General features: G+C 60.1%; 56 protein-coding genes. 54 read left to right on the forward strand and 2 right to left on the reverse strand.

Going from position 1 to position 50864, the window contains the following annotated elements; all coding sequences use genetic code 11:
- The 45 genes from BI292_RS15480 to BI292_RS15700 all read left to right on the forward strand — a co-directional run.
- Window positions 1-615: GNAT family N-acetyltransferase (locus BI292_RS15480; protein WP_157831264.1), on the forward strand; the 615-nt coding region annotated here is incomplete at its 5' end.
- Between the two features lie 275 nt (window positions 616-890).
- A complete protein-coding gene (locus BI292_RS15485) occupies window positions 891-1817 on the forward strand; it encodes a ketoacyl-ACP synthase III (RefSeq protein ID WP_101208374.1) in 927 nt (308 codons plus the stop codon).
- A 332-nt stretch (window positions 1818-2149) separates the two neighbouring features.
- Window positions 2150-3001, forward strand: a complete 852-nt coding sequence (locus BI292_RS15490; protein WP_101208375.1) for a flagellin domain-containing protein — start codon at window positions 2150-2152, stop codon at window positions 2999-3001.
- Between the two features lie 72 nt (window positions 3002-3073).
- Window positions 3074-3439 carry a flagellar protein FlaG gene (locus BI292_RS15495; RefSeq protein ID WP_092271477.1) on the forward strand — a complete coding sequence of 122 codons (366 nt, stop codon included), beginning with the start codon at window positions 3074-3076 and terminating at the stop codon, window positions 3437-3439.
- A gap of 82 nt (window positions 3440-3521) precedes the next feature.
- Window positions 3522-4958: a flagellar filament capping protein FliD gene (gene fliD, locus BI292_RS15500; RefSeq protein WP_101208376.1), complete on the forward strand. Its 1437-nt coding sequence runs from the start codon at window positions 3522-3524 to the stop codon at window positions 4956-4958.
- A gap of 130 nt (window positions 4959-5088) precedes the next feature.
- Window positions 5089-5484, forward strand: a complete 396-nt coding sequence (gene fliS / locus BI292_RS15505) for a flagellar export chaperone FliS (RefSeq protein ID WP_092271473.1) — start codon at window positions 5089-5091, stop codon at window positions 5482-5484.
- Window positions 5485-5494: 10 nt separating this feature from the next.
- On the forward strand, window positions 5495-5791 hold the full coding sequence (locus tag BI292_RS15510) for a flagellar protein FliT (protein ID WP_092271471.1): 297 nt from the start codon (window positions 5495-5497) through the stop codon (window positions 5789-5791).
- Between the two features lie 172 nt (window positions 5792-5963).
- Entirely contained in the window at window positions 5964-7439 is a 1476-nt protein-coding gene (locus BI292_RS15515; RefSeq protein WP_092271469.1) for a sigma-54 dependent transcriptional regulator, read from the forward strand.
- A 128-nt stretch (window positions 7440-7567) separates the two neighbouring features.
- Entirely contained in the window at window positions 7568-8761 is a 1194-nt protein-coding gene (locus BI292_RS15520; RefSeq protein ID WP_178076585.1) for a PAS domain-containing sensor histidine kinase, read from the forward strand.
- Window positions 8762-8766: 5 nt separating this feature from the next.
- Window positions 8767-10170, forward strand: coding sequence for a sigma-54 dependent transcriptional regulator (locus BI292_RS15525; RefSeq protein ID WP_101208378.1), 1404 nt, complete (start codon window positions 8767-8769; stop codon window positions 10168-10170).
- A gap of 233 nt (window positions 10171-10403) precedes the next feature.
- Window positions 10404-10733, forward strand: coding sequence for a flagellar hook-basal body complex protein FliE (gene fliE / locus BI292_RS15535; protein ID WP_092271463.1), 330 nt, complete (start codon window positions 10404-10406; stop codon window positions 10731-10733).
- A gap of 15 nt (window positions 10734-10748) precedes the next feature.
- Window positions 10749-12536: a flagellar basal-body MS-ring/collar protein FliF gene (fliF, locus tag BI292_RS15540; protein ID WP_092271461.1), complete on the forward strand. Its 1788-nt coding sequence runs from the start codon at window positions 10749-10751 to the stop codon at window positions 12534-12536.
- On the forward strand, window positions 12529-13548 hold the full coding sequence (gene fliG, locus BI292_RS15545; RefSeq protein ID WP_092271459.1) for a flagellar motor switch protein FliG: 1020 nt from the start codon (window positions 12529-12531) through the stop codon (window positions 13546-13548). The genes fliF and fliG overlap by 8 nt, the downstream gene beginning before the upstream one ends.
- A gap of 7 nt (window positions 13549-13555) precedes the next feature.
- A complete protein-coding gene (gene fliH / locus BI292_RS15550) occupies window positions 13556-14410 on the forward strand; it encodes a flagellar assembly protein FliH (RefSeq protein WP_101208379.1) in 855 nt (284 codons plus the stop codon).
- Complete coding sequence (fliI, locus tag BI292_RS15555; protein ID WP_101208380.1) at window positions 14400-15758, forward strand: flagellar protein export ATPase FliI; 1359 nt, start codon at window positions 14400-14402, stop codon at window positions 15756-15758. The genes fliH and fliI overlap by 11 nt, the downstream gene beginning before the upstream one ends.
- 6 nt (window positions 15759-15764) lie before the next feature.
- Window positions 15765-16214: a flagellar export protein FliJ gene (gene fliJ, locus BI292_RS15560; RefSeq protein ID WP_092271453.1), complete on the forward strand. Its 450-nt coding sequence runs from the start codon at window positions 15765-15767 to the stop codon at window positions 16212-16214.
- Window positions 16215-16367: 153 nt separating this feature from the next.
- Complete coding sequence (locus BI292_RS15565) at window positions 16368-16673, forward strand: STAS domain-containing protein (RefSeq protein ID WP_101208381.1); 306 nt, start codon at window positions 16368-16370, stop codon at window positions 16671-16673.
- A 5-nt stretch (window positions 16674-16678) separates the two neighbouring features.
- A complete protein-coding gene (locus BI292_RS15570; RefSeq protein ID WP_101208382.1) occupies window positions 16679-18385 on the forward strand; it encodes a fused response regulator/phosphatase in 1707 nt (568 codons plus the stop codon).
- Window positions 18386-18416: 31 nt separating this feature from the next.
- A complete protein-coding gene (locus BI292_RS15575) occupies window positions 18417-18764 on the forward strand; it encodes an Hpt domain-containing protein (protein ID WP_092271447.1) in 348 nt (115 codons plus the stop codon).
- 105 nt (window positions 18765-18869) lie between these two features.
- Window positions 18870-20240, forward strand: a complete 1371-nt coding sequence (locus BI292_RS15580) for a flagellar hook-length control protein FliK (RefSeq protein WP_101208383.1) — start codon at window positions 18870-18872, stop codon at window positions 20238-20240.
- A 220-nt stretch (window positions 20241-20460) separates the two neighbouring features.
- Window positions 20461-20967: a flagellar basal body-associated protein FliL gene (gene fliL / locus BI292_RS15585; RefSeq protein WP_101208384.1), complete on the forward strand. Its 507-nt coding sequence runs from the start codon at window positions 20461-20463 to the stop codon at window positions 20965-20967.
- Window positions 20968-20976: 9 nt separating this feature from the next.
- On the forward strand, window positions 20977-21945 hold the full coding sequence (gene fliM, locus BI292_RS15590) for a flagellar motor switch protein FliM (protein ID WP_092271441.1): 969 nt from the start codon (window positions 20977-20979) through the stop codon (window positions 21943-21945).
- 69 nt (window positions 21946-22014) lie between these two features.
- Window positions 22015-22473 (forward strand): flagellar motor switch protein FliN, encoded by a 459-nt coding sequence (gene fliN / locus BI292_RS15595; protein ID WP_092271439.1) that lies wholly within the window; start codon window positions 22015-22017, stop codon window positions 22471-22473.
- A complete protein-coding gene (gene fliO / locus BI292_RS15600; RefSeq protein WP_101208385.1) occupies window positions 22474-22932 on the forward strand; it encodes a flagellar biosynthetic protein FliO in 459 nt (152 codons plus the stop codon). It abuts the gene before it with no gap.
- Window positions 22932-23690: a flagellar type III secretion system pore protein FliP gene (gene fliP, locus BI292_RS15605; protein ID WP_092271435.1), complete on the forward strand. Its 759-nt coding sequence runs from the start codon at window positions 22932-22934 to the stop codon at window positions 23688-23690. Before fliO ends, fliP begins: the two co-directional genes overlap by 1 nt.
- Entirely contained in the window at window positions 23687-23956 is a 270-nt protein-coding gene (gene fliQ / locus BI292_RS15610) for a flagellar biosynthesis protein FliQ (RefSeq protein WP_092271433.1), read from the forward strand. Before fliP ends, fliQ begins: the two co-directional genes overlap by 4 nt.
- A 3-nt stretch (window positions 23957-23959) precedes the next feature.
- The gene (gene fliR / locus BI292_RS15615; RefSeq protein ID WP_092271431.1) at window positions 23960-24742 is read left to right on the forward strand and encodes a flagellar biosynthetic protein FliR; all 783 of its coding nucleotides are present in this window, start codon (window positions 23960-23962) and stop codon (window positions 24740-24742) included.
- 3 nt (window positions 24743-24745) lie between these two features.
- Entirely contained in the window at window positions 24746-25885 is a 1140-nt protein-coding gene (gene flhB / locus BI292_RS15620; RefSeq protein ID WP_092271429.1) for a flagellar biosynthesis protein FlhB, read from the forward strand.
- 139 nt (window positions 25886-26024) lie between these two features.
- Complete coding sequence (locus BI292_RS15625) at window positions 26025-26504, forward strand: hypothetical protein (RefSeq protein ID WP_256592697.1); 480 nt, start codon at window positions 26025-26027, stop codon at window positions 26502-26504.
- Between the two features lie 62 nt (window positions 26505-26566).
- Window positions 26567-26689 carry a hypothetical protein gene (locus BI292_RS29180; protein WP_256592698.1) on the forward strand — a complete coding sequence of 41 codons (123 nt, stop codon included), beginning with the start codon at window positions 26567-26569 and terminating at the stop codon, window positions 26687-26689.
- A 168-nt stretch (window positions 26690-26857) separates the two neighbouring features.
- On the forward strand, window positions 26858-27076 hold the full coding sequence (locus tag BI292_RS15630) for a cold-shock protein (protein WP_101208386.1): 219 nt from the start codon (window positions 26858-26860) through the stop codon (window positions 27074-27076).
- Between the two features lie 274 nt (window positions 27077-27350).
- Window positions 27351-29480: a flagellar biosynthesis protein FlhA gene (flhA, locus tag BI292_RS15635; RefSeq protein ID WP_092271426.1), complete on the forward strand. Its 2130-nt coding sequence runs from the start codon at window positions 27351-27353 to the stop codon at window positions 29478-29480.
- 11 nt (window positions 29481-29491) lie between these two features.
- Complete coding sequence (gene flhF, locus BI292_RS15640) at window positions 29492-30826, forward strand: flagellar biosynthesis protein FlhF (RefSeq protein WP_092271424.1); 1335 nt, start codon at window positions 29492-29494, stop codon at window positions 30824-30826.
- Window positions 30827-30942: 116 nt separating this feature from the next.
- A complete protein-coding gene (gene fleN, locus BI292_RS15645; RefSeq protein ID WP_003184001.1) occupies window positions 30943-31773 on the forward strand; it encodes a flagellar synthesis regulator FleN in 831 nt (276 codons plus the stop codon).
- A complete protein-coding gene (gene fliA, locus BI292_RS15650; protein WP_092271422.1) occupies window positions 31770-32510 on the forward strand; it encodes an RNA polymerase sigma factor FliA in 741 nt (246 codons plus the stop codon). The genes fleN and fliA overlap by 4 nt, the downstream gene beginning before the upstream one ends.
- Before the next feature lie 167 nt (window positions 32511-32677).
- Window positions 32678-33049, forward strand: a complete 372-nt coding sequence (locus tag BI292_RS15655; protein ID WP_024012118.1) for a chemotaxis response regulator CheY — start codon at window positions 32678-32680, stop codon at window positions 33047-33049.
- Between the two features lie 22 nt (window positions 33050-33071).
- Window positions 33072-33860, forward strand: coding sequence for a protein phosphatase CheZ (locus tag BI292_RS15660; RefSeq protein WP_101208387.1), 789 nt, complete (start codon window positions 33072-33074; stop codon window positions 33858-33860).
- 54 nt (window positions 33861-33914) lie between these two features.
- On the forward strand, window positions 33915-36194 hold the full coding sequence (locus BI292_RS15665) for a chemotaxis protein CheA (protein ID WP_101208388.1): 2280 nt from the start codon (window positions 33915-33917) through the stop codon (window positions 36192-36194).
- Between the two features lie 49 nt (window positions 36195-36243).
- Window positions 36244-37416 carry a chemotaxis response regulator protein-glutamate methylesterase gene (locus BI292_RS15670; RefSeq protein WP_101208389.1) on the forward strand — a complete coding sequence of 391 codons (1173 nt, stop codon included), beginning with the start codon at window positions 36244-36246 and terminating at the stop codon, window positions 37414-37416.
- Entirely contained in the window at window positions 37416-38156 is a 741-nt protein-coding gene (locus BI292_RS15675) for a flagellar motor protein (protein ID WP_092271414.1), read from the forward strand. Before BI292_RS15670 ends, BI292_RS15675 begins: the two co-directional genes overlap by 1 nt.
- Before the next feature lie 15 nt (window positions 38157-38171).
- A complete protein-coding gene (gene motD / locus BI292_RS15680; RefSeq protein WP_092271412.1) occupies window positions 38172-39062 on the forward strand; it encodes a flagellar motor protein MotD in 891 nt (296 codons plus the stop codon).
- 43 nt (window positions 39063-39105) lie between these two features.
- Window positions 39106-39894: a ParA family protein gene (locus tag BI292_RS15685; RefSeq protein WP_092271410.1), complete on the forward strand. Its 789-nt coding sequence runs from the start codon at window positions 39106-39108 to the stop codon at window positions 39892-39894.
- Window positions 39894-40790: a CheW domain-containing protein gene (locus BI292_RS15690; RefSeq protein ID WP_101208390.1), complete on the forward strand. Its 897-nt coding sequence runs from the start codon at window positions 39894-39896 to the stop codon at window positions 40788-40790. The genes BI292_RS15685 and BI292_RS15690 overlap by 1 nt, the downstream gene beginning before the upstream one ends.
- Before the next feature lie 87 nt (window positions 40791-40877).
- Window positions 40878-41363, forward strand: a complete 486-nt coding sequence (locus BI292_RS15695) for a chemotaxis protein CheW (RefSeq protein ID WP_059407544.1) — start codon at window positions 40878-40880, stop codon at window positions 41361-41363.
- Window positions 41364-41756 carry a DUF2802 domain-containing protein gene (locus BI292_RS15700; protein ID WP_092271406.1) on the forward strand — a complete coding sequence of 131 codons (393 nt, stop codon included), beginning with the start codon at window positions 41364-41366 and terminating at the stop codon, window positions 41754-41756.
- 189 nt (window positions 41757-41945) lie between these two features.
- Here BI292_RS15700 and BI292_RS15705 read toward each other — a convergent pair whose 3' ends face one another.
- A complete protein-coding gene (locus tag BI292_RS15705; protein WP_092271404.1) occupies window positions 41946-42275 on the reverse strand; it encodes an EscU/YscU/HrcU family type III secretion system export apparatus switch protein in 330 nt (109 codons plus the stop codon).
- Window positions 42272-43837, reverse strand: coding sequence for a flagellar hook-length control protein FliK (locus BI292_RS15710; RefSeq protein WP_101208391.1), 1566 nt, complete (start codon window positions 43835-43837; stop codon window positions 42272-42274). The genes BI292_RS15705 and BI292_RS15710 overlap by 4 nt, the downstream gene beginning before the upstream one ends.
- 219 nt (window positions 43838-44056) lie before the next feature.
- On the opposite strand from BI292_RS15710, the gene ccmA reads away from it, so the two are divergent.
- The 9 genes from ccmA to ccmI all read left to right on the forward strand — a co-directional run.
- Complete coding sequence (gene ccmA, locus BI292_RS15715) at window positions 44057-44692, forward strand: cytochrome c biogenesis heme-transporting ATPase CcmA (protein WP_092271400.1); 636 nt, start codon at window positions 44057-44059, stop codon at window positions 44690-44692.
- Window positions 44689-45357 carry a heme exporter protein CcmB gene (gene ccmB, locus BI292_RS15720; protein WP_007980754.1) on the forward strand — a complete coding sequence of 223 codons (669 nt, stop codon included), beginning with the start codon at window positions 44689-44691 and terminating at the stop codon, window positions 45355-45357. The genes ccmA and ccmB overlap by 4 nt, the downstream gene beginning before the upstream one ends.
- A gap of 95 nt (window positions 45358-45452) precedes the next feature.
- Window positions 45453-46208 (forward strand): heme ABC transporter permease, encoded by a 756-nt coding sequence (locus tag BI292_RS15725; RefSeq protein ID WP_101208392.1) that lies wholly within the window; start codon window positions 45453-45455, stop codon window positions 46206-46208.
- On the forward strand, window positions 46205-46381 hold the full coding sequence (gene ccmD / locus BI292_RS15730) for a heme exporter protein CcmD (RefSeq protein WP_092271396.1): 177 nt from the start codon (window positions 46205-46207) through the stop codon (window positions 46379-46381). Before BI292_RS15725 ends, ccmD begins: the two co-directional genes overlap by 4 nt.
- A complete protein-coding gene (ccmE, locus tag BI292_RS15735; RefSeq protein ID WP_092271393.1) occupies window positions 46378-46833 on the forward strand; it encodes a cytochrome c maturation protein CcmE in 456 nt (151 codons plus the stop codon). The genes ccmD and ccmE overlap by 4 nt, the downstream gene beginning before the upstream one ends.
- Before the next feature lie 4 nt (window positions 46834-46837).
- Complete coding sequence (locus BI292_RS15740) at window positions 46838-48826, forward strand: heme lyase CcmF/NrfE family subunit (RefSeq protein WP_101208393.1); 1989 nt, start codon at window positions 46838-46840, stop codon at window positions 48824-48826.
- On the forward strand, window positions 48823-49359 hold the full coding sequence (locus BI292_RS15745) for a DsbE family thiol:disulfide interchange protein (protein ID WP_092271391.1): 537 nt from the start codon (window positions 48823-48825) through the stop codon (window positions 49357-49359). The genes BI292_RS15740 and BI292_RS15745 overlap by 4 nt, the downstream gene beginning before the upstream one ends.
- On the forward strand, window positions 49356-49826 hold the full coding sequence (locus BI292_RS15750) for a cytochrome c-type biogenesis protein (RefSeq protein WP_092271389.1): 471 nt from the start codon (window positions 49356-49358) through the stop codon (window positions 49824-49826). The genes BI292_RS15745 and BI292_RS15750 overlap by 4 nt, the downstream gene beginning before the upstream one ends.
- Window positions 49823-50864 (forward strand): c-type cytochrome biogenesis protein CcmI (ccmI, locus tag BI292_RS15755; protein WP_101208394.1); only part of this gene is annotated, 1042 nt, incomplete at its 3' end. The genes BI292_RS15750 and ccmI, both read left to right, overlap by 4 nt.

Genomic DNA, 50864 nt, shown 5'->3' on the forward strand with positions numbered 1-50864 from the left:
CGTGAGCAGGTCAGCGTCGAGCAGTTGCGCCTGGTGGTGGGTTTTGTCGCCGGCAATCAGGGCTTGCGCCAAAGCATGGCCGAGCGCTCGCGACAGTTGGTCGATGGCCGTGGCGCACAGCGCGTGGCGGCAGCGCTGGTCGGCGCAATGTTGCCGTTGCGCGAGGCGACGCTGGACGATGCGCGTCTGTTGTTCGCGGGACGCAACGCCGAGGCGGTGCGGCGCTGGTCGCTGGACAGCCGCGAGATCGATTGGCCGGCGCATCAGGCGTGGCTCGCGGCGAGCCTGGACAATCCGCAGCGCTTGTTGCTGATCGCCGAGGCCGCTGATGGCCCGGTCGGTGTGCTGCGTTATGAGTTGCGCGGCGTCAGCGCCGAAGTCTCGATTTATCTGTTCGAAGGGCGTTTTGGCCTCGGGTGGGGCAGGGCGCTGCTGGCGCGCGGCGAGGCGTTTGTCCGCGCCCGTTGGCCGCAACTGCAAAGCCTCAGCGCGCAGGTATTACCTGGCAATCAGCCGTCGCTGAGGCTGTTTGCTGAGGCAGGCTTCACGCAGAGTGCCTGCGTGTTCACCCGTCTCATGCCCGCAGACCTGGATCTGCCCGAGCCCTTCATCTAGTACCCGAACAGCTCGCCACGGCATGGCACGGCTCATTGGTCGAATAAGCGTTGTCGGGTTGATTCGGCAAAATAGCGTGACCTGTGAGTCATAACGCGCATCTTCACTGTATTGTATTGACCGGGGAGATGGCGCCTGGCCCGTTATCGGGTCCAGTGATAGCCCTCAACGCTCCCCGCTGTCGCCCGTTGCGGCGACTGAAAATCACTGTATGTCGGCGCCCCTCGAATCCTTGCGAGCGGTGGTATTGGGCTGTTTATTATTGGGAAGCCGTAATGATTGGCATAAAGAGCATTGCGAGCTACGTTCCTGTAGCCGGCGTGGACAATTACGCACAAGGTGCAAAATTCGAGAAGGATGAAGAGTTCATCCTTGGCAAGATCGGTTCAGCGTTCCTGCCGCGCAAAGACGCCGCGCAGGAAACCTCGGACCTGTGTGTCGAAGCCGTCAACGCGTTGTTCGCCAGCAACCCTGAGCTGAAACGCGAATCCATCGACGTGCTGATCGTCGTCACCCAGAACGGCGACGAAGAAGGCCTGCCGCACACCGCCGCGATTGTTCAGGACAAGCTCGGCTTGTCGACCAACGTTGCCGCCTTCGATATCTCGCTGGGCTGCTCGGGTTACGTCTACGGCATCTACGCGATCAAGGGTTTCATGGAAGCCACCGGCCTGAAAAACGGCTTGCTGGTCACCGCTGATCCGTACTCGAAGATCGTCGACCCGGAAGACCGCAACACCACCATGCTGTTTGGCGACGCTGCTACCGCGACGTGGATGGGCGAAGACGCGCCGTGGCAGTTGGGCAAAGCCAAGTTCGGCACCGACGGTTCCGGCGCGCCGCACTTGAAGGTCACCGATGGCGTGTTCTATATGAACGGTCGTCAGGTCTTCAACTTTGCCTTGCTCAAAGTCCCGGCGCATTTGCACGAGTTGCTCGATGAGTCGAATTTGCAGGCTGACGATATCGACGCCTTCTGCATTCACCAGGGCAGCGCGGCCATTGTCGACGCCGTCGCCCGACGTTTCGAAGGCGAACCGGAGAAATTCATCAAGGACATGGTCGAGACCGGCAACACCGTGTCTTCGAGTATTCCGCTATTGTTGGAAAAGCACGTGCTGGACTCGAACTGGAAACGCGTGGCATTGAGCGGTTTTGGTGTGGGCCTGTCGTGGGGCTCGGCGATTATTTATCGTCCTTAAGCCGTAGTCGGTACGAAAAAACCATCAACCGGCTACAAAAAAAGCGTTCAAGGCATCCCTTGAACGCTTTTTTTTGCCTGCGCGGAAAGTGGCTTTGGGCAGCGCTGCAACGCCGCTTGGCGCCACGGACAGTTTTATGACGTCATTTTTATGTGGGTGGAATCGCGCTAAGCCTTTGTTTTCCGGGGGGTGGCCGGGTGATGGCAAATATTTTTAAAAAAGCCCTCAAGCAACCTGCCAAACCGACGATAACTATTACGAAGGTTCTCTAGGCCACACCCGGCGCTTGCCAGGGCCGGAAGCCGCAGTACCCAACCAACGAGGAATTCGTCATGGCTTTAACAGTAAACACTAACGTTACATCGTTGAACGTTCAGAAAAACCTGAACCGTGCTTCCGATGCACTTTCGACCTCGATGCAGCGCCTGTCCTCCGGCCTGAAAATCAACAGCGCCAAAGACGACGCCGCCGGCCTGCAGATCGCTACTCGCATGAGCTCGCAGATCCGTGGTGGTACTCAGGCAATCCAGAACGCCAACGACGGTATCTCCGTTGCGCAAACCGCTGAAGGCGCGCTGCAGGCTTCGACCGACATTCTGCAACGTATGCGTGAACTGGCTGTTAAAGCACGTAACGGCACCAACGGCGACAAAGACCAGGAAGCGACCAACTCCGAATTCGCTCAGATGTCTGACGAATTGACCCGTATCTCGGCTTCCACCAACCTGAACGGCAAAAACCTGCTCGACGGTTCGGCTGGTACTGTAACTCTGCAAGTTGGCGCGAACACTGGTTCGGCTAACCACATCGACCTGGTACTGAGCGGCAAGTTCGACGCCGTCAGCCTGTCGGTAGGCAGCGGTACTGTTGCTCTGACCGGTGCTACCCCAAGCGCCGCAGCCCTGGCAGCTGACAACGCGATCACCGCTATCGATGCCGCAATTGCGTCCATCAACAGCACTCGCGCAAGCCTCGGTGCTTCGCAAAACCGTCTGACCAGCACCATCTCCAACCTGCAAAACATCAATGAAAACACCACTGCTGCACAGGGTCGCGTACAAGATACCGACTTCGCCGCAGAAACAGCTAACCTGACCAAACAGCAGACTCTGCAACAAGCTTCCACCGCTGTTCTGGCCCAGGCTAACCAGCTGCCATCCGCCGTACTGAAACTGCTTCAGTAAGATCGGATTGAGTTTTGGCGGGGGAGTGCGCTTGCGTGCTCTCTCGCTTTTTCCGTTTAAGAGGTGATGGTCATGGACATGAGCGTGAAGCTGAATTTGTCTTACCCGGCCGCGAAACCGACGGTCAGCACTACCGAGAAGCCGGTCGACAAGCCTCGCGCCGAAAGTACCCAGGCTGTTGCTGCCAATAGCTCGGAATCGGGCAATCCGGACAATTCGGAAAAATTGAAAACTGCAGTGCAGGAAATTGAAAAATTCGTTCAGTCGGTCAAGCGCAATCTTGAGTTTTCGATCGATGAAACATCTGGCAAGGTCATTGTCAAAGTGATCGCGAGCGAATCCGGTGAAGTCATTCGACAGATTCCGTCGGCCGAAGCAATGAAGCTCGCTGAAAGTCTGCATAACGCCAGTAACGTGTTGTTCGACGCCAAAGCCTGATGCTGGCATGAAACGTGTTTGTACGATCATTGATCGCTGATAGTGGTCAAAAGACCGGCGACACACAGAGAGGGAGATGCACATGGCAAGTCCAATTCTACCGGGTTCGGGTTTAGGCTCGGGTCTGGATATCGGCGCGATCGTCAGTGCGCTGGTAGGCGCCGACAAATCGGCCAAGCAAACCCAGATCGACACCCAGACCAAAACCAACACGCTGAAAATCTCCGGTGTCGGTGCCCTGAAAAGCGCATTGACCGCGTTCCAGACGGCGATGAAAAACCTGGGCAGTACGACGACTCCTGCATTTGCGGGTTTTACCGCTTCCTCGGGCAATACCTCGATTCTCGCTGCGACCTCGGACAACACAGCGGTTGCCGGGACTTACAGCGTTGTCGTGAAGAATCTGGCCACCGGCTCGAAAGTGGCGAGCGCTGCTTTTGCGGGCGGTACTGCCAGTGCCATTCCGAGTGGTACTCTGAAAATCAGTCAAAATGGCACTGACTACAATGTCGCGATTCCCGCCAATGCGACCCTGCAGTCGACCCGGGACGCGATCAACACCGCGCAGGGCGCCAACGGTATCTCGGCCAACATCGTGACGGACAGCACCGGCGCTTCGCGTCTGGTGATCAGTTCGAACAAGACTGGCGCCGGTTCCGACCTTACTGTCAGCGGCATCGCCGGCCTTGAAATCGACGGCACCCAGCCGATGAGCGCGAGCCCGACGCCGGGCGCCTCGGGTGCGGTGAACGGGATTGCCTCGGATGCGACGGTGATCATCGACGGCCTGACCGTCACCAGCAAAAGCAATACGGTTACCGGTGCGATCAGTGGCCTGACGCTCAACCTGGCTGCCGTTAGCACCGGTACGCCGGCGACTGCCACAGCGGTCACCGTCGCCAACAACACCACCGGTTTGCAGACCTCCGTTCAGGCGTTTGTGGATGCTTACAACACCCTGAAGAAAACCGTCGATACCTTGTCCAAAGCGACGGCCGACGATGACGGTAATCCGACCGTTTCCGCGGCGTTCACCGGTGACTCCTTGCCGCGTTCATTGATTGCCGACATCCGCGGTCAGTTGACTGCGCCCGGCGCCGGTGGTCCTTTGGCAGTGCTGTCGCAGATCGGTGTAATGACCGACCAGAACACCGGTAACCTGGCGTTCGACTCCGCGACCTTCACCAAGAACATGGCCACCAACGGCATGACCGGTCAGGTGCAGCAGTTGTTCACCGGGACCAATTCGACCAATGGGCTGCTGGCGCGCATGAGCGCTGCTGTCGATCCATACGTCAAGACCGGCGGTTTGCTCGATCAGCGCAGTTCCAACCTGACGACTGTCGGCAAAACCCTGACGACTCAGCAGAAAGCTTTGGATATGCACGTCACCAATCTCACTGCGACCCTGACGGCCAAGTACAACGCGATGGACCTGATCGTTGGGCAAATGAAGGCGACGGCCAGCAACATCACGTCGTTCTTCGCGTCGCTGAACGCGCAGCAGTCCAGCAAGTAGTCATGAACTGACGACAAAAACCCGGCTACGCTTTTTCAAGTGCGCCGGGTTTTTGTCTTTTCAATCTAAAGTTTTCTGGCTCAACGACGATACAGTGGTCATACGAGTCAACGTGGCAATGAGGTAAAACATGAACCCAATGTTAGCCCTTCGGCAATATCAGAAGGTTGGCGCGCAGGCGCAGACGTCCGAAGCCAGTCCGCACCGTCTGGTGCAAATGTTGATGGAGGGTGGTCTGGATCGTATCGCCCAGGCCAAAGGCTCCATCGAGCGCAAGGACGTCCCGGGCAAGTGCGTGTCGATCAGCAAGGCGATCGGCATTGTCGGTGGCCTGCGTGAAGGCCTGGACCTGGAGAACTCCGCCGAAGCCGTCGGCGAGCTCGACCAGTTGTACATTTACATGATGAAGCGTCTCGCCGAGGCGAACATCAAGAGTGACCCGCGGATCCTCGACGAAGTCGCGGGTTTGCTGCGCACGGTCAAAGAAGGCTGGGATGCCATCGCGGCGCCAGGTCCTCAGTTTTAAGGAGATCACCATGAGTCTTGTATTGCAGCGAATAGAACATACCCGCGTAGCGTTGGTGAGTGCATTGGCCGACCGCAACTGGGAGGTGATCGGTCAGTTGGATCTGGATTGCCGTTCCTGCATGGAAGACGTCTTGAGTGAAGCTTCGCTGGACGAGGCCGCGTTGCGCGACAACCTCGAGGAGCTGCTGTATGTCTACAAGCAGCTTCTGGAAGTGGCGATGGGGGAGAGGCAGGCAATAGTCGACGAGATGTCTCAGATCCACCAAGCGCAGAACGCCGCAAAGGTTTACCATCTGTTTGGTTAATTAATCCCCAGTTAATCCAAACTAGTGCGCCATAAATTTGACTGTGCACAGTTTTTTGACTTAACTAGTGGCTGTATCCAGATTTCAGGCGTCTACAGGCTTAACGAGTCTGCAAGCGTCTAGCTTGCCCCCTCATTTCGGGCATTGAGTTGACTAGGGAAGTTGCTATTGCATGTGGCGTGAAACCAAAATTCTGCTAATTGATGACGATAGCGTCCGCCGCCGCGATTTGGCGGTGATCCTTAATTTTCTTGGCGAAGAAAATTTGCCCTGCGGCAGCCATGACTGGCAGCAGGCGGTCGGCTCTTTGTCATCAAGTCGTGAAGTCATTTGCGTACTGATCGGGACGGTAAATGCTCCTGGCGCGCTTTTGGGCTTGTTAAAGACACTCTCAACCTGGGATGAGTTCCTTCCGGTTTTGTTAATGGGCGATAATTCTTCCGTTGACCTGCCCGAAGACCAGCGTCGCCGAGTGCTTTCGACCCTCGAGATGCCGCCCAGCTACAGCAAATTGCTCGACTCCCTGCACCGTGCCCAGGTCTATCGCGAGATGTACGACCAGGCCCGCGAGCGCGGTCGTCACCGCGAACCCAATCTGTTCCGCAGCCTCGTCGGCACCAGCCGGGCGATTCAGCACGTGCGCCAGATGATGCAGCAAGTCGCTGACACTGACGCCAGCGTGCTGATCCTCGGCGAGTCCGGCACCGGCAAGGAAGTGGTCGCGCGCAACTTGCACTATCACTCCAAGCGCCGCGACGGGCCATTCGTTCCAGTCAACTGCGGGGCGATCCCGGCCGAGTTGCTGGAAAGCGAATTGTTCGGTCACGAGAAAGGCGCTTTCACCGGGGCGATCACCAGCCGCGCCGGGCGTTTTGAACTGGCCAACGGCGGCACGCTGTTCCTCGACGAAATCGGCGACATGCCGCTGCCGATGCAGGTCAAGTTGCTGCGCGTGCTGCAGGAACGCACTTTTGAACGCGTGGGCAGCAACAAGACCCAAAGCGTCGACGTGCGCATCATTGCCGCGACGCACAAAAATCTCGAAAGCATGATCGAGATCGGCACCTTCCGCGAAGACCTTTACTATCGCCTGAACGTGTTCCCGATCGAGATGGCGCCGCTGCGCGAACGTGTCGAAGATATTCCGCTGCTGATGAACGAGTTGATCTCGCGCATGGAGCACGAGAAACGCGGCTCGATCCGCTTCAACTCCGCCGCGATCATGTCCCTGTGCCGCCACGGCTGGCCGGGCAACGTCCGCGAGCTGGCCAACCTGGTGGAACGCATGGCGATCATGCATCCGTACGGGGTGATCGGCGTGGTCGAATTGCCGAAGAAATTCCGCTACGTCGACGACGAAGACGAGCAACTGGTCGACAGCCTGCGCAGCGACCTCGAAGAACGCGTGGCCATCAACGGTCACACTCCAGACTTCAGCGCCAATGCCCTGCTGCCGCCGGAAGGCCTGGACCTCAAGGACTACCTCGGTGGTCTGGAGCAAGGGTTGATTCAGCAAGCGCTGGATGATGCCAATGGCATCGTCGCGCGCGCCGCCGAACGCCTGCGCATTCGTCGCACCACGCTGGTGGAAAAGATGCGCAAGTACGGCATGAGTCGCCGTGATGGAGATGAACAGGCGGATGATTGACGCCTGTTTTTCAAGTCCTTCATTTATAAGCGATTTTTTTTAGGCACGGGTATTGCTATAGCTCTCGCAACGTTCCGTTTAACTGACGGTCAGCCAAGCGAGAGAGCACGATGCCCCAAGCCGCCCAGATGTCTCCTGTCCCTGATACTTCGGGGCTGCCGCTGCCCGTAGAGCAGGCGAGCCGTCTCGGACTTGAGCAGGCGTTCGCGCTGTTCAACCAGATGTCGAGCCAACTGACCGATTCCTACAGCATGCTCGAAGCCCGGGTCACCGAGCTTAAAGGCGAGCTGGCGGTGGTCAGCGCCCAGCGCATGCAAGAGTTGGCGGAAAAGGAACGCCTGGCCAACCGTCTGCAAAACCTCCTCGATCTGTTACCCGGCGGCGTGATCGTCATTGATGCCCAAGGCATGGTGCGCGAAGCCAACCCGGCCGCGTGCGAATTGCTCGGCTTGCCGCTCGAAGGCGAGTTGTGGCGCCAGGTCATCGCCCGTTGTTTCGCGCCCCGTGAAGACGACGGTCATGAAATCTCCTTGAAGGACGGTCGGCGCCTGTCGATTGCCACGCGCTCGCTGGATGCCGAGCCCGGTCAGTTGGTGTTGCTCAACGACCTCACCGAAACCCGTCATTTGCAGGATCAACTGGCGCGCCACGAACGTTTGTCGTCGCTGGGGCGCATGGTTGCTTCGCTCGCTCATCAAATTCGCACGCCGCTGTCCGCCGCACTGCTCTATGCCAGTCATTTGACCGAGCAGGAATTGCCGGTCGCCACCCAGCAACGTTTTGCCGGGCGCTTGAAAGAACGTCTGCACGAACTCGAACATCAGGTGCGTGACATGCTGGTGTTTGCCCGTGGCGAACTGCCGCTGACCAACCGCGTCACCCCCAAAGAACTCATGCAGGCGCTGCAAGCGGCGGCGTTGACGCATGTGCAGGATTTGCCGATTCGCTGGCAGTGCGACAGCCATGCCGGCGAATTGCTGTGCAATCGCGACACTTTGGTCGGGGCAATTCTGAATCTGATCGAGAACGCGATTCAGGCCAGCAGCGGCACGGCGCGCTTGAAAGTCCACCTGTATAGCCGCGACAACAATTTGCGCCTGTGTGTCAGCGACAGCGGCAGCGGCATTGAGCCGGTGGTGCTGGCGCGTTTGGGCGAGCCTTTTTTCACCACCAAAACCACCGGAACCGGGCTTGGCCTGACCGTGGTCAAGGCAGTGGCTCGCGCGCATCAGGGAGAATTGCAGTTGCGCTCGCGGCTCGGTCGCGGCACGTCTGCATTACTGACCTTGCCGTTGTTTTCCAGCGCAGCGGAGACGGAGTGAAGGGCATGCCAATCAAGGTTTTACTGGTCGAGGATGACCGCGCGCTGCGCGAAGCACTGGCCGACACCCTGCTGCTCGCGGGCCACGATTTCAAGGCTGTCGGTTCTGCCGAAGAGGCGCTGACGGCGGTCGCTGTCGAGGCGTTCAATCTGGTGGTCAGCGACGTCAATATGCCGGGCATGGACGGCCATCAACTGTTGGCGTTGCTGCGAGCACGCCAACCGCAATTGCCGGTGTTGCTGATGACGGCGCATGGTGCCGTGGAGCGTGCCGTCGATGCGATGCGCCAGGGCGCGGCGGATTATCTGGTCAAGCCGTTCGAGCCCAAAGCCTTGCTCGATCTGGTGGCGCGGCATGCGTTGGGCAGTCTCGGCCCGAGCGACAGCGAAGGCCCGATCGCCTTCGAGCCGGCCAGCGCCCAGTTGCTGGAACTGGCCAAACGCGTGGCGCGCAGCGATTCGACCGTGTTGATCTCCGGCGAATCCGGCACCGGCAAAGAGGTGCTGGCACGCTTTATTCACCAGCACTCGAACCGCGCCAATCAACCGTTTATCGCGATCAACTGCGCGGCGATTCCCGACAACATGCTCGAAGCGACGTTGTTCGGGCATGAGAAAGGTTCGTTCACCGGCGCCATCGCCGCTCAGGCCGGCAAGTTTGAACAGGCTGACGGCGGGACCATTCTGCTCGACGAGATTTCCGAAATGCCCATGGGCCTGCAAGCCAAGTTGCTGCGGGTGTTGCAGGAGCGCGAAGTCGAGCGGGTCGGTGCGCGCAAGCCGATCACTTTGGATATTCGTGTGGTCGCCACCACCAACCGTGATCTGGCCGGTGAAGTGGCGGCGGGGCGTTTTCGTGAAGACCTTTATTACCGGTTGTCGGTTTTTCCGCTGGCCTGGCGTCCGTTGCGCGAGCGCACCGCCGACATCCTGCCGCTGGCCGAGCGGCTGTTGGCCAAACACGTCAATAAAATGAAGCATGCGGCGGCGCGTCTGTCGCCGGACGCGCAGGCGTGCCTGGTCGGTTACCCATGGCCGGGCAACGTGCGCGAACTGGATAATGCGATTCAGCGCGCGTTGATTCTGCAACAGGGCGGCTTGATCCAGCCGCAGGATTTCTGCCTGTCGGGGCCGGTGGCCTGTGCGCCGTTGCCGACGTTGGCGCCGACATTGGCATCAACGCTGACGCCGCTGCGGGCGGCGGACGTGGATGTGGAGTCGGCGAATGCCTTGGGCGATGACCTGCGCCGCCATGAATTCCAGATGATCATCGACACCCTCCGCGCCGAGCGTGGCCGCCGCAAGGAAGCCGCCGAACGCCTGGGCATCAGCCCGCGCACCTTGCGCTACAAACTCGCGCAAATGCGTGACGCCGGCATGGACGTGGAAGCGTACCTGTTCGCCACCTGAGCCAAATGCGCCGCATAACCCCTGTAGGAGCGAGCTTGCTCGCGATAGCGGTGTATCAGTCGACATTTATGTAACTGACACACCGCCATCGCGAGCAGGCTCACTCCTACAGTAGTTTTTGCATCTGCAGGCTTTTCTGAAGGCTATGTCGCCGAGCTGGCACCCTTGTTGCTAACACCTCAGTACCCGCCGAGTGAGTGTCAAAAAATTGCGGGTCGTCAGAGAGAGAGACCATGAGCCAAGGTATTGAATTTAATCGATTGATGTTGGACATGCGTTCCATGCAAATGGACGCAATGTCGGCACCCAAATCGACTGCAGCCGTTCCGGAACTGGGTGGCAGCAGCTTTGCAGACATGCTTGGCATGGCCGTCAATAAAGTCAGCGAGACCCAGCAGGCGTCGAGTCAGTTGGCCAATGCCTTCGAGATCGGCAAAAGCGGCGTTGATCTGACGGACGTGATGATTTCCTCGCAGAAGGCTACTGTGTCTTTTCAGGCGTTGACCCAAGTGCGTAACAAGTTGGTTCAGGCTTACCAAGACATCATGCAGATGCCGGTTTAAGGACGAGATTGAGTCATGGCTGATGCGATCGCCGATAATGTTCCGGCCAAGGCCACCCCGGTAGACGGCAAACCGCCGCTGTTCGGGTTGTCCTTCCTGGAAAACCTCTCCGAGATGACCATGCTGCGTCAGGTAGGCCTGTTGGTCGGCCTGGCTGCGAGCGTGGCGATTGGCTTCGCCGTGGTGTTGTGGTCGCAGCAGCCGGATTACCGGCCGCTGTACGGCAGCCTCGCCGGGATGGACGCCAAGCAGGTCATGGAAACCCTGGCCGCCGCCGACATTCCTTATTCCGTTGAACCCAATTCCGGTGCCTTGCTGGTCAAGGCCGATGATGTGTCGCGCGCGCGGCTCAAGCTCGCGGCCGCTGGTGTCACTCCCAGCGACGGCAACATCGGTTTTGAAATCCTCGACAAGGAACAGGGGCTGGGCACCAGCCAGTTCATGGAAGCGACCCGTTATCGTCGCGGCCTCGAAGGCGAACTGGCGCGGACCATTTCCAGCCTGAACAACGTCAAGGGTGCCCGCGTGCACTTGGCGATCCCGAAAAGCTCGGTGTTCGTGCGTGATGAGCGCAAGCCAAGTGCGTCGATTCTGGTCGAGCTGTATTCCGGCCGTTCGCTGGAGCCGGGTCAGGTTTTGGCGATCATCAATCTGGTCGCCACCAGCGTGCCTGAGCTGAGCAAGTCGCAGATCACCGTGGTCGATCAGAAGGGCAACCTGCTGTCCGATCAGGCGGAAAACTCCGAACTGACCATGGCTGGCAAGCAATTCGATTACAGCCGTCGCATGGAAAGCATGCTCACCCAGCGTGTGCACAACATCCTGCAACCGGTGCTGGGCAACGACCGCTACAAGGCAGAAGTGTCGGCGGACGTCGATTTCAGCGCTGTCGAGTCGACTTCCGAGCAGTTCAACCCGGATCAACCGGCGTTGCGCAGCGAGCAATCGACCTCTGAACAACGGACTTCCAGCAATGGCCCGCAAGGTGTGCCGGGTGCCCTGAGCAACCAGCCGCCAGCGCCAGCCTCGGCGCCGCAAACCACCGGTGGCGCGACTGCGGCGGCGGGCATGGTGCAGCCAGGTCAGCCATTGCTTGATGCCAACGGTCAGCAAATCATGGACCCGGCCACCGGCCAGCCTATGCTTGCACCGTACCCGGCGGACAAGCGTCAACAATCCACCAAGAACTTCGAGCTCGATCGCTCCATCAGCCACACCAAGCAGCAACAGGGCCGTTTGAATCGCCTGTCGGTGTCGGTGGTGGTCGATGATCAGGTCAAGGTCAACGCGGCCAACGGTGAAACCAGCCGTGCGCCGTGGAGCGCCGACGAATTGGCGCGCTTCACTCGCCTAGTGCAGGACGCCGTCGGTTTCGACGCCAGCCGTGGTGACAGCGTCAGCGTGATCAACATGCCGTTCTCCGCCGAACGCGGCGAAGTGATTGCCGATATTCCGTTCTACTCCCAGCCTTGGTTCTGGGACATCGTCAAACAAGTGCTGGGTGTGTTGTTCATCCTTGTGCTGGTTTTCGGTGTGCTGCGTCCGGTGCTGAACAACATCACCGGTGGCGGCAAAGGCAAGCAACTGGCCGGGATCGGCAGCGACGTCGAGTTGGGTGGCATGGGCGGCCTGGACGGCGAACTGGCCAACGACCGCGTCAGCCTCGGCGGCCCGACCAGCATCTTGCTGCCGAGCCCGAGCGAGGGCTATGACGCCCAGTTGAACGCAATCAAAAGTTTGGTGGCAGAAGATCCGGGTCGTGTGGCCCAGGTCGTGAAAGAGTGGATTAACGCAGATGAGTGATAACCGAGCCGCTGTCGCCAAACTGTCCCGTGTCGATAAAGCCGCGATCCTGCTGCTGTCGCTCGGTTCGACGGATGCCGCCCAAGTGCTGCGCCACATGGGGCCTAAAGAGGTCCAGCGTGTGGGCGTGGCCATGGCGCAAATGGGTAACGTGCACCGTGAGCAGGTCGAGCAGGTGATGAGCGAGTTCGTCGACATCGTCGGCGATCAGACCAGCCTCGGCGTCGGTTCTGACGACTACGTGCGCAAAATGCTCACTCAGGCCTTGGGCGAAGACAAGGCCAACGGCCTGATCGACCGCATTCTGCTGGGCGGCAACACCAGTGGCCTCGACAGCCTGAAGTGGATGGAGCCGCGCGCCGTCGCCGACGTGATCCGTTTCGAACACCCGCAGATCCAGGCAATCGTGGTCGCGTATCTCGACCCGGACCAGGCTGGCGAAGTGCTCGGCAACTTCGACCACAAGGTGCGTCTGGACATCATCCTGCGCGTCTCGTCGTTGAATACCGTGCAGCCAGCGGCGCTGAAAGAACTCAACCAGATTCTCGAGAAGCAGTTCTCCGGCAACTCGAACGCCTCGCGCACCACCCTCGGTGGCATCAAGCGTGCGGCCGACATCATGAACTTCCTCGACAGTTCGATTGAAGGTCAGTTGATGGATTCGATTCGCGAAGTCGACGAAGACCTGTCCGGTCAGATCGAAGACCTCATGTTCGTGTTCAACAACCTGTCCGATGTCGATGACCGCGGAATTCAGGCGTTGCTGCGCGAAGTGTCCTCCGACGTACTGGTGCTGGCCCTCAAGGGTTCGGACGAGGGCGTCAAGGAAAAGATCTTCAAGAACATGTCCAAACGAGCGGCCGAACTGTTGCGCGACGACCTCGAGGCCAAAGGCCCGGTGCGCGTCAGCGACGTCGAAACCGCGCAGAAAGAAATCCTCACCATTGCCCGCCGTATGGCCGAAGCCGGAGAAATCGTTCTCGGTGGAAAGGGTGGCGAAGAGATGATCTAAGGTCACTATGTCGTCCAAACATGATGAGTCCAATACCGACCTGATCCGTGGCAAGCAGGTCGGCAATGTCGATATCTGGTCGCTGCCAAGCTTCGACCCGCATGTGCCTGAGCCCGAGCCGGACCCCGAGCCTGAACCGCCGGAAATGGAAGAAGTGCCGCTGGAAGAAGTCCAGCCACTGACCCTCGAAGAGCTCGAAAGCATCCGCCAGGAGGCTTACAACGAAGGCTTTGCCACGGGCGAGAAAGAAGGTTTTCACAGCACCACGCTCAAGGTTCGCCAGGAAGCGGACGTCGCTTTGTCGGCCAAGCTTTCCGCGCTGGAGCAATTGATGGGGCATTTGTTCGAACCCATCGCCGAGCAGGATTCGCAGATTGAAAAATCCTTGGTCGACCTCGTGCAACACATCACCAAACAGGTGATTCAGCGCGAACTGGCCATCGATTCCACGCAAATCGAAAGCGTCATGCGCGAAGCGCTCAAGCTGTTGCCGCTGGGTGTGGGCAATGTGCGGCTGTACATCAATCCGCAGGATTTCGAACAGGTCAAAGCCCTGCGCGAGCGCCATGACGAAACCTGGCGCATCGTCGAGGACGAAGCGCTGCTGCCCGGCGGTTGCCGGGTTGAAACCGAGCACAGCCGCATCGACGCGACCATCGAAACCCGCGTTGCGCGAGTGATGGACAAGCTGTTCGATCAGTTGCACGAACAAGCGCTGCACCCGGCCGCGCCGGATTTGAGCCTGGAACTGCCGGTCGACGCCAAACCGGCTACCGATCCAGCTGCCGAGCCAGTTGCCGAACCTGGTTTTGCGCCAGATGCCGAATTGCCTGCCGAACCGGACCCGACCGATGCGCCTTGATCGCACCAGTTTCGCCAAGCGCCTCAGCGGTTACGTCGAGGCCACGGAGCTGGAAGGCGCGCCGATCCTCGAAGGGCGCTTGCTGCGCATGGTTGGCCTGACCCTCGAAGCCGAAGGTTTGCGCGCCGCCATGGGCAGTCGCTGCATGGTCATCAACGACACCAGTTATCACCCGGTGCAGGTTGAAGCCGAAGTCATGGGCTTCTCCGGCAGCAAAGTATTCCTGATGCCGGTCGGCAGCGTCGCCGGCATTGCGCCCGGCGCCCGTGTGGTGCCGCTGGCCGATACCGGTCGTTTGCCGATGGGCATGAGCATGCTCGGGCGGGTGCTTGATGGCGCCGGCCGCGCGCTCGACGGCAAGGGTGGGATGAAAGCCGAGGATTGGGTGCCGATGGACGGCCCGACGATCAACCCGCTCAAACGCCACCCGATCAGCGAACCGCTGGACGTCGGCATTCGCTGCATCAACGGTTTGCTGACGGTCGGTCGCGGCCAGCGTCTGGGCCTGTTCGCCGGTACCGGCGTGGGTAAATCGGTACTGCTGGGGATGATGACGCGCTTCACCGAGGCCGACATTATTGTCGTCGGGCTGATCGGTGAGCGGGGTCGTGAGGTCAAGGAATTCATCGAGCACATTCTGGGTGAAGAAGGCCTCAAACGCTCCGTCGTGGTCGCCTCGCCGGCGGACGATGCGCCGCTGATGCGCATGCGCGCCGCGATGTATTGCACACGCATTGCCGAGTATTTTCGCGACAAGGGCAAAAACGTCCTGTTGCTGATGGATTCGCTGACCCGTTTCGCCCAGGCCCAGCGCGAAATCGCTTTGGCCATTGGTGAGCCGCCGGCGACCAAGGGTTATCCGCCGTCGGTGTTCGCCAAGTTGCCGAAACTGGTGGAACGCGCCGGTAACGCCGAGAAGGGCGGCGGTTCGATTACCGCGTTTTATACGGTGTTGTCCGAGGGCGATGACCAGCAGGACCCGATTGCCGATGCCGCGCGAGGCGTGCTCGACGGCCACATCGTTTTGTCCCGGCGTCTGGCCGAAGAAGGTCATTACCCAGCCATCGACATCGAAGCGTCGATCAGCCGGGTGATGCCGTCGGTGGTGACGCCGGAACACATGATGCGCGCGCAGTATTTCAAGCAGTTGTGGTCGCGTTATCAGCAGAGTCGCGACTTGATCAGCGTTGGCGCCTACGTCGCTGGCGGTGATCGCGAAACCGATTTGGCGATTTCGTTGCAGCCGCAGCTGGTCCGCTACTTGCGCCAGGGGCTGAACGACAGCATCAGCCTCGGCGAGAGCGAAGCGTACCTCGGCAGTATTTTCGCCCCAGCGGCCGGCGGTTAACCGGCCATGGCCCAGAGCCGAGCCGGGCGTTTGGCGCCCGTGGTCGAAATGGCCGAAAAAGCCGAGAAGGCTGCGGTCCAGCGTCTCGGGCATTTTCAGGGGCAGGTACGCCTGGCCGAGAGCAAACTCGCCGACCTTGAAGCCTTTCGCCTCGACTACCAGGAGCAATGGATCGTGCGCGGCAGCGGCGGCGTGTCCGGTCAATGGCTGCTCGGTTATCAGGGCTTTCTCGCGCAACTCGGGACGGCCATCGACCAGCAGCGCCAAAGCCTCGCTTGGCACCAGAACAATCTGAATAAAGCACGGGACGCCTGGCAGCAGGCGTTTGCCCGGGTCGAGGGTTTGCGCAAACTGGTCCAGCGCTACATGGACGAGGCGCGCAAGCTCGAAGATCGGCGCGAGCAGAAGTTACTCGATGAACTGTCGCAGCGGTTGCCGCGACAGGATCCGTATTGAGTCAGATCGAGCGCGTTATCGTTGTTCACGGGCGAGCCTCGCTCCTGCAGCGAAGGCGATCTGGCTGGCGCGACAATATTTCCTGCCTTGCCGCCTTTCACGGCAGGTGCTAAACCTTGTACACACATTGTTCAATGACAAGGAAGCCGTTAAATGTCAGTCGTTACAGAACTAACTCCAGATGGGCAGAAACTGACGATTGTGATCTCGGGACGATTCGATTTTGCCAAGCATCAGGAATTTCGCGAATCCTACGAAAATCTCCAGCCAAAACCTGAGTCCTTCGAAGTCAATCTCAAGGACGCCACCTATCTCGACAGCTCGGCGCTCGGCATGTTGCTGCTGTTGCGCGATCACGCCGGTGGCGAGGACGCGAACATTAAGTTGTCGTACGCCAGCGCCGATGTCCGGAAAATTCTCGCCATCTCCAATTTCGAACAAATCTTCGACGTGGCGTAAGCGCTGTGCAGTCCTCCTTCGAACCGCTGACGATCCTCATCGCTGAAGACAGCGCCGCCGATCGCATGCTGCTGTCGAGCATCGTCCGGCGCCAGGGCCATCAAGTGCTGACGGCTGCCAATGGCGCCGAAGCGGTCGAAGCCTTCCGTCAGCAGCGCCCGCAACTAGTGCTGATGGACGCGATGATGCCGGTGATGGACGGTTTCGAGGCGGCGCAGCAAATCAAGACGCTCGCCGGGGAAACCCTGGTGCCGATCATCTTCCTGACGTCGCTCACCGAAAGCGAAGCCCTGGCCCGATGCCTGGAGGCCGGCGGCGACGATTTTCTGGCGAAGCCGTACAACCAGGTGATCCTCGCCGCCAAGATCAAGGCGATGGATCGCTTGCGCCGCTTGCAGGCAACGGTCCTCGAGCAGCGCGACCAGATCGCCAAACACCACGAATACCTGCTCAATGAGCAACGGGTGGCGAAAGCGGTGTTCGACAAAGTCGCGCATTCCGGTTGCCTCAACGCGCCGAACATTCGTTACCTGCAATCGCCTTACGCGCTGTTCAACGGCGATTTGCTGCTGGCCGCGTTTACCCCGGCCGGCGACATGCACGTGCTGCTCGGCGATTTCACCGGGCACGGTTTGCCGGCAGCGGTCGGCGCCATGCCGCTGGCGGAAGTGTTTTATGGCATGACCGCCAAGGGTTACGGCTTGTCGGAAACCCTTCGGGAAATGAATGCCAAGCTCAAACGCATCCTGCCGGTGGACATGTTTTGTTGCGCCACGTTGTTGTGCCTGAGTTTTCAGAGCCGTTCGGTGGAAGTCTGGAATGGCGGGATGCCCGACGGTTATCTGCACCGCATCGCCACCGGCGAGCGCACGCCACTGCCGGCGCGGCACTTGCCGTTGGGCGTGTTGAGCCCGCAGACCTTCAATGATCGTACCGAAGTGTTTCCGATGGCACAGGGTGACCGGGTATTCCTGTTGTCCGACGGGGTGATCGACACCTGCGATGCCAACGACCAGCTATTTGGCGTCGAACGTTTGCAGCAAGTGTTTGCCGCCAATCGCCAGCCTGACCGGTTGTTCGAGGACATCGAGCAGGCCCTGCGCGACTTTCGTGGCGAGGCCCGGGACGATGTGAGCATGGTTGAGATCAGCCTGCTCGACGCGCAACAGGTGAGCCCGCCAGCGCCGGTGTACTCCGACAGCGGCCAGTCGTGCCCGCTGGACTGGTCGGTAAGTTTCGAATTCCGCGCCGCCTCCCTCAAGCGCTTCAATCCATTGCCGTATCTGCTGCAGTTGTTACAGGAAGTGCACGGGCTGCGGGCGCAGAGTGGCGCGTTGTACAGCGTGCTCGCCGAGCTGTATTCCAACGCGCTCGAGCATGGCGTGCTGGGCCTCGATTCCAGTCTCAAGCGCGATGCTTCGGGTTTCGCCCGCTATTATCAGGAGCGCAATACCCGCCTCGATCAGTTGCAGGACGGCTACGTGCGCCTGCATTTGCAGGTCACGCCGACCGAGCAGGGCGGTCGCCTGAACATACGCGTCGACGACAGCGGCAAGGGATTCGATATCGCGCGGGTGATGCAGCGGCCGGTGGATGGCGTCCGTCTGTCGGGCCGTGGCGTCAGTCTGATCCGGCAATTGAGCCACAAGGCGAGCTGGTCCGACGATGGTCGTAGTGCGCACGTGGAGTTTTACTGGGAGGCTCTGGCATAATTCCGCGAATTCTTGATCAAGGAGTGAACAAGTGGCTGATACACATCTGGATCGCGACGTGCTCAGCGCGTTGCAAGAGGTGATGGAAGGTGAGTATCCGACGTTGCTCGATACCTTCATCGCCGATTCCGAAGAGCGCTTGCGCGTGCTGCGCAAGGCCGACGATGCGGTGCAACTGATGAACGCCGCGCACAGCTTCAAGGGCAGCAGCAGCAACATGGGCGCCACGCGCCTCGCCGAGCTGTGCAATGAGCTCGAGCAACGTGCCAAAGATCAAAAGTTGGCCGGGATCGAAAAACTGGTCGGTGAAATCGACGGCGAATTCGCCATCGTCCGTCCACTCTACGAAGCCGAGCGCCAGCGTTCACTGGCTGAGTAATCCCACCGTTCAGCGATTTTTTCTCCGCTGCGGGCATTCTGGCTCGCACCTTGCAATCACCTTTCACAACTGTACCTACGATCCCAGTGCAGCGGAGACCGCGTCATGCCCGTTACCCCAAATTTGCTTCTTCAGGCCGCTACCAAGGCCAAATCTCAAGCTGCCGCCGCCAATAACCCGGTAGCGGCCGCTGAGCCTGGGGATAAGGCAGCCAGCTTCGCCAACGTCTTCGCCAAACAGGCGCAAAAAAAGCCTGCCATGCTGGCCGAAGCGCCGGTCAAACCGGCGCGTGACAAGGTCGCGGACGCGCCTGCCAAGAAAGACTTGAGCAATGACAAATCTGCCGCTGCGGACCAGAAGGTTGCCGATAGCGGCAAATCCTTGCCCGCCGATAAACCGGCGGCTGCCGATGACAAGGGTGCCAGCGAGCAAGACGCAGACGCCCAAACGCCGGTAGCTGTGGATGCGCCGCCGGTTGATCCGACGCTCGACCCGGCGCTGGCGCAAGCCACTCAAGCCGTGACGCCCGCACCTGCGCCAGAGACGCCGCCGGCAGTCGCCACCGAGCAACCGCAAGCGGCCGCCGTCGCTGCTGCTGCTGCGGCCGCTGCACTGCCGGTTGCAGTCGCTGCTACTGGCGACACTGATTTCGATCCGGAAGCCGATCCGCTGGATGCCTTGCCGGCCCTGCGCATGGCGATGGAGCAAAGCGGTCACGTTTCGGCCTCCAGCCAGAATCAATCGAAAGCCACCGCGGCGCAGCTCTCCGCCGATGGCGAGCCGACAGCCGCGCAGAACTTCACTGCCGGCATGGCGAACATGCTCGACGTGCAAAGCGACAAGGCCGGCACCGGTCAGGGCGGCGACAAGGCGTTCAGCGGCTTGCTCAATGAAGGCCTGAAAGACTTGTCGTCGAGCAGCAGCGACACCCGCGTCGATGATTTCGCCAGTCGTCTGGCGGCATTGACCCAGGCCGCTACGCCGAAGACCGCGAACGTCGCCGTGCCGGTCAATCAGCCGATCGCCATGCATCAAAGCGGCTGGACTGAGGAAGTGGTCAATCGCGTCATGTACCTGTCCAGCGTCAACCTCAAGGCTGCTGACATTCAGTTGCAACCGGCTGAGTTGGGGCGCCTGGATATTCGCGTGAACATGGTCCCGGACCAGCAAACCCAAATCACTTTCATGAGCGCGCACCCGAGCGTTCGCGAAGCGCTGGACGGGCAAATGCATCGCTTGCGTGACATGTTTGCGCAGCAGGGCATGGGCCAGGTCGATGTCAACGTCTCCGACCAGTCTCGCGGCTGGCAGGGCCAGGGCCAGGAGCAACAGGCCCAGCAAGGGCAGGGCGGCCGCACCAGCGCCAGTGGCGGACGCGTTGATTCGATGGACGAAGAGATTGCGCCGACGGTTGCCGAAGTGGCGGCCAGCAGCACCAGCGTCATCGGCTCCAGCGCCGTCGATTACTACGCCTGATCAAACGCCAAGCCTGTGGGAGCGAGCTGGCTCGCGATTACGGTTCTACATTCAACATTCGTGTCGACTGTGGAATCGCAATCGCGAGCAAGCTCGCTCCCACATTGGTTTTGCGCTGGCTGGCGATCCCTGCTTAAGCGATCTGCAACACTTCTGGCATAACACTTGCTCTTGCCTTGCCGTGCGACTGTGAAAACCTGAATAGTGACGGATTATTGGCATGGCGAAGAGTGAAGCGGCAGCAGTGGTTAAAGACCCTGCAACCAAAGGCAAACTGAAGCTGATCATATTGATCGTGGTGTCGGTGTTGCTGGCCATCGGCTTGTCCGTGGGGGCCACGTGGTACTTCATGCACAACGCTCAAAGCAAGCCCGCCGAGACGGCTGAAACCGCCCCGACCGGTAAACAACCGGCGATTTTCGAAGCGATGGCTCCAGCCTTCGTCGCCAACTACAACCAGAACGGCCGCCAGCGCTACATGCAGGTGAGCATCACCATGCTCGGGCGCAATCAGGCTGACCTCGAGGCATTGAAAGTGCACATGCCGGTCATCCGCAATAACCTCGTCATGCTGTTCTCCGGCCAGGATTTCGCTACTCTGGCGACGCCGGTTGGCCAGGAAATGTTGCGGCAGAAGGCCACTGCCAGCGTCCAGGAAGTGGCGCAGAAAGAACTCGGCAAAGTGGTGATCGAACAGCTGCTTTTCACTAATTTCGTACTGCAGTAGGAACACGACATGGCCGTGCAGGACCTGCTGTCCCAGGATGAGATCGATGCGCTGTTGCATGGCGTCGACGATGGTCTGGTGCAGACCGATACCGCTTCCGAACCCGGCAGCGTCAAAAGTTACGACCTGACCAGCCAGGACCGGATCGTCCGCGGACGCATGCCGACCCTGGAGATGATCAACGAGCGTTTCGCCCGTTACACGCGCATCAGCATGTTCAACATGCTGCGCCGCTCGGCCGACGTTGCCGTGGGCGGCGTGCAGGTGATGAAGTTCGGTGAATACGTGCACTCGCTGTACGTGCCGACCAGCCTCAACCTGGTCAAGATCAAACCGTTGCGCGGCACTGCGCTGTTCATCCTCGACGCCAAACTGGTGTTCAAACTGGTGGACAACTTTTTCGGCGGCGATGGCCGTCACGCGAAGATCGAAGGGCGTGAGTTCACCCCGACCGAACTGCGTGTGGTGCGCATGGTGCTGGAGCAGGCGTTCATCGATTTGAAAGAAGCCTGGCAGGCGATCATGGAAGTCAATTTCGAGTACATCAACTCGGAAGTGAACCCGGCCATGGCCAACATCGTCGGCCCGAGCGAAGCGATTGTGGTGTCGACGTTCCACATCGAACTCGATGGCGGTGGCGGCGACCTGCACGTGACCATGCCGTACTCGATGATCGAGCCGGTGCGTGAAATGCTCGACGCCGGTTTCCAGTCCGACCTCGACGATCAGGACGAGCGCTGGGTCAATGCCTTGCGCCAGGACGTGCTCGACGTCGACGTGCCGATCGGCGCGACCGTGGCCCGCCGTCAGTTGCGTCTGCGCGACATCCTGCACATGCAGCCGGGCGACATCATCCCGGTCGAGATGCCGGAAGAAATGATCATGCGCGCCAACGGCGTGCCTGCGTTCAAGGTCAAGATGGGCTCGCACAAAGGCAACCTCGCGTTGCAAGTGATCGAGCCGATCGAGCGCCGCTGACCGGCGCTCAATTCCCCCTATTTAACACTGGCCGCTTCCTGTTAAAGAGCGGCCCGCCGAGGACACACGATGAACGACGATATGAACGCCCAGGACGACCAGGCACTGGCTGATGAATGGGCCGCCGCGCTGGAAGAAACCGGCGATGCCAGCCAGGCCGATATCGATGCGCTGCTGGCGGCCGACACCGGCGGCTCGGCGTCCAACCGTCTGCCGATGGAAGAGTTCGGCAGCGTGCCGCGGAACAACGATCAGGTCACCCTGGACGGTCCGAACCTGGACGTGATCCTCGACATTCCGGTGTCGATTTCGATGGAAGTCGGCAGCACCGACATCAACATCCGCAACCTGCTGCAACTCAACCAGGGTTCGGTGATCGAGCTTGATCGTCTGGCCGGCGAGCCGCTCGACGTGCTGGTCAACGGCACGCTGATCGCGCATGGCGAAGTAGTGGTGGTCAACGAAAAGTTCGGCATTCGCCTGACCGACGTGATCAGCCCAAGCGAACGTATCAAGAAGCTGCGCTGAGTGAGCAAGGTACTGGGTTCTCTGACGGCATTGCTGCTGGCGTTGCCAGCCAGTGTGCTCGCGGCCGAGCCGGTTGCGGCGACGGCAGCAGCCGCAGCGCCAGCGGTCAACAGCGGCGTGGCCGGGCAATTGACGCAATTGGTTTTCGGCCTGCTGCTGGTGCTGGGGTTGATCTTCTTCCTCGCCTGGCTGTTGCGGCGGGTGCAGCAGGCCGGCCCGGCGGGCAAGGGCCAAGTGATCGAGATCGTCGGTTCGCGTGCACTCGGTCCGCGTGACCGTTTGATGCTGGTACAGGTCGGCAACGAACAGATTCTGCTGGGCCTGAGCCCGGGCACCATCACTGCGTTGCATGTGCTCAAGGAGCCGGTGCACGTCCCGAGCGCCACGGAAAAAACCACCCCGGAGTTCGCCCAGCGCCTGATGGAACTGTTGGGCAAGGATCAGAAGGATAAGAAGTAATGGGTGCGCTACGCATCGTCTTGACGCTGGCATTGATGCTGGCGGCGCCGCTGGCGTTGGCCGCCGATCCTTTGTCGATCCCGGCAATTACCCTCGGCACCAACGCGCAAGGCGCGCAGGAATACTCGGTCAGTCTGCAGATTCTGCTGATCATGACGGCGCTGAGTTTTATTCCGGCGTTCGTCATGCTGATGACCAGTTTCACCCGGATCATCATCGTCTTCTCGATCCTGCGTCAGGCCCTCGGCCTGCAACAGACGCCGTCGAACCAGATCCTCACCGGCATGGCGCTGTTCCTCACCATGTTCATCATGGCGCCGGTGTTCGACCGGGTGAACAACGATGCCCTGCAGCCATACCTGGCGGAAACCATGACCGCGCAGGACGCCGTGCTCAAGGCGCAAGTGCCGATCAAGGACTTCATGCTCGCCCAGACGCGCACCAGCGATCTGGAGCTGTTCATGCGCCTGTCCAAACGCACCGACATCGCTACCCCGGATCAGGCGCCGTTGACCATTCTGGTGCCGGCGTTTGTCACCTCCGAGCTTAAAACCGCGTTCCAGATCGGCTTCATGATCTTCATTCCGTTCCTGATCATCGACCTGGTGGTGGCCAGTGTGCTGATGGCGATGGGGATGATGATGCTGTCGCCGCTGATCATTTCGTTGCCGTTCAAGATCATGCTGTTTGTGCTGGTGGATGGCTGGGCGTTGATCATCGGCACGTTGGCCAGCAGTTTTGGAGGTGTTTCGCCATGACCCCGGAAGTCGCCGTAGACATATTTCGCGAAGCGCTGTGGCTGACCACGATGATGGTGGCGGTGCTGGTGATCCCGAGTCTGCTGGTCGGCTTGCTGGTGGCGATGTTCCAGGCCGCAACGCAGATCAACGAACAAACCCTGAGCTTCTTGCCGCGCTTGCTGGTGATGCTGGTGACGTTGATCGTCGCTGGCCCGTGGCTCACGCAAACCTTCATGGAATATATCCTGCAGTTGTACGGCAATATTCCTACGGTCATCGGCTAAGCCATGTCACTGCTGCAGCTGACCGATACCCAGATCAGCACGTGGGTGGCAACGTTCATGTTGCCGCTGTTCCGCGTCGGCGCGGTGCTGATGTTCATGCCGATTATCGGCACGACCCTGGTGCCGCGCCGCGTGCGCGCCTACTTTGCGCTGGCGATAACCGTGGTCATCACGCCGGCGCTGCCGCCGATGCCACCGGTCAATCCGCTGGACCTGAGCGGGCTGCTACTGATTGGTGAGCAGATCATCATCGGCGCCGTGCTGGCGTTCTCCTTGCAGCTGTTCTTCCAGGCTTTCGTGATCGCCGGGCAAATCGTCGCGATCCAGATGGGCATGGGCTTCGCCTCGATGATCGACCCCACCAACGGCGTCTCGGTGGCGGTGATCGGGCAGTTTTTCACCATGCTGGTGACGCTGCTGTTCCTGTCGATGAATGGCCACCTTGTGGTGTTCGAAGTGCTCACCGAAAGCTTCACCACGTTGCCGGTCGGCAGCGGGTTCATGGTCAATCATTTCTGGGAATTGGCCGGCAAGCTTGGTTGGGTCCTCGGCGCGGCACTGGTGCTGGTGTTGCCGGCGGTCACGGCGTTGCTGGTGGTCAACATTGCGTTTGGGGTGATGACCCGGGCGGCGCCGCAGTTGAACATTTTCTCCATTGGTTTCCCGCTGACGCTGGTGCTCGGCATGTTCATTCTCTGGGTCAGCCTCGGCGATATTCTCAATCAGTACCAACCCATGGCCTCCGAAGCCCTGCAGTTTTTACGCTCACTGGCACAGGCGACCTGAGCCATGGCTGAGAGCGAAAGCGGTCAAGACAAAACAGAAGACCCCACGGAGAAAAAGAAAAAGGACGCCCGCGACAAGGGCGAGACCGTGCGTTCCAAAGAACTCAATACGCTGGCGATCATGTTGGTCGGCGCCAGCGCGCTGTTGATTTTCGGCGGTGCCCTGGCGGAAAAATTGATGGGGCTGATGAGCCTGAATTTTTCGCTGCCGCGCGATGTGGTCCTTGATCCGAACTACATGGGCCGCTACCTGATGCAATCCGGGCTGGTGGCCTTGCTGGCGATTCAGCCGATCATGATTTCCCTGGTGCTGGCGGCGCTGATCGGCCCGATTTCTCTCGGTGGCTGGTTGTTTGCGGCGAGCGGTCTGGCGCCGAAGTTCAGCCGGATGAACCCGTTGAGCGGCCTCAAGCGGATGTTCTCGACCAAGGCCTTGGTGGAGCTGCTCAAAGCCTTCGCCAAATTCATCATCGTGCTGTTTGTGGCGTTGGCGGTGTTGTCGTCGGACATCGACGATTTGCAGCGCATCGCCCACGAGCCGCTGGAGATGGCGATCATTCACAGCTTGCAAGTGGTCGGCTGGAGCACGTTGTGGATGGCCTGCGGCTTGATCATCATCGCCGCCGTCGATGTGCCGGTGCAGTTGTGGGAAGGTCACAAGAAGCTGCTGATGACCAAGCAGGAAGTGCGCGACGAGCATAAGGATCAGGAAGGCAAACCCGAGGTCAAGCAGCGCATCCGTCAGTTGCAGCGCGAGATGTCGCAGCGGCGGATGATGGCGGCGATCCCCGAGGCCGACGTGGTGATTACCAACCCCACGCACTACGCCGTGGCCCTCAAGTACGACCCGGAGAAGGGCGGGGCGCCGATGCTGCTGGCCAAGGGCAGCGACTTCCTGGCGTTGAAAATCCGTGAAATCGCCGTCGCCAATGAAGTGTTGCTGCTCGAATCGCCGGCGCTGGCGCGGTCAATCTATTACTCCACCGAACTCGATCAGGAAATCCCCGGCGGCCTGTACTTGGCGGTCGCGCAAGTGTTGGCCTACGTCTATCAGATCCGCCAACACCGCGCCGGCAAGGGTAAACGCCCGGATCCGCTCAAGGATGATTTGCCGATCCCGCCGGATCTGCGCCGCGATTCCTGATTACCCCGCAAACCGCCGCTCCCGCAAGGGGTATGCGCGTCTGTTCCGTCTATCTGAAAAGCCCCACGACCTGTTAGTTCTGACAGTAGACGTCCGTCATCCCAAGCGTTGTCCATCGCAAGACAAAGAGGGACTGATCATGGCAGCGCGTGAACACAGAAAACTTCAGGGTATGGAGTTGGAGTTTGTTTCGGAAAGGCTTGAAGAAGTTCCAGCTGGACGGTCCATCAGTTATACCGTCACGTTCGACATGACCCTGGACTTCACCCACTTTGTGCAGATGGCCAATCTTTATATTCCGGGCTATCTGAGCAGCCCGGTGAATGCCATCCAGCCCGAACTGGATGGGATGGCCTATCACTATGCCTACAACTATCTATTCGATGCGGCCGGCAATATTGGCGGCAACGCCGCACTGTTCGACGTATTCATTCACCCTCGTTACTACATGGATGAGTGGTCAAGCGGGGGAGGAGTGGAGCAGCGATACAGCAAACCCCAATTTGAAGTCATCAACGGCAAGTTGCGAATCAAGACGAGCATGGACTTTCGACTGGCAGGCGAAACGCGGCAGATTGAAATAGGCGATTTGCCGGTGATTCGTTTTCAGTGGGCTTGAATCTTCTGAAAGGTGATGAGGCCCGGCCATCTGAAGTCGCCCCCGTAACTATGGTGGTGTTGATGTATTGCCATGAGGATCTGGTCGAAGTTGAAGGGCGGCAAATGTTCAAGGGCATGCGTTACATGAAGGGCTCGCAACTGCGCTTCGGCGACATCCTTCCCGGGCAGATTCTGACCGCGTAGGGACACTCCACCCGTTCCCACAGGAGGGGTGGTGATTGTTCCTCGACCGTTAGTCGGAAACAGGGCCAAACCTGTCAACTTTGACAGTAGGCAGCGTTGGCTCCTCGGCGTTTCATCGTCACAAGGTCACGACAAGCGTGCCTTATGGATGATTCAAGGAGAGCAATCATGGCGACAGGTACAGTCTTATGGTTCGACGAATCAAAGGGGGTTGGTTTTATTGCGCCGGATGACGGGTCGGCACAAATTTTTGCGCATTATTCGGCGATTCAGACGAACGGATCTAAGACCCTTCTAGAGGGCCAGAAGGTCAGCTATGAACCGACTCAAGGTCCAAAAGGGTTCCAGGGGCTCCAGGCAAGCGATATCCAGGTAATTCAGTCCTGAAGGTTGGTGTCCTTGGCAATCATCGGAATCCCCCCGCCGATACCCGTGAGCTGAAAATCAAAAGATAGCGGCCTTCGGCAGCTCCTACAGATCGGGTTCACACCACAACATCGCGATCCCTGTAGGAGCTGCCGAAGGCCGCGATCGTTTGATCCTGCGCGCTTGCATACACCTCTATTTCCTGCCCCTGCAAAAGTTGGAAGGCTTCTTGCAGTAGCCGTCCTGCGCCTGCTTCGGGCGTCAAAAGTTTGCTTTAAAGGAACGGGGAAAACCGGTGGATCGCTCTCAGTTACTCAACAGTGCTCGCACAAACGTCGCCGACTTGAGTCGGGGGAATCTGGGTGTGCCGCTGTTGCTGCTGGTCATGTTGGCGATGATGATGTTGCCGATCCCGCCGTTCCTGCTGGACGTGTTTTTCACGTTCAACATTGCCTTGTCGATCGTCGTCCTGCTGGTCTGCGTCTACGCCTTGCGGCCGCTGGATTTCGCCGTGTTCCCGACCATTTTGCTGGTGGCGACATTGATGCGCCTGGCGCTCAACGTCGCATCGACGCGGGTGGTCATGCTCCACGGCCAGGACGGCCACGCCGCCGCCGGCAAGGTGATCCAGGCCTTCGGTGAAGTAGTGATCGGCGGTAACTACGTGGTTGGTATCGTCGTGTTCGCGATTTTGATGATCATCAACTTCGTCGTCGTGACCAAAGGTGCCGGGCGTATTTCCGAGGTGAGCGCGCGCTTCACCCTCGACGCCATGCCCGGCAAACAGATGGCCATCGACGCCGACCTCAACGCCGGCCTGATCGATCAAAACCAGGCCAAATTGCGCCGCATGGAAGTCGCCCAGGAAGCCGAGTTCTACGGTTCCATGGACGGTGCGAGCAAATTCGTTCGCGGTGACGCCATCGCCGGCCTGCTGATTCTGTTTATCAACCTGATCGGCGGCATGGCGGTCGGTATCTTCCAGCACGGCATGACCTTCGGCGACGCCGGCCGGGTTTACGCGCTGTTGACCATCGGTGACGGTTTGGTGGCGCAATTGCCATCACTGCTGTTGTCCACCGCCGCGGCGATCATGGTGACCCGAGCGTCCGGCTCGGAAGACATGGGCAAACAGATCAATCGGCAGATGTTCGCCTCGCCGAAAGCCTTGGCGGTTGCAGCCGGTTTGATGGCGGTCATGGGCCTGGTGCCGGGCATGCCGCACTTCTCCTTCCTGAGCATGGCCGCGTTGGCGGCTGGCGGTGCTTACCTGTTCTGGAAGAAGCAAAGCGTGGTCAAGGTTCAGGCCTTGCAAGAGGTCAAGCGTCAGCAGGAATTGCTGCCGTCGCCGGCCCGCGCCCAGGAAACCAAGGAACTCGGCTGGGACGACGTGACTCCTATCGACATGATCGGCCTGGAAGTGGGCTACCGGTTGATCCCGTTGGTCGATCGCAATCAGGGTGGTCAGTTGCTGGCGCGGATCAAAGGCGTGCGCAAAAAGCTCTCGCAGGATCTGGGCTTCCTGATGCCGACTGTGCATATCCGTGACAACCTCGACCTTGCGCCGAGTGCTTATCGCCTGACCCTGATGGGTGTGATCCTCGCCGAAGCGGAGATTTACCCGGATCGCGAACTGGCGATCAACCCGGGGCAGGTCTACGGCTCGCTCAACGGCATTACCGCCAAAGATCCGGCTTTTGGTCTTGAAGCGGTCTGGATCGAAATCAGCCAGCGTGCGCAGGCCCAGTCACTCGGTTACACCGTGGTCGATGCCAGTACGGTAGTGGCAACCCACTTGAACCAGATTTTGTACAAGCACTCCAGTGAGCTGATCGGCCACGAAGAAGTGCAGCAACTCATGCAATTGCTGGCCAAAAGCTCGCCAAAACTGGCGGAAGAGCTGGTGCCGGGTGTGGTGTCGCTGTCGCAGCTGCTCAAGGTTTTGCAAGCGCTGCTGGCCGAACAAGTGCCGGTTCGCGACATTCGCAGCATTGCCGAGGCCATCGCCAACAATGCCGCCAAGAGTCAAGATACTGCCGCGCTGGTCGCTGCAGTGCGCGTTGGCGTAAGCCGCGCAATCGTCCAAAGCATTGTAGGGACTGAGTCTGAGCTGCCAGTTATCACCCTGGAGCCAAGGTTGGAACAGATATTGCTCAATAGTCTGCAGAAGGCAGGACAAGGCTCGGAAGAGGGCGTTCTGCTGGAGCCAAGCATGGCGGAAAAGCTGCAGCGCTCGTTGATCGAAGCGGCGCAGCGTCAAGAGATGCAAGGTCAACCGGTGATTCTGCTGGTGGCCGGTCCGGTTCGCGCGATGCTCTCGCGATTCGGCAGGCTGGCAGTTCCGGGTTTGCACGTGTTGGCGTATCAGGAAATTCCTGACAACAAGCAAGTGACCATCGTTGCGACAGTAGGGCCCAACGGCTGAGGTAGCAGTTTATGCAAGTTAAGCGTTTTTTCGCCGCCGATATGCGTCAGGCCATGAAGCTGGTTCGTGATGAGCTGGGCGCTGATGCCGCAATCATCGGCAACCGCCGGATCGCCGGCGGTGTCGAGCTGACGGCTGCGCTGGATTACAAATTGTCGGCGCTGGCCCCGCGCGTTCCGAACATGGAACTCGAGGACGAGCTGCGCAAGACGCAGTCGCGCATCGCTACCGCCCAGGCCGAATTGACCCTGCGCAGCGAAGGCGAGACCGAAGGTGACAAAACCACCAATCGCCAGTTGTTCGCCGGCCTGCCACTGACCGCCGCCGAGCCGCTGATCGAACCGACTTACAGCGAACCACGTCGTGCTGCGCCGGCCCCTGCGCCAGCCGCCGGCGGGGTCGACCCGCGCGCTTTCGACTCGATGCGTTTCGAGCTCAACAGCCTGCGCGAACTGATGGAAGTGCAACTTGGCTCGCTGGCCTGGAATCAGCTGCAAGGCAGCCGTCCGGCCCAGGCCAACCTGTGGCGTCGTCTGCAACGCATCGGCTTGTCCGGCCCGTTGTCGCGCGACCTGCTGGCGCTGATCACCGAAATTCAAGAGCCTCGTCAGGCCTGGCGCATGTTGCTGGCGCACCTGGCGCGGATGATTGCGACCCCGGAAGTCGAGCCACTGGAAGAGGGCGGCGTGATTGCCATGGTCGGCCCTGCCGGTATGGGCAAGACCACCACGCTGGCCAAACTCGCCGCGCGTTATGTGCTCAAGTACGGCGCGCAAAGCATCGCGCTGGTGAGCATGGACAGCTACCGCATCGGGGCGCAGGAACAATTGAAAACGCTGGGCCGAATCCTCAATGTCTCGGTGACCCACGTCGATCCGGGTCAGTCGCTGGTGCAGGCATTGGATCCGTTGCTGCGCAAGCGGGTGATTTTGATTGATACTGCCGGCCTTCAGGCCAGCGACCCGGCCCTGCGCATGCAGCTCGAAAGCCTGGCCGGTCGCGGCATCAAGTCAAAGAATTATCTGGTTCTGGCTACCACCAGCCAGAAACAGGTGCTGACCGCCGCTTATCACAGTTACAAGCGTTGTGGGCTGGCCGGCTGCATCCTGACTAAACTGGATGAAACGGCAAGTCTGGGCGAGGTGTTGAGCCTGGCCATCAGTCATGAATTACCGGTGGCTTACCTCACCGATGGCCCGCGTATTCCAGATGATCTGCATCTGCCGCGACGTCACCAGTTGGTCAGTCGCGCGGTCAGCGTGCAAATGCAGGAAGAACCCAGCGAAGAAGCCATGGCTGACATGTTCGCTGATATTTACCACAGTCCGACCAAGCAGGTGGGCTGAGGTGCTAATGAACAGTTTTTGTACCTACATCGATGGTCTGCCATGCATTGTTCAGATTGTGAACGCGCAGCCAGTAATGTGGCCTCCGTCTATGCAAGACAAGGTAAAGAAATAACATGGGCAGCATGCATCCCGTACAGGTGATCGCGGTGACCGGCGGCAAAGGTGGCGTCGGCAAGACTAACGTGTCAGTGAACTTGTCCCTGGCTCTGGCAGAGCTTGGCCGACGGGTCATGCTGCTGGACGCCGATCTGGGTCTGGCGAACGTTGACGTTCTGCTGGGACTGACGCCCAAACGTACTCTGGCCGACGTAATTGAAGGCCGCTGCGAGCTGCGCGACGTTCTGTTGCAAGGCCCCGGCGGCATTCGCATCGTCCCGGCCGCGTCCGGCACGCAAAGCATGGTTCATCTGACCCCTGCGCAGCACGCCGGCCTGATCCAGGCATTCAGCGATATCGGCGATAACCTCGACGTATTGGTGATCGACACGGCTGCGGGTATTGGTGACTCGGTAGTCAGTTTTGTTCGCGCCGCCCAGGAAGTGTTGCTGGTGGTGTGTGACGAGCCGACTTCGATTACCGACGCCTACGCGCTGATCAAGTTGCTCAACCGCGATTACGGCATGAACCGCTTCCGTGTCCTGGCCAACATGGCCCAGAGCCCGCAGGAAGGTCGCAACCTGTTCGCCAAGTTGACCAAGGTCACGGACCGCTTCCTCGACGTCGCCCTACAATACGTAGGCGCTGTGCCTTACGACGAAAGCGTGCGCAAGGCTGTGCAGAAACAACGTGCTGTCTACGAAGCCTTCCCGCGCTCCAAGTGCGCACTGGCGTTCAAGGCGATTGCACAGAAGGTCGACACTTGGCCGTTGCCCGCCAACCCGCGCGGACACCTGGAGTTTTTCGTCGAACGTCTCGTGCAACAAACCGCAGGACCCGTCCTATGACAGCCAGTGGCTACAACCTCTACCAGAAGTCGGCACGTGACGCGCAATACGAGCTGATCGAGCGTTACGCGCCACTGGTCAAACGCATTGCTTACCACTTGCTGGCGCGTTTGCCGGCCAGTGTCCAGGTGGAAGACCTGATCCAGGCCGGGATGATCGGCCTGCTTGAAGTGTCGACCAAATACGACGCCAGCAAAGGCGCGAGTTTCGAAACGTACGCGGGCATTCGAATCCGTGGCGCGATGCTCGATGAAGTACGCAAAGGGGACTGGGCGCCACGTTCGGTCCACCGCAATACCCGCATGGTCAGCGACGCAATTCGCTCGATTGAAGCTAAAACCGGTCGTGACGCTAAAGATCACGAGGTTGCGGCCGAACTCCAATTGAGTCTCGACGATTATTACGGGATTTTGAACGATACCTTGGGCAGCCGCCTGTTCAGTTTCGACGACCTGTTGCAGGACGGCGAACACGAAGGGCTGCACGAGGATGGCGCCAGTGCTCATCTGGAGCCGTCGCGCGATCTGGAGGATGAACGCTTCCAGGCCGCTTTGGCGGACGCGATTGCCAATTTGCCGGAGCGTGAGCGGCTGGTGTTGGCGCTGTACTACGACGAAGAGCTGAACCTCAAGGAAATCGGTGAAGTCCTTGGCGTCAGTGAATCGCGGGTCAGCCAGTTACACAGCCAGTGCGCGGCCCGTTTGCGGGGGCGTTTGGGGGAGTGGCGAGCGCGCTGAAGGCAGTGTGGGGACACTGCGAACGAGGCTGGTGCGGTGATGAACCGCAGCGGTCTCGATCTGTTGTGCTCCAGACAGTCATCGAATGCTTTGCCTGATTGAATGAAATGGCGTGTCCAGGTGCTGGGCGCGTTTAAGACTGCTTGGAGGTCGAATTGGACAAGAACATGAAAATCCTCATCGTTGATGACTTCTCAACGATGCGGCGGATCATTAAAAACCTGTTGCGTGACCTCGGGTTCACCAACACGGTCGAGGCTGACGATGGCACCACTGCCATCCCGGTTCTCAACAGCGGCAGCATCGACTTTCTGGTGACGGACTGGAACATGCCGGGCATGACCGGCATCGATCTGCTGCGCCACGTGCGCGCCGATGAAAAACTCAAGCACTTGCCAGTGCTGATGGTGACCGCTGAAGCCAAGCGCGAGCAGATCATCGAGGCGGCCCAGGCCGGTGTAAACGGCTATGTGGTCAAACCCTTCACGGCCCAGGCGTTGAAAGACAAGATCGAAAAGATTTTCGAACGCATCGGTTGAGCAACTGCGCCACGGGGGAGCTATGGAGCATAAAGAATCTTCACAGGGCGATTTTGAGTCGACCCTGAAAAAACACGCCGTCGAACTGGTCGAAAGCCTTGAAAAGGGCAGGTTTGGCGACGCTGTGCAACTGATCCATGAGCTCAACCAGACCCGTGACCGCGGCCTGTATCAGGAAGTGGGCAAGCTCACTCGCGAGCTGCATAGCGCGATCGTCAATTTTCAGATTGACCCGAATATGCCGCAAGCCGAGGAAGTCTCGCAGATCACCGACGCCACCGAGCGTCTGGGGTATGTGGTCAAGCTCACCGAGGCCGCTGCCAACCGCACCATGGACCTGGTGGAAAACGCCACGCCGCTGGTCAATGGCCTGAGCTCTGAAGCCCAGGCATTGAGCGCCGACTGGGGCCGGTTCATGCGTCGCGAAGTCGGGGCTGAAGAGTTCCGTGAGCTGGCGCGTCGTGTCGACGGTTTCCTGACACGCAGCAGCGAAGACAACCGCGTGGTGTCGAGCAACCTCAACGACATCCTGCTGGCTCAGGATTACCAGGACCTCACCGGTCAGGTGATCAAGCGCGTGACCCAGTTGGTCACCGAAGTCGAAAGCAATCTGCTCAAGCTCGTACTCATGGCCAGCCAGGTAGACCGCTTTGCGGGTATCGAACATGACCGTGACGCGATGCTGGCTGAAAAAGATCCGCAAAAACATCTCTCTCAGGGTGAAGGTCCGCAGATTCATGCCGATAAGAGAGAAGACGTTGTGTCCGGTCAGGACGATGTGGACGATTTGTTATCCAGCCTGGGATTTTAGAGTTTTAGAATTTTAGGTTTTTTAGGTTTTTAGACCTGTAGGAGCACCCCCTTAATGAGCTTCGGCGCCGATGAAGAGATCCTTCAGGATTTCCTGGTTGAGGCCGGCGAGATTCTAGAGCTACTGTCCGAGCAACTGGTCGAGCTGGAAAGCCGACCGGATGATGCGGACTTGCTCAATGCAATTTTTCGCGGTTTTCACACTGTAAAAGGGGGCGCCGGCTTCCTCCAGCTCAATGAACTGGTGGAGTGCTGTCACATCGCCGAGAACGTGTTCGACATCCTGCGCAAGGGTGAGCGCCGCGTCGACTCGGAACTGATGGACGTGGTTCTCGAAGCGCTGGATGCAGTGAACGGCATGTTCACCGAAGTCCGCGAACGCAGCCCGATCACCGCTGCCACTCCAGAATTGCTCGCGGCACTGGCCCGTCTGGCCGAGCCGCAATCCGCCGACGAAGCCGCCCCGGTGGCCGACGTGGTGGAAGAGCCGACCGCTGAAAGCGCCTCCGGCGACGACAGCGGCGACATTACCGACAATGAATTTGAACAACTGCTGGATTCGCTGAACGCCGTCAAGGCTCAGGCTGAAGCCCCGGCACCCGTCGCTGCGCCAGCGCCGAGCAGCAGCACCGCCGCCGCCAGCGACGAAATCACCGATGACGAGTTCGAGTCGTTGCTCGATCAGCTGCACGGCAAAGGTCAGTTCGCGGTGGATGCCGTTGCTGCGCCTGCGTCCGCGCCAAGTCCCGCAGCACCGGCCGCGCCAAAAGCGGCGGGCGACAGCTCGGACATCACCGACGACGAATTCGAAGCCTTGCTCGATCAACTGCACGGCAAGGGCAACTTTGCCGTTGACGCACTGGAGTCGGCAATTGCCGCGACACCAGTCCCGGCAGCACCTACCGCGAAAGCGGCCGGCGGTGATCTGATTTCCGATCACGAGTTCGAATCGCTGCTCGACGAATTGCACGGCAAAGGCAAGTTCACCGAAGTCGGCACTGGCGCAGTGGTTTCTGCTCCTGTGGCCAAGGCTCCGGCGCCTGCTGCAGCACCCAAGCCTGTGGCGAAAGCGCCTGAGCCGAAAGCTGAACCGGCCAAGCCTGCGGCAGCTCCAGCGCCTGCCCGCGCTGCGTCGCCGCCACCGGCGGAAAAACCGGCCAGTGAAGCCGAGACCACCGTGCGGGTTGATACCGCGCGTCTCGACGAAATCATGAACATGGTCGGCGAACTGGTATTGGTGCGTAACCGCTTGGTCCGTCTGGGCCTTAATAGCGGCGACGAAGCCATGTCCAAGGCTGTGTCGAACCTCGACGTGGTCACCGCTGACCTGCAAACCGCGGTCATGAAGACCCGGATGCAACCGATCAAGAAAGTCTTCGGGCGCTTCCCGCGCCTGGTTCGTGACTTGGCTCGCCAGCTCAAGAAAGAGATCAACCTGGAGCTGGTCGGCGAAGAAACCGACCTCGACAAGAACCTCGTCGAGGCCCTGGCCGACCCGCTGGTCCACTTGGTGCGCAACGCGGTCGACCACGGCATCGAGTCGCCGGAAGAGCGCGAAGCCTCGGGCAAATCCCGTGGCGGCAAGGTGATTCTCGCGGCTGAACAGGAAGGCGATCACATCCTGCTGTCGATCTCCGATGACGGCAAAGGCATGGACCCGAACGTCCTGCGTTTGATCGCGGTAAAACGCGGCGTGATGGACAAGGACGCGGCCGATCGTTTGAGCGATACCGAGTGCTACAACCTGATTTTCGCCCCGGGTTTCTCGACCAAAACCGAGATCTCCGACGTGTCGGGTCGTGGCGTGGGCATGGACGTGGTGAAAACCAAGATTTCCCAGCTCAACGGTTCGATCAACATTTATTCGACCAAGGGCCAGGGCTCGAAGATCGTCATCAAGGTGCCGCTGACCCTGGCGATCATGCCGACGCTGATGGTCATGCTCGGCAACCAGGCGTTTGCGTTCCCGCTGGTCAACGTCAACGAAATCTTCCACCTCGACCTGTCGCGCACCAATGTCGTCGACGGTCAGGAAGTGGTGATCGTGCGGGACAAGGCGCTGCCCTTGTTCTATCTCAAACGCTGGCTGGTCAGCTCCGCCGCTCATGAAGAGCAGCGCGAGGGCCATGTGGTGATCCTTTCGGTAGGCACGCAGCGGATCGGCTTTGTCGTCGATCAACTGGTGGGCCAGGAAGAAGTGGTGATCAAGCCATTGGGCAAAATGCTCCAGGGGACCCCCGGCATGTCCGGCGCCACCATCACCGGTGACGGGCGCATTGCGCTGATTCTCGATGTACCGAGCATGCTCAAGCGTTACGCCGCACGGCGTATTTGATTCTGGTGGAGCGGGGCGACTGTGCCTCGCTCCGTCTAACGGAGTGTTTATGGTAGTCAAAGTCCTGGTGGTCGACGATTCGGGTTTTTTCCGTCGCCGCGTTTCGGAAATTCTTTCAGCAGATCCGAACATCCAGGTTGTCGGTACGGCGACCAACGGAAAAGAGGCGATTGATCAGGCCCTGGCCCTCAAGCCGGACGTGATCACCATGGACTACGAGATGCCGATGATGGATGGCATCACGGCGGTGCGGCACATCATGCAGCGCTGCCCGACACCGGTCTTGATGTTCTCCTCACTGACGCACGAAGGCGCCCGGGTCACTCTGGACGCGCTGGACGCCGGTGCGGTGGACTTCCTGCCGAAGAATTTCGAAGACATCTCGCGCAACCCCGAGAAGGTCAAGCAACTGCTGTGCGAGAAGATCCTGAGCATCTCGCGCAGTAACCGTCGCGCCAACACCTACAGCGCCCCGGCGCCAGTGGCGGCCCACGCCCCAACACCAGCTCCGGCATCGGCACCCAGCCATTCAAGCCATGTCAGCACCAGCAGCTATGGCAGTAGCGCGCCCGCGCGTCCGGCCCCGGCACCATTGCCGACCCGTGCGCCAGCGTCGGCGAGCACGCATTCAAGTGCTTCGTCCGCCAGTGCCAAACGCAAAGCGTACAAACTCGTCGCCATCGGCACGTCCACCGGCGGCCCGGTGGCGCTGCAGCGGGTTTTGACCCAGTTGCCGGCGAACTTCCCGGCACCGATCGTGTTAATCCAGCACATGCCGGCGGCGTTCACCAAGGCGTTCGCCGAGCGTCTGGACAAGCTCTGCCGCATCAGCGTCAAGGAAGCCGAGGATGGCGACATCCTGCGTCCGGGCCTGGCCTTGCTGGCGCCGGGCGGCAAGCAAATGATGGTCGATGGTCGGGGCGCGGTGAAAATCCTCCCGGGCGATGAGCGTCTGAACTACAAGCCGTGCGTGGACATCACGTTCGGCTCGGCAGCCAAGTCCTACGGTGACAAAGTTCTGGCAGTGGTGCTCACCGGCATGGGCGCCGACGGTCGCGAAGGTGCGCGTCTGCTCAAGCAGGGCGGCAGCTCGATCTGGGCTCAGGATGAAGCCAGCTGCGTGATCTACGGCATGCCGATGGCCATCGTCAAAGCCGACCTCGCCGACGCGATCTACAGCCTCGACGACATTGGCAGACACCTGGTCGAGGCGTGTATCTGATGGATGTACTGAGCCTTATCGGGATCATCATGGCGTTTGTCGCGATCATCGGCGGCAACTACCTTGAAGGCGGTCACCTCGGCGCATTGGCTAACGGCCCGGCGGCGTTGATCGTGATTGGCGGCACCGTCGGCGCGGCGCTGCTGCAATCGCCGATGAGCGCGTTCAAGCGCTCGATGCAGATCCTCGCGTGGATCCTGTTTCCGCCGCGCGTGGACTTGGCCGGCGGCATCGATCGCGTGGTCAACTGGAGCCTCACGGCACGCAAGGAAGGCCTGCTTGGCCTGGAAGGCGTGGCTGACGCCGAACCGGACAATTACTCGCGCAAAGGCCTGCAATTGCTAGTCGATGGCGCCGAGCCGGAAGCGATTCGGAGCATCCTCGAAGTCGATTTCTACACCCAGGAAAGCCGCGACATCGAAGCCGCCAAAGTCTTCGAAAGCATGGGCGGTTATGCGCCGACCATCGGCATCATCGGTGCGGTAATGGGCCTGATTCACGTCATGGGCAACCTCGCCGATCCGTCGCAACTGGGCAGCGGGATTGCCGTGGCGTTCGTCGCGACCATCTACGGCGTGGCCAGCGCCAACCTGGTGTTGCTGCCGGTCGCGGCCAAACTCAAGTCCATCGCGTTGCGCCAGTCGCGTTATCGCGAAATGTTGCTGGAAGGAATTCTGTCGATCGCCGAAGGTGAAAACCCTCGCTCTATTGAGTTGAAGCTTCAGGGCTTCATGGATTGATGGGAGACATGGACCATGGCACGTCGCCGGCAACCTGAAGAACACGTTAATCACGAACGCTGGTTGGTGTCCTACGCGGACTTCATCACTCTGCTGTTCGCGTTCTTCGTGGTCATGTACTCGATTTCTTCGATCAACGAAGGCAAGTACAAGGTCATCTCCGAAGCGTTGGTCGGCGTGTTCACCGATTCCGACCGTGCGCTGAAGCCGATCCCGATTGGTGATGAGCGACCGCACACGGTGACTCCGGCCAAACCGCTGGTGCAGGACGCCGAGCAGATCGACGCGGGCATCGCCGGCGGCAGTGATCCGCTGAAAAGCATCGCCGATGACATCAGCGCCGCGTTCGGCGACTTGATCCGCTCCAACCAGATGACCGTGCGTGGCAACGAGTTGTGGGTCGAGATCGAACTCAATTCCAGCCTGTTGTTCGGCAGCGGCGACGCGATGCCGAGCGACATGGCGTTCAACATCATCGACAAGGTTGCGGGCATTTTGAAACCGTTCGACAACCCGATCCACGTCGAAGGTTTTACTGACGATCAGCCGATCCGCACCGCGCAGTACCCGACCAACTGGGAACTGTCTTCGGCGCGTTCGGCGAGCATCGTGCGCATGCTGGCGATGCAGGGCGTCAATCCCGGTCGCCTGGCTTCGGTGGGTTACGGTGAATTCCAGCCAGTCGCCAATAACGCCACGGCTGAAGGGCGCGCGCGCAATCGTCGGGTGGTGTTGGTGGTTTCGCGCAATCTCGATGTGCGCCGCAGCCTGACCGGCACCGGCACCGCTCATGCACAACCGGACGCGGCGTTGAAGCGTGCTGGCACACAAACTGCACCGACCCCGGTCAAGTCGCCGGGACGAGAGAGCGCCGTCAATTCTCCGTCACCCGCATTAACACGTTGAGCTATTTCTCGGTCGACGCTTTCGCCCGAGAGGAACCATTCGAATGAGAGTCTGGGCAGTTGCCAATCAAAAGGGTGGTGTTGGTAAAACCACTTCCTCTATCGCTTTAGCCGGTTTGCTGGCCGAGGCGGGCAAGCGCGTGGTCATTGTCGACCTCGACCCGCACGGCTCGATGACCAGCTATTTTGGTTACGACCCCGACAGCCTCGAGCACAGCTGCTACGACCTGTTCCTGAATCGCGGCAGCGTGCCGCAAGGGTTGCCCGGTCAGTTGCTGTTGCCGACCAGTCACGAAAGTATTTCGCTGTTGCCGTCGAGCACCGCGCTGGCGACGCTGGAACGTCAGTCGCCGGGGCAAAGCGGTCTGGGCCTGGTGATCGCCAAGAGTCTGGCGCAATTGTGGCAAGACTTCGATTACGCGGTGATCGACAGCCCGCCGTTGCTCGGCTTGTTGATGGTCAACGCCTTGGCCGCGAGCCAGCAATTGGTGATCCCTGTGCAGACCGAGCACCTGGCCGTCAAAGGCCTGGAGCGCATGGTCAACACGCTGGCGATGATCAACCGTTCACGCAAACAGGCGTTGCCGTTCAGCATCGTCCCGACCCTGTTCGACCGCCGGACCCAGGCGTCCCTCAGCACCTTGCGTGTGCTGCGCGACAAATACCCGGAAGAAATCTGGCAGGGCTACATCCCGGTCGATACGCGCTTGCGCGATGCGAGCCGGGCCGGGGTCACGCCTTCGCAATTCGACGGTAAAAGCCGTGGAGTGCTGGCGTACCGCGCGTTGCTCAAACATTTGCTGGCCGCCCAACTTGTTCCGGCGGTGGCCTGATGAACCGTCCGGTCAAAACCACTTCGCGACCGCAACTGGCGCTGCAAACGTACCTCGACAATTTGTTGATGGAGGCGACTGAAGAGTTGCCGGCGCCCGTTGAAATGGTGGCTGAGGTCGTTGAGGTCATTGAGGTCGTTGATTCGGTCGAAGAGCAAGCAGCGCTGGACGAGTTTCAGGCTGCGATGCTGGAAGAGCAGGCGCGTGATGCGTTGCCAGCGGCTGTCGAAGCTGCGCCAGTGCATGCGCCCGTGATCGAGAAAGCGCCGCTGACGGTGATTGAAGCGCCGGCGCCGGTACTGGCCTCGGTCTCGACCATTGCGCCGCTGTTGCAAGCGCTGGTGCCGCCGGTGGTCGAAGTCCATATGCCGCCGAGCATCACGCCGCCGCCGGTGGAAACCGATGGCCGTCCGGCGTGGGCCGCCGAGCCGTTCGAATGCCTGTTGTTCGATGTCGCCGGGCTGACCCTGGCCGTGCCGCTGGTGTGCCTGGGCTCGATTTATTCGCTGGCCGGTCACGAGCTGACGCCGTTGTTCGGTCAGCCGGAATGGTTCCTCGGGATCCTGCCGAGCCAGGCCGGCAACCTGAAAGTCCTGGATACCGCGCGCTGGGTCATGCCCGACCGCTACCGCGACGATTTCCGCCAGGGTCTGCAATACGTCATTTCGGTGCAGGGCTATGAGTGGGGGCTGGCGGTGCATCAAGTCAGCCGTTCGTTGCGCCTGGACCCCAACGAAATCAAATGGAGAAGTCATCGAGGTCAGCGGCCATGGCTCGCGGGCACGGTGATTGAGCACATGTGTGCGCTGCTGGACGTTGCCGCGCTGGCCGAGTTGATCGCCAGCGGTGGGGCAAAGCACATTGGCGGCAGCAAGCCGCTACACAAATCGACATAACAGCCGACATAACAAGTAGGCGACGGCATTGTTGAATGCCGCCACACAGAACACACACCGCCAGAAGCGGTTTTCGAGGGGTCAGGTATGAGTAATCACGCGACGAATGCAAAGGGTTCTGAAGATCCGATCCTGCAATGGGTAACCTTCAAACTGGACAACGAAACCTACGGCATCAACGTGATGCGCGTTCAGGAAGTCCTGCGTTACACCGAAATCGCCCCGGTCCCGGGTGCCCCGAGCTACGTGCTGGGCATCATCAACCTGCGCGGTAACGTGGTCACCGTGATCGACACCCGTCAGCGCTTCGGCCTGATGAATGCCGAGATCAGCGACAACACCCGGATCGTCATCATCGAAGCCGACAAGCAAGTCGTCGGGATCATGGTCGACAGCGTTGCCGAAGTGGTTTACCTGCGTCAGTCGGAAATCGAAACCGCGCCAAACGTCGGTAACGAAGAATCCGCCAAGTTCATTCAGGGCGTGTGCAACAAGAACAACGAACTGCTGATCCTGGTCGAGCTCGACAAGATGATGAGCGAAGAAGAATGGTCGGATCTGGAGAACATCTGATTGATTCTTGAGGTTGCTGTCATTGTCCTGTTCCTGTTTTGGGCTGGCACGCTGGCGATGTTCCTGGCCTACATCCGCGGCCAGCGGCTGATCGCCGCGCAACAGGCCGAGGGCGATGCGCTGCGCGATCAGCGCATCAAGGACCTGGCCAAACGCGTCGACAACTATCAGAACGGCATCGTGCGCATGGGTGAAGACCTGCACGAACTGCGCGCCGTCGTCAGCCCGTTGCCAGACAAACTGGCGACCCTGGAACAGCGCGACCCCTCAAGCCTGTCGTTCGCCCAAGCGGCACGCCTGGTCGGTATGGGCGCCAGCGTCGATGAACTGACCCAGTCCTGCGGCCTGACCCAGGCCGAGGCGGAATTGATGAGAAAGATGCACAAGAACTGATCCTTGCGGCTCAGCTCGGAACGCTTCGCGAGCAGGCTCGCTCCCACAGTAGATTGGCGATGTGCACAGATTTTGTGTCCATCACCCGCCTGCTGTGGGAGCGGGCCTTTTTGTTATGGGGGGTGAAGTCTTTTACTGGAGGCGATGAGTTTCCTGTGGCGTGAGTTCGCAGCAACGCAAGTCCGCCGATCAGTAGTCGTCGCCCCGATCGGTAATGTCCTTCTCCACCATCGGAGCATTCGGATCCTGGCCCGCCGGGAACTTGCCCTTCAGATTCCACGCAAACGCGATGATTTCGGCGATCGTGCGATACAGCTCTTCCGGGATGCTGTCGCCCAATTCCATCTTCGCCAGCAGCCTGACCAGTTCCGGGTTTTCGTAGATCGGCACTTCGCATTCGCGGGCGATTTTGAGGATGGCTTCGGCCAGTTCTTCGTCGCCCTTGGCGGTGAGGGTCGGGGCGTGGCTGCCGTCGTATTTGAGGGCGATGGCCTGGCGTGGGGCGTTTGGATTTCTCATGCGGTTTCGTCGACCCAGCGTTGTTCGAGGCGGGTTTGCGCGCCTTGGGGTGGTGTGCCGAGATGGCAATCGAGGTCGCCGACATTGAGGCCGGACGCCAGTAATTGCTCGCGCAAGGCTGCCAGATTGCTTTCGATCAGGCTCGCGGTGTACGGCCGTTCGGCCCACAACTGGCTGGACAGGCTGCCCTGAATCAGTTGCGCCTGAACCTGCAATGGGCCGAGCGGTTCCATGTCGAAGGCGAGTTCCACGCGCCACAGTTGTTGCTTGGGTTCGCGCTCGTCACGCCGTTCGTTTTGCGGCTGTTTTTCCGGCGCTTCTTCGCGCTGGAATTTGACTTGCAGCGGCACGATGTCCTGCAAGTTGCGCATCGGAATCTCAAGCTGCCATGTGCTCATCAACCGACCATCGTCGGTGACGCCGGTTTGTTCCAGGCTAGACAGTTGGTGGCTCTGCAGGCGTGAAACGGCAGCGGCGGCCAGGCGCAGCAGATGTTCCAGATCACCTTCGCCGTCCTGGCTCTGCAGCGATCGCTCGGGCAAAGGGAAATGCGTCGGCAATGGTTTGGCGCTGACCTGCCCGAGCATGCCCAAGGCGCTGCGGACGAAACTTGGCATCGCCTGAGCGAGGGTGTTCGCGGCAATCACCGCGCCGAGGTTGCTGTTGGGCGGCGTCAGTTGGGCGATGAGTTTCAGCAGGTCGGCTTTCATGTCCGGGGCGAGGGTGGGCGTCTGCCCGGCGAGCAATTTCGATTCAAGGAACAGACCGCTGTTGGCCAGCGCCAACGCCAGGCCTTTGGGCGTGCTCAATTGTTGAACGTCCGGCAGGCCGGCGAGCAATTTGTTCACGGCCGCTTGCAGGTCTGCGGAGGTTTCGTCGGTCGGGGGCAGGTTCTGCAAGGCGCTGAGCAAACTGTTCAGCGAACCTTGGCGGCTCTGCTGAGTGGTCAACTGCTGGGTCACCGCCAATTGATCCTGACGATTGCTCAACGGCACGAATTTCAGGGTGTGCGTGTCTTGCACCAATGCGCTCAGCAAGGTGCCGATGCGCAGCGGCTGCGGGCTGTCGATGGTCAGCGTGCTGCCGCTCAGCGCGGTATTCAGGAGACTGACCATCGAACGAAAAACCGTCGGTTGCCCCGGCGTCTGCGGCAGCACTTGCGACGTCAGTACTTTACCCTGCAGCAAGGTGCCGGCCGGCATTTGCGCGGTGTCGATGCGGGTGAGGGTGGCGACGTTGGAGGCCACAGTCTGTTGCACCGCAATCGCCAGGTTGCTGGCGGACGGTTGAGTGATCGCGAGGTTGGTGCCGGTCGGCAACGGTTGCGTACTGGTGGCCTGGACCGTGGTCTGGCGACCGCCATCGACGGTGACTTTAAGCAGCAATTGAAAGGTCTGATCCGCCTGTTTCAGCGACAACACTTCGGCATTGGCAGTCTTGCCCGCACTGATCAGGCCCTCGATCGGCGTCAATAACTTGAGCAAATCACCGCTGACCACCTGCGGGCGCGTGGCCGTCGGGGTGGTCGGGGGCACTGGGAGGATGTTCATTTCGCCTGTCATACGCGGTCACAACCTTCGGAAAATGCGCTCTTTAGAGTAAGGCATGGCATGTATAATGCCGCCCGTCTTCAGGGAGCGGTGAAAACATTCAATTGTTTTGATCCAGCTCTCTAAAACCGGCTGCCGATGCATCTATGCTGCATCTCTTTAGCGGCCGCGCCACTGCTGACTTGAACCCGACTTGAACCGCCGACTTGAAACGTAAAGGCCTTTGATCTCTTGACCAGTCCAGTCCTGCAAACCGTTGACCTCGCCTGTGAGCGAGACCTTCGGCTGCTTTTCGAAAATCTCGAATTGCGACTGTGCAGTGGCGAAATGCTGCAGATCAGCGGCCCCAACGGCAGCGGCAAGACCAGCCTGTTGCGTTTGCTCAGCGGCCTGATGCAACCGACCGCCGGCCAGGTGCTGCTCAATGGCCAGCCGCTGAACGCGCAACCCGGCGAACTGGCGCGCAATCTGTTGTGGATCGGGCATGCCGCCGGGATCAAGGATTTGCTCACGCCGGAAGAAAACCTCAGCTGGCTCTGCGCCCTGCATCAACCGGCGAGCCGCGAGGCGATCTGGCAAGCGCTGGCCGCGGTCGGTTTGCGCGGTTTCGAGGATGTGCCGTGCCACACCTTGTCGGCAGGCCAGCAGCGGCGCGTGGCGTTGGCGCGGCTTTACCTCGACAGCCCGCCGCTGTGGATTCTCGACGAACCGTTTACCGCGCTCGACAAGCAAGGCGTGGCGCAGCTCGAAGAACACCTGGCCGGGCACTGCGAACGCGGCGGCATGGTGATCCTGACCACGCATCACACGCTGAGCCGAATGCCGGCCGGCTACCGCGACATTGATCTGGGGAATTGGGCCGTATGAGTGTTTTCGGCCTGTTGGTCGCCCGAGAAGCGCGCTTGCTGTTCCGTCGTCCGGCGGAATTGGCCAATCCGTTGGTATTCTTCGCCATCGTCGTTTCACTGTTCCCGTTGGCGGTCGGACCCGAGTCTCAATTGTTGCAAACCTTGTCTCCGGGACTGGTCTGGGTAGCAGCGCTTTTATCGGTCCTGCTCTCGCTGGACGGGCTTTTCCGCAGTGATTTCGAGGACGGATCGCTGGAACAGTGGGTCCTTTCGCCGCACCCCCTGGCTCTTCTGGTTTTGGCCAAGGTACTGGCACACTGGGCCTTCTCCGGGCTGGCGCTGGTGTTGCTTGCGCCACTGCTGGCGTTGATGCTCGGTTTGCCTGCCGCCTGTCTGCCGGTGTTGCTGCTTTCTTTATTGCTGGGTACACCGGTGCTGAGCCTGCTCGGTGCGGTGGGCGCAGCGTTGACGGTAGGATTGAAACGCGGCGGCCTGTTACTGGCGCTGCTGATTCTGCCGCTGTACATCCCGGTGTTGATTCTCGGCAGTGGCGCCTTGCAGGCAGCCTTGCAGGGCATGCCGGCGACCGGTTATCTCCTGTGGCTTGGCAGCCTGACCGCCCTGGCGATAACACTTACACCCTTTGCAATAGCTGCTGGCCTGAAGATCAGCGTCGGCGAATAATAATGAGGTCTGGTTATTTTTTAACCATGTTGGTTAAAACCAGCAGACCCTTGGCTAGCTCGTGACAACGAGCAGCAACCGTGATGGAAACAGCAATGAACTGGACCTGGTTTCATAAGCTCGGCTCACCCAAATGGTTTTATGGCATCAGTGGCAGACTGCTGCCGTGGCTGAGCGTCGCGGCGTTGCTGCTGATCGCCGTCGGCGTAGTCTGGGGCCTGGCCTTCGCGCCGCCGGATTACCAGCAGGGCAACAGCTTTCGCATCATCTATATCCACGTTCCGGCGGCGATGCTCGCGCAGTCCATCTACGTGATGCTGGCGGTGTGCGGCATCGTCGGGCTGGTCTGGAAGATGAAACTGGCCGACGTCGCTCTGCAATGCGCGGCGCCGATCGGTGCCTGGATGACCGCCGTGGCGCTGGTCACTGGGGCGATCTGGGGCAAACCGACGTGGGGCTCGTGGTGGGTCTGGGACGCACGACTGACGTCGATGCTGATTCTGCTGTTTCTGTACTTCGGGCTGATTGCGCTGGGCAACGCCATCAGCAATCGCGACAGCGCGGCCAAGGGTTGTGCGGTGTTGGCGATTGTTGGCGTGATCAATATCCCGATCATCAAATATTCGGTGGAGTGGTGGAACACCCTGCACCAGGGCGCGACGTTCACCCTCACCGAAAAACCGGCGATGCCGGCCGAAATGTGGCTGCCGCTGCTGCTGACGGTGCTGGGTTTCTACTGTTTCTTCGGTGCGGTGCTGTTGCTGCGCATGCGCCTTGAAGTGCTCAAACGCGAAGCGCGGGCGAGCTGGGTCAAGGCCGAAGTGCAGAACAGTCTGGAGGTCGCACGATGAGTTTTGCTTCATTCGGCGACTTCATCGCCATGGGCCATCATGGCCTGTATGTCTGGTCCGCCTATGGCATCTGCCTGGCCGTGCTGGTCCTCAACGTGGCGGCGCCGATCCTGGCCCGCAAGCGGTATCTGCAACAAGAGGCGCGTCGTTTGCGCCGGGAGAACGGCAAGTGAATCCGCTGCGCAAAAAGCGTCTTATCATCATTCTCGCGATTCTCGTCGGGGTCGGCGCAGCCGTTGGCCTGGCCCTGAGCGCGCTGCAGCAGAACATCAATCTGTTTTACACGCCGACGCAGATCGCCAATGGCGAAGCCCCGCAAGACACGCGCATCCGTGCCGGTGGCATGGTCGAGGCAGGGTCGCTGCAACGTTCCGGTGATTCGCTGGACGTCAAATTCATCGTTACCGACTTCAACAAATCCGTGACCATCAGCTATCGCGGGATCCTCCCGGACCTGTTCCGCGAAGGGCAGGGCATCGTTGCCTTGGGCAAAATCAACGCCGATGGCGTAGTGGTCGCCGACGAAGTGCTGGCCAAGCACGACGAGAAATACATGCCGCCCGAAGTCACCAAGGCGTTGAAAGACAGCGGTCAATCCGCGCCCACCCCAGCAAAGGAGGGTTGATGTGATGACCTCTGCACTGTTCATTCCGGAATTGGGCCAACTGGCCATGATCCTCGCGCTGTGTTTTGCGCTGGTTCAGGCCATCGTGCCGCTGATGGGCGCCTGGCGCGGCGACCGCTTGTGGATGAGCCTCGCGCAGCCCGCAGCGTGGGGCCAGTTTGCCTTCCTGTTGTTTTCCTTCGGTTGCCTGACTTACGCGTTCATGACCGACGATTTCTCCGTCGATTATGTGGCCAGCAACTCCAACACCGCGTTGCCGTGGTACTACAAATTCAGCGCAGTGTGGGGCGCGCACGAAGGCTCGTTGCTGCTCTGGGCTTTGATCCTCGGCGGCTGGACCTTCGCAGTGTCGGTGTTCTCCCGCCAGTTGCCGCAAGTCATGCTCGCCCGCGTATTGGCGGTGATGGGCATGATCAGCACCGGTTTCCTGCTGTTCCTGATCCTCACGTCCAACCCGTTCGCGCGCATCCTGCCGCAGATCCCGACTGATGGTCGTGACCTCAATCCATTGCTGCAAGACATCGGCCTGATCGTGCATCCGCCAATGCTGTACATGGGTTACGTCGGTTTCTCGGTCGCTTTCGCTTTCGCCATCGCCGCACTGTTGGGCGGTCGACTGGATGCCGCATGGGCGCGCTGGTCGCGGCCGTGGACCATCGTTGCGTGGGCGTTCCTCGGCATCGGCATCACGCTGGGCTCGTGGTGGGCGTATTACGAACTCGGCTGGGGCGGCTGGTGGTTCTGGGATCCGGTGGAAAACGCTTCGTTCATGCCTTGGCTGGTCGGCACGGCGCTGATTCACTCGTTGGCGGTCACCGAAAAACGTGGCGTGTTCAAGAGCTGGACGGTGTTGCTGGCAATCGCCGCGTTCTCGCTGAGCCTGCTCGGGACATTCCTCGTGCGTTCAGGGGTGTTGACCTCGGTGCACGCCTTCGCCTCCGATCCTGAGCGCGGCGTGTTTATCCTGATCTTCCTGCTGTTTGTGGTCGGTGGCTCGCTGACGCTGTTCGCCCTGCGCGCGCCAGTGGTCAAAAGCCATGTCGGTTTCAACCTCTGGTCCCGCGAAACCCTGTTGCTGGGCAATAACCTGGTACTGGTGGTGGCCGCTTCGATGATCCTGCTCGGTACGTTGTACCCGCTGATCCTTGATGCGATGACCGGCGCCAAGCTGTCGGTTGGCCCGCCGTACTTCAATGCGTTGTTCATTCCGTTGATGGCATTGCTGATGGTGGTGATGGCCATCGGCATGCTGGTGCGCTGGAAGGACACCCCGGTCAAATGGCTGGTCGGCATGCTGACCCCGGTGTTGCTCGGCAGCGCGGCGTTGGCCGTGGTCGCCGGCATTGCCTACGGCGATTTCAATTGGGCGGTGCTCGCCACGTTCATGCTCGCCGCATGGGTGTTGCTGGCCGGCGTGCGCGACATCATCGACAAGACTCGCCACAAAGGCCTGATCAAAGGCTTGCCGAGCCTGACCCGCAGCTATTGGGGCATGCAGATTGCGCACTTGGGCATCGCCGTGTGCGCGCTCGGCGTGGTGTTGTCGAGCCAGAACAGTGCCGAGCGCGACTTGCGCCTGGCGCCGGGCGAGTCCATGGACCTGGCCGGTTATCACTTCATCTTCGAAGGCGCCAAGCATTTTGAAGGGCCGAACTTCACGTCCGACAAGGGCACCATCCGCGTTGTGCGCGATGGCAAGGAAGTCAGCGTGCTGCACCCGGAAAAACGTTTGTACACGGTGCAAAACTCGGTGATGACCGAGGCCGGGATCGACGCCGGTTTCACCCGCGACATCTACGTCGCCCTCGGCGAACCGCTGGGCGATGGCGCCTGGGCCGTGCGCGTGCACGTCAAACCGTTCGTGCGCTGGATCTGGTTCGGCGGCTTGCTCACCGGCGCCGGCGGCTTGCTCGCGGCGATGGACCGGCGTTATCGGGTCAAGGTGAAAAGCCGCGTGCGTGAAGCATTGGGCATGACGGGAGCCACGGTATGAAACGTTGGTTGATGGTGTTGCCGCTGGCGATTTTCCTGCTGGTGGCGGTATTCCTTTATCGCGGCTTGTACCTGGACCCGGCCGAGCTGCCGTCGGCGATGATCAACAAGCCGTTCCCGGAGTTTTCGCTGCCAGCCGTGCAGGGCGACAAGACCCTGACCAAGGCTGACATCCTCGGCAAACCGGCGCTGGTCAACGTTTGGGGCACCTGGTGCATTTCCTGCCGGGTCGAACACCCGGTGCTGAACAAACTGGCCGAGAAGGGCGTGGTGATCTACGGCATCAACTATAAGGACGTCAATGCCGACGCCTTGAAGTGGCTGGCCGAATTTCACAATCCCTATCAACTGGACATCCGTGACGACGAAGGCACGCTGGGCCTGAACCTCGGTGTCTACGGCGCGCCGGAAACCTTTTTCATCGACGCCAAGGGCATCATCCGCGACAAGTTCGTCGGCGTGATCGACGAACAGGTCTGGCGCGAAAAACTCGCGGCCAAGTATCAGGCACTGGTTGATGAGGCCAAGCCATGAAGCGCTGGCTCGCCGCGGTTGTTTTGGGTTTGAGCATGGCCGGCGTGGCGCATGCGGCCATCGACACTTACGAGTTCGCCAAGGAAGGTGACCGCGAGCGCTTTCGCGAGCTGACCAAGGAGCTGCGTTGCCCCAAGTGCCAGAATCAGGACATTGCCGATTCCAACGCCCCGATCGCCGCCGACCTGCGCAAAGAGATTTTCCGCATGTTGGGCGAGGGCAAGGACAACCAGCAGATCATCGATTTCATGGTCGATCGCTACGGTGATTTCGTTCGCTACAAACCCGCTCTCAACGCCAAGACTGCCTTGCTCTGGTTCGGCCCCGCCGGACTGTTGCTCGGCGGTTTCGTGATCATCGCCGTGATCGTCCGCCGTCGTCGTGTGCAACGCGCTGACACCCCGGACACGCTTTCTGCCGAGGAGCGTCAACGCCTCGACCACCTGTTGGATAAAAACCAAGAATGATTGATTTCTGGCTCGCTGCAGGTCTGCTACTTCTGGTTGCCCTGAGTTTTCTGTTGATCCCGGTGTTGCGCGGTCGTCGCGCTCAGCTCGAAGAGGATCGTACTGCCCTGAACGTCGCGCTGTATCAGGAGCGCGTGGCTGAGTTGCAGACTCAGCAGGAGGAGGGCGTGCTCAACGCGACGCAACTGGACACCGGCCGCGCCGAGGCCGCCCGCGAGTTGCTTGCCGACACCGAAGGCGTTGCGGCGCCGCGTGTATCGCGTCTGGGCAAACCGCTGCCCTTGCTGGCGGCGATTCTGGTGCCGGTTCTGGGCTTGGCGCTGTACCTGCATTTCGGCGCCAGCGACAAAGTCGAACTGACCCGCGAGTTCGCCCAGGCACCGCAGTCGATGGAAGAAATGACCCGTCGTCTGGAGCGTGCCGTCGAGGCGCAGCCGGATTCGGCGGAGGGTTTGTACTTCCTCGGTCGCACCTACATGGCTCAGGATCGGCCGGGTGATGCGGCAAAGATTTTCGAGCGCACAGTCAATCTGGCGGGCCGTCAGCCGGAATTGCTCGGCCAATGGGCGCAGGCGCAGTATTTTGCCGATGGCAAAAAGTGGTCGGACAAGATCCAGGCCCTGACCGACGAAGCATTGAAAGCCGATCCGAAGGAAGTCACCAGCCTGGGTCTGCTCGGCATCGCCGCGTTTGAGGCCGAGCGTTTCCAGGACGCCATCGACTACTGGAATCGCCTGTTGGCGCAACTGCCGCCGGACGACAATTCCCGTGGCGCGCTGCAGGGCGGCATCGCCCGCGCTACCGAGAAACTTGAGGCCGGCGGCGGCAAAGTGGCCCAGGCCCCAGCGGCCAAAGGCGCGTTGCTCAAGGTTCGCGTTGACCTCGCGGCGGAGCTGAAAGCCAAGGTCCAACCGGGCGACAGTGTGTTCATTTTCGCCCGTGCCACCTCCGGCCCACCGGCCCCGCTGGCCGCCAAACGCCTGACCGTCGCGGACCTGCCGGCCACCGTCGAACTGGGCGATGCCGACGCAATGATGC

The organism is Pseudomonas sp. 43NM1 (assembly GCF_002836905.1).
In the GTDB taxonomy this organism is placed as follows: domain Bacteria; phylum Pseudomonadota; class Gammaproteobacteria; order Pseudomonadales; family Pseudomonadaceae; genus Aquipseudomonas; species Aquipseudomonas prosekii.

Excerpts from the sequence above, each read along its gene's own strand:
- BI292_RS15565 (WP_101208381.1), top strand. The coding sequence starts at position 16,368 with ATGTCAGTCGTTACAGAACTAACTCCAGATGGGCAGAAACTGACGATT.
- BI292_RS29180 (WP_256592698.1), top strand. The coding sequence starts at position 26,567 with ATGTATTGCCATGAGGATCTGGTCGAAGTTGAAGGGCGGCAAATGTTC.
- BI292_RS15725 (WP_101208392.1), top strand. The coding sequence starts at position 45,453 with ATGAACTGGACCTGGTTTCATAAGCTCGGCTCACCCAAATGGTTTTAT.
- motD (WP_092271412.1), top strand. The coding sequence starts at position 38,172 with ATGGCACGTCGCCGGCAACCTGAAGAACACGTTAATCACGAACGCTGG.
- BI292_RS15510 (WP_092271471.1), top strand. The coding sequence starts at position 5,495 with ATGAGTCTTGTATTGCAGCGAATAGAACATACCCGCGTAGCGTTGGTG.
- BI292_RS15685 (WP_092271410.1), top strand. The coding sequence starts at position 39,106 with ATGAGAGTCTGGGCAGTTGCCAATCAAAAGGGTGGTGTTGGTAAAACC.
- fliR (WP_092271431.1), top strand. The coding sequence starts at position 23,960 with ATGTCACTGCTGCAGCTGACCGATACCCAGATCAGCACGTGGGTGGCA.
- fliJ (WP_092271453.1), top strand. The coding sequence starts at position 15,765 with ATGGCCCAGAGCCGAGCCGGGCGTTTGGCGCCCGTGGTCGAAATGGCC.
- BI292_RS15660 (WP_101208387.1), top strand. The coding sequence starts at position 33,072 with ATGGAGCATAAAGAATCTTCACAGGGCGATTTTGAGTCGACCCTGAAA.
- fliE (WP_092271463.1), top strand. The coding sequence starts at position 10,404 with ATGAGCCAAGGTATTGAATTTAATCGATTGATGTTGGACATGCGTTCC.
- BI292_RS15625 (WP_256592697.1), top strand. The coding sequence starts at position 26,025 with ATGGCAGCGCGTGAACACAGAAAACTTCAGGGTATGGAGTTGGAGTTT.
- fliH (WP_101208379.1), top strand. The coding sequence starts at position 13,556 with ATGTCGTCCAAACATGATGAGTCCAATACCGACCTGATCCGTGGCAAG.
- BI292_RS15670 (WP_101208389.1), top strand. The coding sequence starts at position 36,244 with ATGGTAGTCAAAGTCCTGGTGGTCGACGATTCGGGTTTTTTCCGTCGC.
- BI292_RS15675 (WP_092271414.1), top strand. The coding sequence starts at position 37,416 with ATGGATGTACTGAGCCTTATCGGGATCATCATGGCGTTTGTCGCGATC.
- fleN (WP_003184001.1), top strand. The coding sequence starts at position 30,943 with ATGGGCAGCATGCATCCCGTACAGGTGATCGCGGTGACCGGCGGCAAA.
- BI292_RS15485 (WP_101208374.1), top strand. The coding sequence starts at position 891 with ATGATTGGCATAAAGAGCATTGCGAGCTACGTTCCTGTAGCCGGCGTG.
- fliF (WP_092271461.1), top strand. The coding sequence starts at position 10,749 with ATGGCTGATGCGATCGCCGATAATGTTCCGGCCAAGGCCACCCCGGTA.
- fliI (WP_101208380.1), top strand. The coding sequence starts at position 14,400 with ATGCGCCTTGATCGCACCAGTTTCGCCAAGCGCCTCAGCGGTTACGTC.
- BI292_RS15630 (WP_101208386.1), top strand. The coding sequence starts at position 26,858 with ATGGCGACAGGTACAGTCTTATGGTTCGACGAATCAAAGGGGGTTGGT.
- BI292_RS15495 (WP_092271477.1), top strand. The coding sequence starts at position 3,074 with ATGGACATGAGCGTGAAGCTGAATTTGTCTTACCCGGCCGCGAAACCG.
- BI292_RS15665 (WP_101208388.1), top strand. The coding sequence starts at position 33,915 with ATGAGCTTCGGCGCCGATGAAGAGATCCTTCAGGATTTCCTGGTTGAG.
- flhF (WP_092271424.1), top strand. The coding sequence starts at position 29,492 with ATGCAAGTTAAGCGTTTTTTCGCCGCCGATATGCGTCAGGCCATGAAG.
- BI292_RS15655 (WP_024012118.1), top strand. The coding sequence starts at position 32,678 with ATGAAAATCCTCATCGTTGATGACTTCTCAACGATGCGGCGGATCATT.
- BI292_RS15515 (WP_092271469.1), top strand. The coding sequence starts at position 5,964 with ATGTGGCGTGAAACCAAAATTCTGCTAATTGATGACGATAGCGTCCGC.
- ccmD (WP_092271396.1), top strand. The coding sequence starts at position 46,205 with ATGAGTTTTGCTTCATTCGGCGACTTCATCGCCATGGGCCATCATGGC.
- fliD (WP_101208376.1), top strand. The coding sequence starts at position 3,522 with ATGGCAAGTCCAATTCTACCGGGTTCGGGTTTAGGCTCGGGTCTGGAT.
- BI292_RS15520 (WP_178076585.1), top strand. The coding sequence starts at position 7,568 with ATGTCTCCTGTCCCTGATACTTCGGGGCTGCCGCTGCCCGTAGAGCAG.
- BI292_RS15710 (WP_101208391.1), bottom strand. The coding sequence starts at position 43,837 with ATGACAGGCGAAATGAACATCCTCCCAGTGCCCCCGACCACCCCGACG.
- BI292_RS15740 (WP_101208393.1), top strand. The coding sequence starts at position 46,838 with ATGACCTCTGCACTGTTCATTCCGGAATTGGGCCAACTGGCCATGATC.
- fliN (WP_092271439.1), top strand. The coding sequence starts at position 22,015 with ATGAACGACGATATGAACGCCCAGGACGACCAGGCACTGGCTGATGAA.
- ccmB (WP_007980754.1), top strand. The coding sequence starts at position 44,689 with ATGAGTGTTTTCGGCCTGTTGGTCGCCCGAGAAGCGCGCTTGCTGTTC.
- BI292_RS15695 (WP_059407544.1), top strand. The coding sequence starts at position 40,878 with ATGAGTAATCACGCGACGAATGCAAAGGGTTCTGAAGATCCGATCCTG.
- fliA (WP_092271422.1), top strand. The coding sequence starts at position 31,770 with ATGACAGCCAGTGGCTACAACCTCTACCAGAAGTCGGCACGTGACGCG.
- fliL (WP_101208384.1), top strand. The coding sequence starts at position 20,461 with ATGGCGAAGAGTGAAGCGGCAGCAGTGGTTAAAGACCCTGCAACCAAA.
- flhB (WP_092271429.1), top strand. The coding sequence starts at position 24,746 with ATGGCTGAGAGCGAAAGCGGTCAAGACAAAACAGAAGACCCCACGGAG.
- fliG (WP_092271459.1), top strand. The coding sequence starts at position 12,529 with ATGAGTGATAACCGAGCCGCTGTCGCCAAACTGTCCCGTGTCGATAAA.
- BI292_RS15490 (WP_101208375.1), top strand. The coding sequence starts at position 2,150 with ATGGCTTTAACAGTAAACACTAACGTTACATCGTTGAACGTTCAGAAA.
- BI292_RS15705 (WP_092271404.1), bottom strand. The coding sequence starts at position 42,275 with ATGAGAAATCCAAACGCCCCACGCCAGGCCATCGCCCTCAAATACGAC.
- fliM (WP_092271441.1), top strand. The coding sequence starts at position 20,977 with ATGGCCGTGCAGGACCTGCTGTCCCAGGATGAGATCGATGCGCTGTTG.
- fliP (WP_092271435.1), top strand. The coding sequence starts at position 22,932 with ATGGGTGCGCTACGCATCGTCTTGACGCTGGCATTGATGCTGGCGGCG.
- fliS (WP_092271473.1), top strand. The coding sequence starts at position 5,089 with ATGAACCCAATGTTAGCCCTTCGGCAATATCAGAAGGTTGGCGCGCAG.
- BI292_RS15525 (WP_101208378.1), top strand. The coding sequence starts at position 8,767 with ATGCCAATCAAGGTTTTACTGGTCGAGGATGACCGCGCGCTGCGCGAA.
- BI292_RS15750 (WP_092271389.1), top strand. The coding sequence starts at position 49,356 with ATGAAGCGCTGGCTCGCCGCGGTTGTTTTGGGTTTGAGCATGGCCGGC.
- BI292_RS15745 (WP_092271391.1), top strand. The coding sequence starts at position 48,823 with ATGAAACGTTGGTTGATGGTGTTGCCGCTGGCGATTTTCCTGCTGGTG.
- BI292_RS15580 (WP_101208383.1), top strand. The coding sequence starts at position 18,870 with ATGCCCGTTACCCCAAATTTGCTTCTTCAGGCCGCTACCAAGGCCAAA.
- BI292_RS15690 (WP_101208390.1), top strand. The coding sequence starts at position 39,894 with ATGAACCGTCCGGTCAAAACCACTTCGCGACCGCAACTGGCGCTGCAA.
- fliQ (WP_092271433.1), top strand. The coding sequence starts at position 23,687 with ATGACCCCGGAAGTCGCCGTAGACATATTTCGCGAAGCGCTGTGGCTG.